The organism is Nocardioides maradonensis (assembly GCF_054777115.1).
Window position 1 is genome coordinate 1 of record NZ_BAAHAZ010000012.1, and the last position, 54363, is coordinate 54363.

62 protein-coding genes and 1 other RNA gene (1 of these 63 only partly in view) are annotated in these 54363 nt (G+C 71.2%); 49 read left to right on the top strand and 14 right to left on the bottom strand.

Annotated features, from left to right (window positions below):
- Nucleotides 1–121: 121 nt before the first annotated feature.
- Complete coding sequence (locus ACYVAQ_RS14820; RefSeq protein WP_460790928.1) at nt 122–730, bottom strand: hypothetical protein; 609 nt, start codon at nt 728–730, stop codon at nt 122–124.
- 100 nt (nt 731–830) lie between these two features.
- Between ACYVAQ_RS14820 and ACYVAQ_RS14825 the strand changes: the two genes are divergently transcribed.
- From ACYVAQ_RS14825 to ACYVAQ_RS14870, 10 genes are all read left to right on the top strand, one after another.
- The gene (locus tag ACYVAQ_RS14825; protein WP_460790930.1) at nt 831–1229 is read left to right on the top strand and encodes a TOBE domain-containing protein; all 399 of its coding nucleotides are present in this window, start codon (nt 831–833) and stop codon (nt 1227–1229) included.
- Entirely contained in the window at nt 1226–1978 is a 753-nt protein-coding gene (modA, locus tag ACYVAQ_RS14830; protein ID WP_460790932.1) for a molybdate ABC transporter substrate-binding protein, read from the top strand. Before ACYVAQ_RS14825 ends, modA begins: the two co-directional genes overlap by 4 nt.
- Nucleotides 1956–2765, top strand: coding sequence for an ABC transporter permease (locus ACYVAQ_RS14835; protein ID WP_460790934.1), 810 nt, complete (start codon nt 1956–1958; stop codon nt 2763–2765). The genes modA and ACYVAQ_RS14835 overlap by 23 nt, the downstream gene beginning before the upstream one ends.
- Complete coding sequence (locus ACYVAQ_RS14840; RefSeq protein WP_460790937.1) at nt 2762–3817, top strand: ATP-binding cassette domain-containing protein; 1056 nt, start codon at nt 2762–2764, stop codon at nt 3815–3817. Before ACYVAQ_RS14835 ends, ACYVAQ_RS14840 begins: the two co-directional genes overlap by 4 nt.
- Nucleotides 3818–3901: 84 nt before the next feature.
- Entirely contained in the window at nt 3902–4591 is a 690-nt protein-coding gene (gene ftsE, locus ACYVAQ_RS14845) for a cell division ATP-binding protein FtsE (RefSeq protein WP_460790940.1), read from the top strand.
- Nucleotides 4592–4613: 22 nt separating this feature from the next.
- Nucleotides 4614–5561 (top strand): permease-like cell division protein FtsX, encoded by a 948-nt coding sequence (gene ftsX / locus ACYVAQ_RS14850; RefSeq protein ID WP_460790943.1) that lies wholly within the window; start codon nt 4614–4616, stop codon nt 5559–5561.
- A gap of 57 nt (nt 5562–5618) precedes the next feature.
- Complete coding sequence (locus ACYVAQ_RS14855) at nt 5619–6920, top strand: peptidoglycan DD-metalloendopeptidase family protein (protein ID WP_460790944.1); 1302 nt, start codon at nt 5619–5621, stop codon at nt 6918–6920.
- Nucleotides 6921–6962: 42 nt separating this feature from the next.
- Nucleotides 6963–7463, top strand: coding sequence for an SsrA-binding protein SmpB (smpB, locus tag ACYVAQ_RS14860; protein ID WP_460790946.1), 501 nt, complete (start codon nt 6963–6965; stop codon nt 7461–7463).
- Nucleotides 7464–7549: 86 nt separating this feature from the next.
- Nucleotides 7550–7919, top strand: a transfer-messenger RNA (tmRNA) gene (ssrA, locus tag ACYVAQ_RS14865).
- 288 nt (nt 7920–8207) lie between these two features.
- Nucleotides 8208–8762, top strand: coding sequence for a hypothetical protein (locus ACYVAQ_RS14870; protein WP_460790948.1), 555 nt, complete (start codon nt 8208–8210; stop codon nt 8760–8762).
- Between the two features lie 15 nt (nt 8763–8777).
- Here the strand turns inward: ACYVAQ_RS14870 and ACYVAQ_RS14875 are convergent, their stop codons facing one another.
- On the bottom strand, nt 8778–9542 hold the full coding sequence (locus tag ACYVAQ_RS14875; protein WP_460790950.1) for a thioesterase family protein: 765 nt from the start codon (nt 9540–9542) through the stop codon (nt 8778–8780).
- A gap of 72 nt (nt 9543–9614) precedes the next feature.
- On the opposite strand from ACYVAQ_RS14875, the gene ACYVAQ_RS14880 reads away from it, so the two are divergent.
- On the top strand, nt 9615–9758 hold the full coding sequence (locus ACYVAQ_RS14880; protein WP_460790952.1) for a hypothetical protein: 144 nt from the start codon (nt 9615–9617) through the stop codon (nt 9756–9758).
- A 17-nt stretch (nt 9759–9775) separates the two neighbouring features.
- Here ACYVAQ_RS14880 and ACYVAQ_RS14885 read toward each other — a convergent pair whose 3' ends face one another.
- On the bottom strand, nt 9776–9928 hold the full coding sequence (locus tag ACYVAQ_RS14885; RefSeq protein WP_460790955.1) for a hypothetical protein: 153 nt from the start codon (nt 9926–9928) through the stop codon (nt 9776–9778).
- Between the two features lie 49 nt (nt 9929–9977).
- Between ACYVAQ_RS14885 and ACYVAQ_RS14890 the strand changes: the two genes are divergently transcribed.
- From ACYVAQ_RS14890 to ACYVAQ_RS14900, 3 genes are all read left to right on the top strand, one after another.
- A complete protein-coding gene (locus ACYVAQ_RS14890; RefSeq protein ID WP_460790957.1) occupies nt 9978–10391 on the top strand; it encodes an HIT family protein in 414 nt (137 codons plus the stop codon).
- Between the two features lie 39 nt (nt 10392–10430).
- A complete protein-coding gene (locus ACYVAQ_RS14895; protein WP_460790959.1) occupies nt 10431–11198 on the top strand; it encodes an SDR family NAD(P)-dependent oxidoreductase in 768 nt (255 codons plus the stop codon).
- 125 nt (nt 11199–11323) lie between these two features.
- Nucleotides 11324–12340, top strand: a complete 1017-nt coding sequence (locus ACYVAQ_RS14900; RefSeq protein ID WP_460790961.1) for a DUF3048 domain-containing protein — start codon at nt 11324–11326, stop codon at nt 12338–12340.
- A 28-nt stretch (nt 12341–12368) separates the two neighbouring features.
- Here ACYVAQ_RS14900 and ACYVAQ_RS14905 read toward each other — a convergent pair whose 3' ends face one another.
- Nucleotides 12369–13106: a TetR/AcrR family transcriptional regulator gene (locus ACYVAQ_RS14905; RefSeq protein ID WP_460790963.1), complete on the bottom strand. Its 738-nt coding sequence runs from the start codon at nt 13104–13106 to the stop codon at nt 12369–12371.
- 277 nt (nt 13107–13383) lie between these two features.
- Between ACYVAQ_RS14905 and ACYVAQ_RS14910 the strand changes: the two genes are divergently transcribed.
- From ACYVAQ_RS14910 to ACYVAQ_RS14925, 4 genes are all read left to right on the top strand, one after another.
- Nucleotides 13384–13836, top strand: coding sequence for a hypothetical protein (locus ACYVAQ_RS14910; RefSeq protein WP_460790965.1), 453 nt, complete (start codon nt 13384–13386; stop codon nt 13834–13836).
- A 63-nt stretch (nt 13837–13899) separates the two neighbouring features.
- The gene (locus ACYVAQ_RS14915; protein WP_460790968.1) at nt 13900–14466 is read left to right on the top strand and encodes a YqgE/AlgH family protein; all 567 of its coding nucleotides are present in this window, start codon (nt 13900–13902) and stop codon (nt 14464–14466) included.
- A gap of 31 nt (nt 14467–14497) precedes the next feature.
- Nucleotides 14498–14767, top strand: a complete 270-nt coding sequence (locus ACYVAQ_RS14920) for a DUF3039 domain-containing protein (protein WP_460791388.1) — start codon at nt 14498–14500, stop codon at nt 14765–14767.
- Nucleotides 14768–14853: 86 nt separating this feature from the next.
- Nucleotides 14854–16563, top strand: coding sequence for a DEAD/DEAH box helicase (locus ACYVAQ_RS14925; protein ID WP_460790970.1), 1710 nt, complete (start codon nt 14854–14856; stop codon nt 16561–16563).
- An 88-nt stretch (nt 16564–16651) separates the two neighbouring features.
- On the opposite strand, the gene ACYVAQ_RS14930 is transcribed toward ACYVAQ_RS14925, so the two are convergent.
- Entirely contained in the window at nt 16652–17134 is a 483-nt protein-coding gene (locus tag ACYVAQ_RS14930) for a winged helix-turn-helix transcriptional regulator (protein ID WP_460790972.1), read from the bottom strand.
- 64 nt (nt 17135–17198) lie between these two features.
- Between ACYVAQ_RS14930 and ACYVAQ_RS14935 the strand changes: the two genes are divergently transcribed.
- Nucleotides 17199–17663 carry a PaaI family thioesterase gene (locus tag ACYVAQ_RS14935; protein ID WP_460790974.1) on the top strand — a complete coding sequence of 155 codons (465 nt, stop codon included), beginning with the start codon at nt 17199–17201 and terminating at the stop codon, nt 17661–17663.
- Nucleotides 17664–17669: 6 nt separating this feature from the next.
- Here the strand turns inward: ACYVAQ_RS14935 and ACYVAQ_RS14940 are convergent, their stop codons facing one another.
- Together ACYVAQ_RS14940 and ACYVAQ_RS14945 are read right to left on the bottom strand one after the other, a co-directional pair.
- Nucleotides 17670–18917 (bottom strand): MFS transporter, encoded by a 1248-nt coding sequence (locus ACYVAQ_RS14940; protein ID WP_460790976.1) that lies wholly within the window; start codon nt 18915–18917, stop codon nt 17670–17672.
- The gene (locus ACYVAQ_RS14945; RefSeq protein WP_460790978.1) at nt 18914–19360 is read right to left on the bottom strand and encodes a MarR family winged helix-turn-helix transcriptional regulator; all 447 of its coding nucleotides are present in this window, start codon (nt 19358–19360) and stop codon (nt 18914–18916) included. Before ACYVAQ_RS14945 ends, ACYVAQ_RS14940 begins: the two co-directional genes overlap by 4 nt.
- Nucleotides 19361–19424: 64 nt before the next feature.
- Here ACYVAQ_RS14945 and ACYVAQ_RS14950 point away from each other — a divergent pair, with 64 nt between their 5' ends.
- From ACYVAQ_RS14950 to ACYVAQ_RS14995, 10 genes are all read left to right on the top strand, one after another.
- Complete coding sequence (locus ACYVAQ_RS14950) at nt 19425–19961, top strand: DUF1697 domain-containing protein (protein WP_460790980.1); 537 nt, start codon at nt 19425–19427, stop codon at nt 19959–19961.
- 59 nt (nt 19962–20020) lie between these two features.
- Nucleotides 20021–20296: an ATP-dependent Clp protease adapter ClpS gene (clpS, locus tag ACYVAQ_RS14955; RefSeq protein ID WP_460791389.1), complete on the top strand. Its 276-nt coding sequence runs from the start codon at nt 20021–20023 to the stop codon at nt 20294–20296.
- Entirely contained in the window at nt 20293–20883 is a 591-nt protein-coding gene (locus ACYVAQ_RS14960) for a DUF2017 domain-containing protein (protein WP_460790983.1), read from the top strand. The genes clpS and ACYVAQ_RS14960 overlap by 4 nt, the downstream gene beginning before the upstream one ends.
- A 55-nt stretch (nt 20884–20938) precedes the next feature.
- Entirely contained in the window at nt 20939–21886 is a 948-nt protein-coding gene (locus ACYVAQ_RS14965) for an acyl-CoA desaturase (protein ID WP_460790987.1), read from the top strand.
- A gap of 22 nt (nt 21887–21908) precedes the next feature.
- Nucleotides 21909–22376, top strand: a complete 468-nt coding sequence (locus tag ACYVAQ_RS14970) for a M67 family metallopeptidase (protein ID WP_460790990.1) — start codon at nt 21909–21911, stop codon at nt 22374–22376.
- Nucleotide 22377: 1 nt separating this feature from the next.
- Nucleotides 22378–22668: a MoaD/ThiS family protein gene (locus tag ACYVAQ_RS14975; protein WP_460790993.1), complete on the top strand. Its 291-nt coding sequence runs from the start codon at nt 22378–22380 to the stop codon at nt 22666–22668.
- 59 nt (nt 22669–22727) lie between these two features.
- On the top strand, nt 22728–23693 hold the full coding sequence (locus ACYVAQ_RS14980) for a PLP-dependent cysteine synthase family protein (protein WP_460790996.1): 966 nt from the start codon (nt 22728–22730) through the stop codon (nt 23691–23693).
- Between the two features lie 35 nt (nt 23694–23728).
- On the top strand, nt 23729–24109 hold the full coding sequence (locus tag ACYVAQ_RS14985) for a VOC family protein (protein WP_460790998.1): 381 nt from the start codon (nt 23729–23731) through the stop codon (nt 24107–24109).
- Nucleotides 24110–24181: 72 nt separating this feature from the next.
- Complete coding sequence (murI, locus tag ACYVAQ_RS14990) at nt 24182–25003, top strand: glutamate racemase (RefSeq protein ID WP_460791000.1); 822 nt, start codon at nt 24182–24184, stop codon at nt 25001–25003.
- Nucleotides 25000–25794 carry an MBL fold metallo-hydrolase gene (locus ACYVAQ_RS14995; protein ID WP_460791002.1) on the top strand — a complete coding sequence of 265 codons (795 nt, stop codon included), beginning with the start codon at nt 25000–25002 and terminating at the stop codon, nt 25792–25794. Before murI ends, ACYVAQ_RS14995 begins: the two co-directional genes overlap by 4 nt.
- 6 nt (nt 25795–25800) lie before the next feature.
- Here ACYVAQ_RS14995 and ACYVAQ_RS15000 read toward each other — a convergent pair whose 3' ends face one another.
- The 6 genes from ACYVAQ_RS15000 to eccCa form a co-directional block, all read right to left on the bottom strand.
- The gene (locus ACYVAQ_RS15000; protein ID WP_460791004.1) at nt 25801–26235 is read right to left on the bottom strand and encodes a hypothetical protein; all 435 of its coding nucleotides are present in this window, start codon (nt 26233–26235) and stop codon (nt 25801–25803) included.
- On the bottom strand, nt 26232–28961 hold the full coding sequence (locus ACYVAQ_RS15005) for a TPR repeat region-containing protein (RefSeq protein WP_460791008.1): 2730 nt from the start codon (nt 28959–28961) through the stop codon (nt 26232–26234). Before ACYVAQ_RS15005 ends, ACYVAQ_RS15000 begins: the two co-directional genes overlap by 4 nt.
- Before the next feature lie 70 nt (nt 28962–29031).
- Nucleotides 29032–29394: a hypothetical protein gene (locus ACYVAQ_RS15010; RefSeq protein WP_460791011.1), complete on the bottom strand. Its 363-nt coding sequence runs from the start codon at nt 29392–29394 to the stop codon at nt 29032–29034.
- Between the two features lie 29 nt (nt 29395–29423).
- On the bottom strand, nt 29424–29729 hold the full coding sequence (locus tag ACYVAQ_RS15015; protein WP_460791014.1) for a hypothetical protein: 306 nt from the start codon (nt 29727–29729) through the stop codon (nt 29424–29426).
- A gap of 31 nt (nt 29730–29760) precedes the next feature.
- Nucleotides 29761–30123: a hypothetical protein gene (locus tag ACYVAQ_RS15020; protein WP_460791016.1), complete on the bottom strand. Its 363-nt coding sequence runs from the start codon at nt 30121–30123 to the stop codon at nt 29761–29763.
- Between the two features lie 92 nt (nt 30124–30215).
- The gene (gene eccCa, locus ACYVAQ_RS15025) at nt 30216–34148 is read right to left on the bottom strand and encodes a type VII secretion protein EccCa (protein ID WP_460791018.1); all 3933 of its coding nucleotides are present in this window, start codon (nt 34146–34148) and stop codon (nt 30216–30218) included.
- A gap of 123 nt (nt 34149–34271) precedes the next feature.
- Here eccCa and eccD point away from each other — a divergent pair, with 123 nt between their 5' ends.
- The 4 genes from eccD to ACYVAQ_RS15045 are packed head-to-tail and all read left to right on the top strand — an operon-like array spanning nt 34272 to nt 37759.
- Nucleotides 34272–35627: a type VII secretion integral membrane protein EccD gene (gene eccD / locus ACYVAQ_RS15030; protein ID WP_460791020.1), complete on the top strand. Its 1356-nt coding sequence runs from the start codon at nt 34272–34274 to the stop codon at nt 35625–35627.
- A complete protein-coding gene (locus tag ACYVAQ_RS15035) occupies nt 35624–36757 on the top strand; it encodes a hypothetical protein (RefSeq protein ID WP_460791022.1) in 1134 nt (377 codons plus the stop codon). Before eccD ends, ACYVAQ_RS15035 begins: the two co-directional genes overlap by 4 nt.
- Nucleotides 36750–37091: a hypothetical protein gene (locus ACYVAQ_RS15040; RefSeq protein ID WP_460791024.1), complete on the top strand. Its 342-nt coding sequence runs from the start codon at nt 36750–36752 to the stop codon at nt 37089–37091. The genes ACYVAQ_RS15035 and ACYVAQ_RS15040 overlap by 8 nt, the downstream gene beginning before the upstream one ends.
- On the top strand, nt 37088–37759 hold the full coding sequence (locus ACYVAQ_RS15045) for a hypothetical protein (RefSeq protein WP_460791026.1): 672 nt from the start codon (nt 37088–37090) through the stop codon (nt 37757–37759). The genes ACYVAQ_RS15040 and ACYVAQ_RS15045 overlap by 4 nt, the downstream gene beginning before the upstream one ends.
- Nucleotides 37760–37781: 22 nt before the next feature.
- Here ACYVAQ_RS15045 and ACYVAQ_RS15050 read toward each other — a convergent pair whose 3' ends face one another.
- On the bottom strand, nt 37782–40412 hold the full coding sequence (locus ACYVAQ_RS15050) for a DUF6571 family protein (RefSeq protein WP_460791028.1): 2631 nt from the start codon (nt 40410–40412) through the stop codon (nt 37782–37784).
- Between the two features lie 262 nt (nt 40413–40674).
- Between ACYVAQ_RS15050 and ACYVAQ_RS15055 the strand changes: the two genes are divergently transcribed.
- The 16 genes from ACYVAQ_RS15055 to ACYVAQ_RS15130 form a co-directional block, all read left to right on the top strand.
- Nucleotides 40675–41313 (top strand): SAF domain-containing protein, encoded by a 639-nt coding sequence (locus tag ACYVAQ_RS15055; protein WP_460791031.1) that lies wholly within the window; start codon nt 40675–40677, stop codon nt 41311–41313.
- A gap of 4 nt (nt 41314–41317) precedes the next feature.
- The gene (locus ACYVAQ_RS15060) at nt 41318–42118 is read left to right on the top strand and encodes a hypothetical protein (RefSeq protein ID WP_460791033.1); all 801 of its coding nucleotides are present in this window, start codon (nt 41318–41320) and stop codon (nt 42116–42118) included.
- Complete coding sequence (locus ACYVAQ_RS15065; protein WP_460791035.1) at nt 42115–43422, top strand: CpaF family protein; 1308 nt, start codon at nt 42115–42117, stop codon at nt 43420–43422. Before ACYVAQ_RS15060 ends, ACYVAQ_RS15065 begins: the two co-directional genes overlap by 4 nt.
- Nucleotides 43419–44306, top strand: a complete 888-nt coding sequence (locus tag ACYVAQ_RS15070) for a type II secretion system F family protein (RefSeq protein WP_460791037.1) — start codon at nt 43419–43421, stop codon at nt 44304–44306. The genes ACYVAQ_RS15065 and ACYVAQ_RS15070 overlap by 4 nt, the downstream gene beginning before the upstream one ends.
- Complete coding sequence (locus ACYVAQ_RS15075; RefSeq protein ID WP_460791041.1) at nt 44303–45196, top strand: type II secretion system F family protein; 894 nt, start codon at nt 44303–44305, stop codon at nt 45194–45196. Before ACYVAQ_RS15070 ends, ACYVAQ_RS15075 begins: the two co-directional genes overlap by 4 nt.
- A 37-nt stretch (nt 45197–45233) precedes the next feature.
- Entirely contained in the window at nt 45234–45452 is a 219-nt protein-coding gene (locus tag ACYVAQ_RS15080) for a hypothetical protein (RefSeq protein WP_460791044.1), read from the top strand.
- A 20-nt stretch (nt 45453–45472) separates the two neighbouring features.
- On the top strand, nt 45473–45877 hold the full coding sequence (locus ACYVAQ_RS15085; protein WP_460791048.1) for a TadE family protein: 405 nt from the start codon (nt 45473–45475) through the stop codon (nt 45875–45877).
- On the top strand, nt 45874–46332 hold the full coding sequence (locus ACYVAQ_RS15090; protein ID WP_460791052.1) for a TadE/TadG family type IV pilus assembly protein: 459 nt from the start codon (nt 45874–45876) through the stop codon (nt 46330–46332). Before ACYVAQ_RS15085 ends, ACYVAQ_RS15090 begins: the two co-directional genes overlap by 4 nt.
- The gene (locus ACYVAQ_RS15095; protein ID WP_460791055.1) at nt 46329–46973 is read left to right on the top strand and encodes a Tad domain-containing protein; all 645 of its coding nucleotides are present in this window, start codon (nt 46329–46331) and stop codon (nt 46971–46973) included. The genes ACYVAQ_RS15090 and ACYVAQ_RS15095 overlap by 4 nt, the downstream gene beginning before the upstream one ends.
- Entirely contained in the window at nt 46966–47532 is a 567-nt protein-coding gene (locus ACYVAQ_RS15100) for a hypothetical protein (RefSeq protein WP_460791057.1), read from the top strand. The genes ACYVAQ_RS15095 and ACYVAQ_RS15100 overlap by 8 nt, the downstream gene beginning before the upstream one ends.
- Before the next feature lie 62 nt (nt 47533–47594).
- Nucleotides 47595–48170, top strand: a complete 576-nt coding sequence (locus ACYVAQ_RS15105; protein ID WP_460791060.1) for a hypothetical protein — start codon at nt 47595–47597, stop codon at nt 48168–48170.
- Nucleotides 48167–49234, top strand: a complete 1068-nt coding sequence (locus ACYVAQ_RS15110) for a hypothetical protein (RefSeq protein WP_460791063.1) — start codon at nt 48167–48169, stop codon at nt 49232–49234. Before ACYVAQ_RS15105 ends, ACYVAQ_RS15110 begins: the two co-directional genes overlap by 4 nt.
- A gap of 21 nt (nt 49235–49255) precedes the next feature.
- Nucleotides 49256–52084, top strand: coding sequence for a LysM peptidoglycan-binding domain-containing protein (locus ACYVAQ_RS15115; protein WP_460791066.1), 2829 nt, complete (start codon nt 49256–49258; stop codon nt 52082–52084).
- A gap of 52 nt (nt 52085–52136) precedes the next feature.
- The gene (locus tag ACYVAQ_RS15120; protein ID WP_460791068.1) at nt 52137–53048 is read left to right on the top strand and encodes an ABC transporter ATP-binding protein; all 912 of its coding nucleotides are present in this window, start codon (nt 52137–52139) and stop codon (nt 53046–53048) included.
- Nucleotides 53045–53863, top strand: a complete 819-nt coding sequence (locus ACYVAQ_RS15125; RefSeq protein WP_460791072.1) for an ABC transporter permease — start codon at nt 53045–53047, stop codon at nt 53861–53863. Before ACYVAQ_RS15120 ends, ACYVAQ_RS15125 begins: the two co-directional genes overlap by 4 nt.
- A gap of 70 nt (nt 53864–53933) precedes the next feature.
- A protein-coding gene (locus ACYVAQ_RS15130) for an SGNH/GDSL hydrolase family protein (RefSeq protein WP_460791074.1) crosses the window boundary here: on the top strand, nt 53934–54363 show its 5' portion. Its footprint extends 329 nt past the window's final position; 430 of the gene's 759 nt are visible here — the first part of the coding sequence; its start codon is at nt 53934–53936; its stop codon lies beyond the right edge, outside the window.

The window sequence follows — 54363 nt, forward strand, 5'->3', positions numbered from 1 at the left end:
CGCGACCCGCTACGACAAGCTCGCCGCCAACTACCGCGGCGGTGTCGTGCTCCGCGCCATCGTCATCTGGCTACAGCAATAAGCAGACACGCCCTAGTCCGCAGCGGTACGCCGCCGCGTCTCACCCGATGGCGGCCGCCAGGGCGACCGCGGCGCACCAACGTTCCGTGCGATCCAGGAGCGCCGACGCCGTACCCGATCCGCTGAGGCTGCAGGAGAGCCACGCGTCGCCGAAGAGCCCGCGGAAGGTGACGGTCGAGGTCTTCGTCCCGCAGGAGCCGGCGACCGATGTCCGTCCGAACGCCGGTGCGTCCTTCACGACCGTGCACCCTGGGGTCCGCGCGGCCGCGAGCAGCTTGGCCCGCGCCCCGCCGACCGGGGGAGCGAACACCCAGGCCCGCGCCTCGACCCCGCCGGCCCGGAAGACGCAGCCGAACTCGTGCAGCAGGTCGGTCCCGGCGCCCGGCACCGCCCGCCTGTCGCCGTCGCCGTAGCTGTCGGCGTACGTCGCCGCCCGGCCCAGCGCGTCCGTCACCGCGGCCGCCGGGAGGCGGCTGCAGAACGCGCCGCGACCGATCGTCATCGTCGTGGTGTCGAGGTCGCCCAGCGTCGTCGGCCGGTACGCCGCCGGCGGAGCCGCCGCGCGGCCGCCGGTCATCGCCACCCCGACCCCCACCGGCAGCGCCGTGAAGACGACTGCGAGGAGCAGCGCACGGACAGCGGTCGACACGGCGGCCACAGTACGCAGCGGACGGTCACCTCGCACGGGTGGTCCCGTCTAAGCGCAGATGCGGAAGAAAAGTGGCGATTGGGCACGCAGATGCGGAAGGATGCTGCCCGTGAGTGTCTACCGTGTCTCCGAGGCCGCCGAGCTGCTCGGCGTCAGCGACGACACCGTGCGCCGCTGGATCGACGGCGGTCGGCTGGAGTCGAGCACCGAGTCGGGGCGCACCGTCGTACCGGGGGAGGCGCTGGCCGAGCTCGCCGTGGAGCTGTCCGCCGCTCCCGACCCGCAACGGGCCCGCGCCGTCAGCGCTCGCAACAGGCTCCTGGGCCTGGTCACGAAGGTCACCAAGGACCACGTGATGGCCCAGGTCGAGCTCATCTGCGGTCCGTACCGGATCGTCTCGCTGATGAGCACCGAGGCCGCCGAGGAGCTGGGCCTGGAGCCCGGCGTCACGGCGGTCGCGTCCATCAAGTCAACCAATGTCGTCGTGGAGCGTCCGTGAACCTGAAGAAGCCCGTCCTGGCCGCCATGAGCGCCGCCCTGCTGATCCCGCTCGCCGCCTGCGGCAGCAAGGACTCCGGCACGACCATCACGGTCTTCGCAGCCTCGTCGCTGACGAGCACGTTCACCGAGCTCGGCACCGAGTTCGAGGCCGCCCACCCGGGTGTCCACGTCGCCTTCAATTTCGGCGGGTCCTCGGATCTCGTCTCGGCGATCCAGGGTGGCGCCGGCGCCGACGTGTTCGCCTCGGCCGACACCAACAACATGGACGCCCTGACCCAGGACGGCACCGCGACGGGCCCGAAGGACTTCGCCACCAACGTCCTCGAGATCGCCACCCCTCCGGGGAACCCGGCTCACGTCACGAGCTTCGCCGACCTCGGCAAGCCCGGGACCAAGGTCGTCGTGTGCGCCGACGGCGTGCCGTGCGGGACCGCCGCCGCGACGATGGAGCAGAAGACCGGCGTCACCATCCACCCGGTCAGCGAGGAGCAGTCGGTCACCGACGTCCTGGGCAAGGTCGAGTCGGGTGATGCCGACGCCGGGCTGGTCTACGTGACCGACGTGACCGCGGCCGGCAGCAAGGTCACCGGCGTGCCGTTCCCGCAGTCGAAGGAGGTCGTGAACACCTACCCGATCGCGGTGCTCAAGGACTCCTCGCAGACCGCCACCGCCCAGGAGTTCGTCGACTTCGTCCTCGGTGCGCAGGGTCAGAAGGTGCTGAAGGATGCCGGCTTCGGCCAGCCGTGATCGGGGGCCGGCGACCCTCGGCCTGCCCCGCTGGCTGTGGCCGCCGGCTCTTCTCGGGGGCCTGTTCGTCCTGCTCCCGCTGTTCGCCGTCGCGGACCGGGTCGACTGGACGCACTTCGGCTCCCTGATCACCTCGGGGGGCTCGCTGCAGGCGCTGTGGCTGAGCCTGCGCACGGCCACGGCCAGCACGGTTCTCTGCGTGCTGCTCGGGGTGCCGATGGCGACGGTGCTGGCCCGCACCCGGTTCCGGGGCCAAGGCGTCGTCCGCTCGTTGGTGCTCCTCCCACTCGTCATGCCGCCGGTGGTCAGCGGCCTCGCCCTGCTCTACACCTTCGGTCGGCACGGCCTGCTCGGGCACCAGCTGGACCTCCTGGGCATCCAGGTCACCTTCACCACCACGGCCGTGGTCATGGCCCAGACCTTCGTCGCCCTGCCGTTCCTGGTGATCAGCCTGGAGGGCGCGCTGCGCACCGCCGGGCAGAGGTACGACGTCGTCGCCGCCACCCTCGGTGCCCGGCCGACCACGGTCTTCCGCCGGGTCACGCTTCCCCTGGTGCTGCCCGGTCTGCTCTCGGGGACGGTCCTCGCGTTCGCCCGCTGCCTGGGGGAGTTCGGCGCGACCATCACGTTCGCGGGCAGCCTGCCCGGCACCACCGCCACGATGCCGATCGAGATCTACCTGCAGCGCGTGACCGACCCCGACGCAGCCCTCGCGCTGGCGTTGGTCCTCGTCGTTGTCGCGGTCGTGGTGATCGGCTTCGCCCGGCAGGACCGGAGCGCGGTATGAGCGGCCTGCGAGCGCGGGCGGTGGTGGCGGACCGCCACGTCGACCTCGCGCTCGAGGTGGCCGCGGGGGAGACCGTCGCGGTCGTGGGCCCCAACGGTGCAGGCAAGTCCACCCTGCTCGCCGTCCTGGCCGGTCTCCTCCGTCCCGACGAGGGGCACGTCGTCCTCGGCGGCCGCGACCTGGACGGCCACCCACCGCACGACCGCGGCGTCGCCCTGCTCGCCCAGGACCCCCTCCTGTTCCCGCACCTGTCGGTCCTGGAGAACGCCGCGTTCGCCCCCCGCGCCCGAGGTGTACGCCGGTCCGCGGCCCACGCCGCCGCCCTGACCCAGCTCGACCGGCTCGGCATCGGCGAGCTCGCCCGCCGCCGTCCGCACCAGCTCTCGGGTGGTCAGGCGCAGCGGGCCGCCATCGCCCGTGCCCTGGCCGCCGAGCCCGAGCTGCTGCTGCTCGACGAGCCCCTCGCTGCGCTCGATGTGGACGTGACGCCGGCCCTGCGCCAGCTGCTCCGCGAGGTCCTGGCCGACCGCACGGTCGTCCTGGTCACCCACGACCTCCTCGACGCGCTGCTGCTGGCCGACCGGGTCGTGGTGGTCGACGGCGGCCGCGTCGTGGAGGAGGGGTCGACGACCGAGGTCCTGTCCACCCCGAGGTCCGGCTTCGCGGCCCGCCTCGCCGGGCTGAACCTGGTCCGCGGCACGTGGGACGGCGCCGCCGTCACGACCGCGGACGGCCTGCGCGTCGTCGGCCTGGCCGAGCAGCCGGTCCCGGCGGGTGTCGAGGCGGTCGCGCTGTTCCGGCCATCGGCGGTCGCCATCCATCCTGGCGGACCGACCCGCGACGAGGGCAGCCCCCGGAACCGGATCGAGGCGCGAATCCGCGACCTCGAGCCGTCCGGTGACCGGGTGCGCATCCGCACCGAGCCACGGAGCCCCGGGCCGGTGCTCGCGGCCGATGTCACTCCGGCGGCGGTCGCCGAGCTCGGCCTGGCTCCCGGTGCCGACGTCACCCTCACCGTGAAGGCCACCGAGGTAGCGGTCCACCGCACGTGATGGCCACGTGAGACGGCCCACTGCGCAGATTCCCTGGTCGCGGCAACGTGGCTCTGCGGCCGGGTTCGCGTAACGTCGTACCCCGTGATTCGCTTCGAGAAGGTCACCAAGAAATATCCGGGTCCCGGCCGGCCGGCGCTCGACGGGGTGACGATCGACATCGACAAGGGCGAGTTCGTCTACCTGGTGGGCGCCTCCGGCTCCGGCAAGTCGACCGCGCTGCGCCTGGTGCTGCGCGAGCAGCGGCCCACCTCGGGGCGGGTCTACGTGGCCGGCAAGGAGATCAACCGGATGGCCGGGTGGAAGGTGCCGCGGCTGCGTCGCCAGATCGGCACCGTGTTCCAGGACTTCCGGCTGCTGCCGAACAAGACCGTCGCCGAGAACGTCGCCTTCGCGATGCAGGTGACTGGTCGCTCACGCAAGGTCATCGACCGCACCGTCCCCGAGACCCTCGAGCTGGTCGGCCTCGCCGGCACGGCCGACCGGATGCCCGACGAGCTGTCCGGCGGTGAGCAGCAGCGCGTCGCGATCGCCCGCGCCTACGTCAACAAGCCGATGATCCTCATCGCCGACGAGCCGACCGGAAACCTCGACCCGACCACCTCGGTCGGCATCATGAACCTGCTCGAGGACATCAACGCCGCCGGCACCACCGTGGTCATGGCGACCCACGACCACGGCATCGTCGACCAGTTCACCAAGCGTGTCGTGGAGCTCGACAACGGACTCGTCGTCCGTGACGAGGCGTCCGGCAGCTACGGCTTCCAGCACTGAGCACGGAAGAGACCTCACACCCATGACGCTTCGCTATGTCTTCACCGAGCTGCGCTCGGGGCTGCGCCGCAACCTCACCATGCACCTCGCGGTGATCCTGACGATCTTCGTCTCGCTGACGCTCGCCGGCTGCGGCATCCTGCTGCAGCGCGAGGCCCGGCTGACCAACCAGACGCTGGGCAAGGACCTGACGGTCAACATCTACCTGTGCACCGACAACGACAAGCTGCGGGCGGACCGCCCCAACTGCAGCGACGGTGAGGTCAACCAGGCCCAGCAGGCCGCCATCGTGCAGGCGTTGAAGGTCTGCTCGTCCGACATCACCGGCACGCCGGAGTTCATCAGCAAGCAGCAGGGCTACGCGTACGCGCGCAAGACCCTGCCGGAGGCGAACTTCGTCGGCCCGAACCCGGTCATCACGGTCGCGTCCTGGCCGGCCGAGTACCGGGTCACCCTCACCAGCGCCGAGGGCAGCGCCTGCCCGGTGAGCGCGGTCAAGGGCCTCGACGGCGTGGCCAACGTCGTCGACCAGAGCGAGACTCTCGGCCAGATCGAGCGCATCATCAAGGTCCTCCGCGTCGGCTCCTGGGTCGCCGCCGTCGTGCTCCTCGTGGCCGCCCTGCTCGAGGTCGCCAACACGATCCGGCTGGCCGCGCTGGCGCGCCGCCGCGAGCTCGAGATCATGCGCCTGGTCGGCGCCTCGACGCTCTACATCACGCTGCCCTTCCTCCTCGAGGCCGTCGTCACCGCCATCGTCGGCAGCGCGCTCGCCACCGGTGCGCTCGCCGCCATCGAGCGCTGGGGCATCCAGAAGGGGCTGGCCAGCAACCTGCACTTCCTGCCCTGGATCGGGTGGCACGACTGGTTCCACGTCATCGTCGGCGGTTGGCCGCCGGGCATCCTGTGGCTGGGCCTGGTCCTGACGATCGTCCCGACACTCCTGCTGACCCGCAAATACATCAAGGTCTGATCCCGCGCGGATACAGTCCCAGGTGTTCTCTTCCCCGAACACCGATTGGTTCAGATCGTGCGTCTCTTCCCCGGCGCCCGGCGACAGACCGTCGTCGGCGCGCGCCCGCACCGCAGCGTCGCTGTCGCGACCACCCTGGTCCTGGCGGCCGCCGTCGCCGGTCCGGTGGCGTACGCCGAGGGGCACCACGACGGGACCGGGCACCTGCACCACCAGCAGCACCAGGTCCACGGGCAGATCAAGCGGGTCGCGGGGGACCTGGACGACGTCAGCTCGCAGGTCCTGCGGATCACCGGTCGGCTCCGGGCCGCGGAGGGTCGGCTGACGGTCGCCCGCACCACCCTGCGGACCACCCAGAAGCGCCTGGGCTGGGCACGGATCACCGAGCAGCGGGTCCAGCGCCAGCTGCAGGCCGCGCAGAAGCGGCTGGACGGCGCGGTCGCGGCGGTCACGCTCGCCCGCACCCAGGTCATCGCCCAGCGCGCCCGGACCGTGGGCTCCGTCGTCGACTACGCGACCGAGCACAACCCGAGCCTCGCGGCCCTGCACTCCTACCTCAGCGCCGGCTCGCTGCAGGACCTCAACACCGGTGCGACGGCGCAGGACATCATCGTCGGTGAGGAGCAGGTCCAGCTCGACGCGCTGGTGACCAAGCAGGCGAATCTCCAGCAGCGTCGCGTCCAGATGCAGGCCACCCGCAACCAGGTCCGCGCCCACCGTGCCGCGGCCCAGCGCACGGTCGTCCGGATCCGCGGCCTGGTGCGCAGCGCGCAGGCCACCAAGGTGCGTGTCAACCGGCTGGTCGTGACCACGCGGAACGCCCGCGCCGCCGCCGTACGCGCCAAGCGTGCCGACCTGGCCAGGCTGCGCCGGTTGCACCGCGAGGAGGCCGCGATCAAGCGGAAGATCCTCGCCGCCACCGCGGGCGACGCCAACCAGCACGTCGGCAGCACCCACGGCATGTTCCTGTCGCCGGTGGCGAACTCCTACATCACCTCGCCGTACGGCTGGCGGATGCACCCGATCTACCACTACTGGGGCCTGCACGACGGCGACGACCTGCACGCGCCCTGCGGCACGCCCGAGGTCGCGGTCGGCCGCGGCAAGGTCATCGAGCAGTACTACTCCGACGTGTGGGGCAACCGGCTGTACCTCGACCTGGGCCGGATCAACGGCCACGGGTACGTCGCCATCTACAACCACATCTCGGCCTACCGCTCCCACGTCGGCGAGCACGTCTCCCGCGGCGAGACCCTCGCCCTCGCCGGTACGACGGGCTGGTCCACCGGCTGCCACCTGCACTTCACGCTGATGCGGGACGGCGCGACGGTCGACCCGGCGCCGTACATCGGGTTCTAGCCCCGCCGATATCCACTGGACCGTCCTGAGAGGATGGTCCCCATGTCCAAGAAGTCCGGTCAGTCCGACATCGCCGAGGGGCGCAAGCTCGTCGCGTCCAACAAGAAGGCGCGTCACGACTACCTGATCGAGGACACCTACGAGGCAGGCATGGTCCTCCAGGGCACCGAGGTGAAGTCGCTGCGCCAGGGACGCGCCTCGCTCGTCGACGGCTTCGTCGACATCGAGAACGGCGAGGCATGGCTGCACAACGTGCACATCCCCGAGTACTCCCAGGGCAGCTGGACCAACCACGCCGCCAAGCGCAAGCGCAAGCTCCTGCTCAACCGGTCCGAGATCGACAAGATCGAGCGCAAGGTCAGCGAGAAGGGCGCCACCGTCGTGCCGCTGTCGCTGTACTTCGTCAAGGGCCGCGCGAAGGTCGAGATCGCGGTCGCGAAGGGCAAGAAGACCTGGGACAAGCGGCAGGCGATCGCCACCCGCGAGGCCGATCGCGAGAAGCAGACCGAGCTGGGTCGCCGGCTCAAGGGCATGCGTGACTGAGACCGTCCGGGAATCCCGCGTGCGTCCGTTGCGTTGTGCCTCGTAGACTGGACGTTCCGGCTCCGGCCGGGATTGAAAACTCAAGAGGGGCTGATCGGTTTCGACTTGGGACGTTAGTTCCAGGGGAAGCGGGTCGAGGAGCCAGCGTTATCTCGTAAACGATCGCTGGAAACCAATAACTGCCAACGCTAAGCGCAGTTCCTTCGCTCTCGCCGCCTGAGCGGTGATCGAAGCGTCAGTCAGGGCATCCGTCTCCGTCCCTGAACCTGGCGTCGCCTAGGAGACTTGCTGATCCACTGCTGTCAGGGTGGTGGATCGGGACTCAAACCTGACTGAGCCTGTCGGTGATGTGTCTGTGCAAGCACCGGGGCTGAGAAAACGACACCGCAGACTGCACCCGGAGAAGACCTGGATCGACGCTCGAGGACCGGGGTTCGATTCCCCGCAGCTCCACCGTATTTGTATTGGCCGAGCGTGTCGCCGCTGATCGGTGTCTCCCTGGGTTCACCCCGTCACTTCGTTCCAGGGTGAACCCAGGCTCGACGCCGGCGGCGCCACGCTGCCGGCCGAAGCCGTCGCTCCGCGCCGGTGTCAACCCAGGCTCGACATCGGCGGCGCCACGCTGCCGGCCAGCACCCTCTTGATCGGGTGGATCTTCAGTCATCACCTGACTGCAGATCCACCCGATCTGTCATTGGGTACGAGGCGACGTTTGGGCGTGGCCCGGGCGGGAAGGGCGCACACATGAGATCCGCTCGCGCAACCCTGACTGCACTCCTGCTCCTGGTCGGAGGTGCCAACCTAGGTGCCTACGTCGCCACCGGTGGCCCGCTCCTCGGCGCATCGGGCGCGTCGGGAGCCACCGATGTCGTTGAGCTGACCGCATCCACCGCTCCTCGTGCGACGACGCCTCCGAAGCTCGGCGCCCTCGTCTACGCACTGGCGTTCCCGCCCAACTTCAGTTCGGCCAACGTCACCTTCCGGACCCCGAGCACCGTGAGCCTGGCTCCAGGGAACTACCTGCTGAGCTACCACATCATGGCGGACACGGCCACGGGCAACGTCGAGGTGGGGTGCGCGACCGATGACTTCAAGGCGGCCTCGCGCGCCTCGACCCCGTCGACCGGAGGTTTTGCGTCCGTGGACTTCACTGGCGTCTACACGATCCGCTCCGGATCGCACCAGGTGGCGGTGCAGTGCCTGTCCTCGGGGCCGGCCGTCGACTTCTCGCAGACCGGCTCCGCGATGACCCTGATCCCGCTGGCGAACGTCAGCCGACACCAACTCAGGAAGAGCTGAGCGGGGACGCTGGGGTCAGGGGCGGACGGTCAGCGTCTGGGCGGTGGTGCCCAGCACTCCGTGGGCGTCGTGCACCACGCTGCTGGTGATCCCGAGCCCGGTCGGCCCGAAGGACACCGTCGTGTCGAGGCCGAGCCACCCGTCGGCGGGGGACCGCAGCAGGTGCGCGGTGAGGTCGAGGTTGGGGAAGGCGACCACGGCAGGGTCCACCCGCGGCGAGACGCCGTTGGCGATGTCGAGCAGCCCGGCGACGGCCGCCAGCCGGCTGGCGTCCTCACCCTCCACGAGTTCGTGCGGGGTGCGGGCCCAGACGACCGAGCGGCCGGGGGCGAGCAGCGTGCGGCGTACCTCCAACGACTTGATGAAGCCGCCCGGCCACAGCGTCATGTCCCACGCCGGCGTCTCGTCGGGGCCCGGGATCGCGGGCAGCGATGACCCGGCCAGCGCCGTCGTGTCACGCTCGGCCATCAGCCACGCGGTCAGCACCAGGAACGGCCGGCCGCCGAGTGATCCGACGGCGCGCACCAGCTCGATGGTCCGTCCGGGACGCTCGACGTCGACCGTGACGCTCACCTCCTCGAGCGGCACCGGCCCGAGGATGTCGTACGTCGCCCGGCTGATCGCCGGTGTGTCGTCGCGCCGCGCGTCGCGATCCAGCTCGACGCAGTGCGCGAGCAGCCCCATCGCGGGCGCGATGTGCTGCTCCTCGGCGTTCCACGCCCCGCCCACGTGCTCGGTCGGCGCGAAGCTCGCCTCCCCGGTCCTCTTCCAGTACGCCACCGTCCGATCCTCGCAGCGCCCCCGACGGCTGCCCACCCTCCGAGGGGGTGCCGACCTCGCCGTCATCCGGCGGTGCTGTCCCGGCGTACGAGCAAGGTCCTGGCCGGGGCGGTCGCCGAGGACGCGCCGCGCTCGACCGCTCACCTCTGGTACGTCGCCAGCGAGGTGCTCGAGGTCGTCGCACTCGCCCTGGGCGGTGCGTTCCTGCTGACCTGACGGTCAGGCCGCGGAGGTCAGTGGGTCTGGCCCCAGATGAAGCCGAAGACGCCGGCCCCCACACCGAGGATGATGATCAGCCACAGCGACCACAGGGCCAGCGTGTGCATGAGGTGCTGGTAGTGGTTGTCGGAGAAACCACCGAACTGCTCGCCGTTGGCGTCGGACATCTGCGCTCCTAGGACGTCGTACGTACAGGCAGAACCGTACCGTGACCTCGTGACGGACTGCGTGTTCTGCTCGATCATCGCGGGTGACCTCCCCGCCGACGTGGTGCTCGACGAGCCCGACCTGATCGCCTTCCTCGACCGGCGGCCGGTGTTCAAGGGCCACACCCTGCTGGTCCCGCGGGTGCACCACGCGACCTTGCCCGACCTGCCCGCCGAGCTGCGCGACCCGTTCCTCGCCGCCGGTCAGCGCCTCGCCCGAGCGGTGGTCGAGGGCCTCGGCGCCCAGGGCAGCTTCGTGGCGATCAACAACGTGGTCAGCCAGTCGGTGCCCCACCTGCACCTGCACGTCGTACCGCGGACGAAGGGGGACGGGCTGCGCGGCTTCTTCTGGCCACGCAGGAAGTACGCCGACGGGGAGTCCGCGGAGTACGCCGCCCGTCTGCGCTCCGCGCTGTCCGCGTAGGCTGCCCGGCGGACTTGTACCGAGCTGAGAGGTAAGCAGATGGGTCGTTTCGACGGGCGAGTAGCCGTCATCACCGGAGCAGCGCGCGGGATCGGCTTCGGCACCGCCACCAGGTTCGCCGCCGAGGGCGCCTCCGTCGCCATCGTCGACCTCGACGAGGCCGCGGCCGCCGAGGCCGCCGCGAAGCTGGACCTGGTCGAGGGTGCCAAGGCGCTCGGCGTCGGCGCCAACGTCTCCGACAAGGCGTCGGTCGACGCCGCGATCGAGCGCGTCGTGGCCGAGCTGGGCGGGATCCACATCCTGGTCAACAACGCTGGTGTCACGCGCGACAACCTGCTGTTCAAGATGACCGAGGACGACTGGGACATCGTCATGGGTGTGCACCTCAAGGGCGCCTTCCTGATGACCCAGGCCGCCCAGAAGCACTTCGTCGAGCAGAAGTACGGCAAGGTCGTCAACACCTCCAGCACCTCCGCGCTGGGCAACCGCGGCCAGGCGAACTACTCGGCCGCCAAGATGGGCCTGCAGGGCTTCACCCGCACCCTCGGCATCGAGCTCGGCCCGTACGGCATCAACGTCAACGCCGTCGCCCCCGGCTTCATCGCCACCGAGATGACCGACGCCACGGCCGCCCGTCTGAAGATGGACGTCGAGGAGTTCCGCAAGCTCAACGCCGAGCACAACCCGGTCCGCCGGGTCGGCGAGCCCGCCGACATCGCCGCCGCGGTCGCCTTCCTGGCCAGCGACGAGGCGTCGTACATCACCGGACAGACGCTGTACGTCGACGGCGGCGCGACTCTCGGCTGAAAGCCTCGCCCTGAGTCGAATCCCACGTCACACCGACACGCCCGCGCAGCCTGCGCGGGCGTTGTCGCGTCACCGCCCACACTGAATTGTTTCCATCCTTCCCCACGTCCCGATCGGAGCCATCCGTGCACAACCGTCACCGTCTCGCCATCCCCGCCGCGCTCGCGGCGCTGAGCCTGGCCCTCACCGCCTGCGGCTCGAAGAGCACGGACAGCGCGGCACCCGACACCGCCACCACGACGACGGCCGCCGCGCCCAGCACCAACCCGCTGACCGGCCTGCCCATGTCCGACCCGGAGCAGACGCACCCCGTCTACATCGTCAAGGTCGACAACACCCAGGCCAGCGACCCGCAGATCGGCCTCGGCAGCGCCGACCTGATCACCGAGGAGCTCGTCGAGGGTGGCCTGTGCCGTCTCGCGACCTTCTTCTACGACAAGCTGCCGGAGAAGGTCGGCCCGGTCCGCTCGATGCGGCTCACCGACATCGGGATCGCGAAGCCGGTCGGCGCCACGATCATCACCTCCGGTGCGGCGCCGGTGACCCTGCGCGGCCTCCACAAGGCCGGGATCACCTTCCTCGACATGAACAACCCGAACGTCACCCGGGTCAGCGATGGGCAGCACGACAGCCTGCACAGCGTGATGGCGAACGTCTCGAAGATCGCCTCCGAGGCCAAGGCCCAGCCGGCGCGCCCCAGCGACTACCTGCCCTTCGGCGACCAGGCCCTGCCGTCGGGCAAGAAGGCGACCTCGATCACCTCGCGCGTCGGTGGCTCGTGCACCGACCGCTGGTCCTACCAGGGCGGCCACTACGTCCTCACCAACGGCTTCATGGCCAAGGGCGACGAGTTCACCCCCGACACCGTGATCACCGCGACGGTGAAGACCTCGACCGCGCCGTACCGCGACCCGGCCGACAACCCGGTCCCGATCTCGCGCTTCGAGGGCTCGGGCACGGCGATGATCTTCCACGGTGGCGAGATGGTGAAGGCCACGTGGGAGAAGGCCGACACCGGCTCGGCGGTCAGCTTCAAGGACGCCCAGGGCAACGCGCTGCAGATCCCGCCGGGCCACACGTGGCTGGAGCTGGTGCCGGGCAAGGGCACCTTCTCGGCCGGCTCGGTGACCTTCACCAAGTAGCAGCAGGTACGACGCGGACCGCGGGGGCTCAGGCCTCCGCGGTCTCGTCGTCTGCGGGGGACTCCAGCGCGTCCTCGCTCGTCGGCAGCGCGATCCCGGCGTCGGCCAGCATCCGCAGGCCGGTGAGCAGGAAGCCGAGGGCGGTCTCGACGCGGGCGGCTGCGGCGGCGGAGTCGTCCGCCGTCGCCACCGACTCCCCGGCCGAGGACATCGCCCCGAAGAAGATCCGGGCGAAGGTCTGCAGCATCTCGTCGTCGAGCTCCCACGAGCCCGCGTCCAGCGTCGCCCGCACGATGTCGACGACGTTCGCGAAGGTGGAGCGCTCCTCCTGCTCGCGATAGCGCTCGTAGCCGAGGACCGCGGGCCCCTCCTGGATCACGAGCCGCCGGTAGCGCGGCTCCCGGACCACCTCGAGGAACGCGGTCACGCCGGCGGCTGCCTTCTTCCACGGGTCGCGCGAACGTCGCAGCGCCTTCTGGATGTGCTTGGCCGCATCGGCCTCGACCCGTTCGAAGACCGCCTCGAACAGCGCCTGCTTGCCGGAGAAGTGGTGGTAGAGCGCGCCCTTGGTCACCCGCGCGGCGGCCACGACGGCGTCGAGGCTCGTGCCGGCGTACCCCTTGTCGGTGAAGAGCTCCTCGGCGACGTCGATCAGCGCGCGCTTGGTGGAGGCGGAGTACGACGCCCGGCGGGTCGCGCCGGCGACGACGTCCGGCACCTTGGGGACCAGCTTGGACACCGATGCCTTGGAGACTGCCTTCGCCACCGGTTCAGCATAGGCCGCTCGATGTGACGCCCGTCGCGTGCTCGGGATCACCGCGTCGCTCCCTTCGGCATACCGAGGGTATGGCCCATACTCGAAGTACGTACCGACGGTATGTCAGATGCCGGCAGTATCGGCCCACCGAGGGTCCGACCGCCTCTGACCACCCCGTGACGAAGAAGGAGTGCTGACCATGACCTGGAAGGCGTTTCACAACCGGGGCGAAGTCCTTCGCTCCGTGATCGAGACCGCGGCGGTCCGACGGGACGGAATCCTCCCGATGGACGTGCCCGGTGTCGCCGACAAGTTCCACGGAGAGCTCGACGTCCTGTCGGCTCTGCAGCTGAAGTGGCACACCCGCCTCGCCGGCCACGTGGAGCGACAGCTGATGACCCAGCCGATGGACCTCCAGACGGCCGTCATGCTCGGCTGGAAGGCCACCGCGGACGAGCTCCCCGGCGTCCGGCCGATCCTGGACCACTACACCGCCCACCCGGTGGACGAGGAGATGGCCACGGCCGTCGCCAAGGCCGCCGCGAAGGAGCACCAGTACCTCGCCGTGATGGCGGGCCGTGCCAACCACATCGACGAGAGCGCCGAGCCGATCGGCGCCGAGATCGAGGCCGCCGCGCGCGACCTCCACAACGGCGTCACCGCGGTGATCGTGCCGCAGGACGAGGTCGAGGAGCGGGGCAGCCTGCTCGAGCGGCTCCGGGCGGTCATCGCCGCCTGATCCGCTCCACCATCGACACCTGATCGATGCAGCACAGCCCCGGGGCTGGGAGATGATGGACCGGTGACCACCGGACCTGATCCCGCCCCGGGGCTTCTGCTTGTGGCCAGCCCCGAGCTGCTCGATCCGAACTTCGCCGAGACCGTCGTGCTGCTGCTCGACGTCAACGACGACGGCGCCCTCGGTGTCGTGCTCAACCGGCCCACCCAGGTGCCCGTCGAGCAGATCCTGGGCGCGTGGGGCGACGTCGTGGAGTCACCCGAGGTGGCGTTCCAGGGCGGTCCGGTCGGCAACGACGGCGCGCTCGCCGTCGCACTCGCCGTCGGCGGCGGCGAGGACGGCGCCGGCTTCCGCCCCGTCGAGGGGCGGCTCGGTCTGCTCGACCTGGACACGCCGGCCGAGCTCGTGACCGGCACCATCGACCGGCTCCGCATCTTCGTGGGGTACGCCGGATGGGGCGCCGGCCAGCTCCAGGGCGAGATCGCCAACGGCGACTGGTACGTCGTCCCGGCGACGTACGACGACGTCTTCGGCCCCGATCCCACCGGCCTCAACCGCCGGGTGCTGCGCCGCCAGCCGGGCGACCTGGCCCTCCACGCCACACGGCCGACCGATCCCGAGATGAACTGACCGACCACCTAGACTGAAGGGCGTGACCACGATCGGATTCGGCTCGACGGACACCGACACCCTGATCAGGGAGCGGACGGTCCCGACCGACGACGGCGATCACGACCGGTTCTCCCACTACGTGGAGAAGGACAAGCTCACCGAGGCCATGGTCATGGGCACCCCGGTCGTGGCGCTGTGCGGCAAGGTCTGGGTGCCGAGCCGCGCGCCGGAGAAGTTCCCGGTGTGCCCGGAGTGCAAGGACATCTGGGAAGGCATGTCCGACGACGACGGCGACGACAACGGCGGTTCCGGCGAGTGACGGGCGGGCAGAGCCCCGCCCCTCGTGCAGCTGCGAACCTCGGGCCGGCCTGGCCCGAGCGTGCTGCCTGGGGGACGGCAGGATCGTTGCGCGCTTGGCAGCAGGCCGCGCTCGACGACTACCTCGCGCGCTCGCCGCGTGACTTCCTCGCGGTCGCGACGCCCGGCGCCGGCAAGACCACCTTCGCGCTGACCGTCGCGGCCGAGCTCCTCGGCCGCCGCATCGTCGACCGGCTCGTCATCGTGGCGCCGACCGAGCACCTGAAGGTGCAGTGGGCGGCCGCCGCCGCGAAGGCCGGCATCCCGATCGACCCGACGTACTCCGCGGGCAGCGGGAAGATCTCGAGCGACTACGTCGGCATCGCCGTCACCTACGCCGGCGTGGGCGTCAACCCGCTCGCCCTGCGCGTGCGCACCGAGCGGTTCAAGACGCTGGTCATCCTCGACGAGATCCACCACGCGGGCGACTCGATGACATGGGGCGAGGGCGTGCGCGAGGCGTTCGAGCCCGCAGCCCGGCGCCTCGCCCTGACCGGTACGCCGTTCCGCTCCGACATCAACCCGATCCCGTTCGTGTCCTACGAGCCGGGCGAGGAGGGCGTGCCGACCTCGGTCGCCGACTACACCTACGGGTACGCCGAGGCGCTGCGCGACCACGTCGTCCGCCCCGTCCTGTTCCTCGCCTACTCCGGCCAGATGGCCTGGCGCACCCGCGCCGGCGACGAGGTCGCGGCCTCGCTGGGGGAGCCGCTCACGAAGGACATGACCGCGCAGGCGCTGCGCACGGCCCTCGACCCGGGCGGCTCGTGGATGCCGTCGGTGCTCGCGGCCGCCGACAAACGCCTCTCGGAGGTACGCCGCCACGTCCCCGATGCGGGCGGCCTGGTCATCGCCTCCGACCAGGACTCGGCCCGCGCCTACGCCAAGATCCTCAAGCAGATCACCGGCGACTCGCCCACCGTCGTGCTCTCCGACGAGAAGGCCGCCTCGAAGAAGATCAGCGAGTTCAGCGACGGCGACCAGCGCTGGATGGTCGCGGTCCGGATGGTGTCCGAGGGCGTCGACGTACCCCGTCTCGCGGTCGGGGTCTGGGCCACCACCACCTCGACCCCGCTGTTCTTCGCGCAGGCCGTCGGCCGCTTCGTGCGCGCGCGGACCCGCGGCGAGATCGCCTCGGTGTTCCTGCCGTCGGTGCCGAACCTGCTCTCCTTCGCCGGTGAGCTGGAGCGGCAGCGCGACCACGTGCTGGGTCGCAAGAAGTCCGACGACCCGAAGGACATCTTCGGCGCCGAGGAGGACCTGATGGCCCGGGCGCAGGCCGGCGAGGCGGCGTCCGCCGAGCTCGAGGCCGTGCCCTTCGAGGCGCTCGGGTCCGAGGCCCGCTTCGACCACGCCCTGTACGACGGCGCGCAGTTCGGCCACGAGGGCGAGGTCCACGTCGGCAGCGACGAGGAGATGGACTTCCTCGGCATCCCGGGCCTGCTCGAGCCGGACCAGATGAAGCAGCTGCTGCGGCAGCGGCAGGACGACCGGCGTCGTACCCGCAAGGAGAGCGCCGAGTCCCGCCCCGCCGACACCGTCGGCGACGTCACCACCCACGAGCACCTCGCCGTCATGCGCCGCGAGCTCAACGGCCTCGTCGCCTCCTGGAACCACCGCACCGGTCAGCCGCACGCCATCACCCACGCCGCCCTCCGCAAGGAGTGCGGCGGCCCCGCTGCGGCCATCGCCAACGCCGAGCAGCTCCAGAAGCGCATCGACCGCATCCGGGAGTGGTCCGTCCGCAAGACCTCCTGACGCGAGTTGCCACCTCTGGCCCGCCGAATCCCGGCTTCTGGTCGACCGAAACCCTGGCTTCGGTCGACCACGAGCCAGAACTCGCGGGTCAGGGGGTGAAGGGGTGCGCGCCCGGCCCCTGCCGGCTGGTGACCTCGCGCCCCGCCACCACGTGGCCGTTCGCGCAGCGGATCTCGACGTGCACCGGCTCCTCGCAGCCGTCGTGGACGAAGCTGATCGGGGGCCCGTCCGGGTCGGCGAGGTGGCGGTCGCCCCACTGGGAGACCGCGAGCAGGATCGGCTGGAGCTCGCGGCCCATCGGCGTCAGGCGGTACTCGTGCCGGGTCCGCGCCCCTTCCTCCTGGTAGGGCACCTTCGCCAGGATCCCGTGCTCGACGAGCGAGGCGAGGCGGTTGGTGAGCACCTGGCGGGGGATGCCGGCGTGACGACGGATGTCGTCGAAGCGGCGTACGCCGAGGAACACCTCGCGCAGCACCACCACCGTCCACCGCTCGCCCAGGATCGCCATGGCCCGCCCGAGCGTGCAGTTGTCGACCGACCAGGCCAGGGCCGGAGGAGCAGTCGCGGTCATCGCCCCAGCATAGGCGATCTAGGTCTCATTGACAGACTCAGCCGTTGGCTGGTGAACTCGAGCCATGACTGAGTCTGCAACCAGGACCCAGCTCGACCCGGCCACCATGGACGGCTTCGAGCAGCTCCAGGCGATCCTCGACGGCCGCCTCCCCGCGGCGCCGATCGCGGAGACCCTCGGATTCGTCGGGTTCGAGGTGCCCGAGCGCGGCACCGCGATCTTCGAGCTCGACCCCGAGCACCGGCACTACAACCCGATCGGCAGCGTGCACGGCGGCGTCTTCGCGACCCTGCTCGACTCGGCCTGCGGCTGCGCGGTCCACTCCACGCTTGGCGTGGGGGAGGCCTACACCTCGCTGGACCTGACAGTGAAGTTCCTCAAGGCCGTGACCGTCGACTCCGGACGGCTGCGCGCGGTCGGCAGCGTGATGCAGCGCGGCCGCCGTACCGCCCTCGCCGAGGCGAAGCTGTACGACGGCCGCGGCCGGCTCGTGGCCTACGCCTCGAGCTCCTGCATGATCTTCAGCTGACCTTGGTCAGTCGAGGTCGCCCACGAGGACGGCCTCGGCCTCCTCGACGGAGTGCGTCTCCGGCGCCGCGGCGTGCGCCCGCCGGATCACGCCCTGGCTCAGGACCGCGATCAGCACGGCCACGCCGAGGGCGGCGGCTCCGAACCAGAACGGCCGGCTCGGGTGGAAGTACGGCGCCGTGCCGAACAGCTTGAGCGCGACCCACGGGCCGACCGCGCCGCCGCCGAACCGCACGAACGAGTACGCCGCCGACGCGACCGGCCGCTCGACCGGAGCCGCGCCCATGACCAGCTCGGTGATGAGGGTGTTGTTGTTGCCGATCAGCGCACCGCTGAGCACGATGCCCGCGATGACCACCGCCGCGTGCGAGGTGAAGCAGGCGATGACGACCAGGTCGAGCGCGAACAGCGCGAGGGTGCCGATGACGGCGGGCATGGTGCCGACTGCCCGCTGCACGAGCGGGGCGATGAAGACCGAGGTGACCGCGAGCAGCACGCCCCACCCGAAGAAGATCCACCCGATCTCCATGATCCCGGCGGTCGGCAGCGCGAACGGGCCGGCGGCGAGGATGACGAAGAAGCCGATGTTGTAGAAGAGCGCGGTCAGCGCGACGAGCAGCAGCGCCGGGTGCCGCAGCGCCTTGAACGGGTCGGCGAGCGACGTCTTCCGGCCGGAGGCGGGCGTCGCGGGCAGCAGGAAGGCGGTGGCGAGCAGGGCGATCAGCATCAGGCAGGACACGCCGTAGAACGGCGCGCGCCAGGTGATCTCGCCGAGCAGCCCGCCCACGAGCGGGCCGGACGCGATGCCGATGCCGAGCGCGGCCTCGAACAGGATGATGGCCTGCGCGGTCGAGCCGGCGGCGCTGGAGACGATGGTCGCGAGCGCGGTGGCGACGAAGAGCGCGTTGCCCAGGCCCCAGCCGGCGCGGAAGCCGACGATCGAGCCGATGGTGTCGGACGAGCCGGCAAGCGCCGCGAACACGATGACGAGCGCGAGGCCGCCGAGCAGGGTGCGCTTGGGGCCGATCCGCGAGGAGATGACGCCGGTGACGAGCATCGCCACGCCCATGATCGCCATGTAGCTGGTGAACATCAGCGAGACGTCGCTCGCGCTCGCGTGCAGCTGGGCGGCGATGTCCTTGAGGATCGGGTCGACCAGTCCGATCCCCATGAAGGCGATCACGCAGGCGAACGCCACGGCCCAGACGGCGCGCGGCTGACGCAGGATCGAGGTATCGGATTTCTGGGCGGTCACGGCTGGTTCTCCTTGTTCGTCGTCGGTTCGGTGAGTACGTCGCGCAGCACGCCGACCGCGATCACGAGGTCGGCCGCGCTCCGCTGGGAGTGCCGGGCGATCCGCGAGGCGACCAGCTCGGCGTTGGCGGCGCGGACCCGGGTCAGCTCGGCCCGGCCCTCGTCGGTCAGGCCGATCAGCGTGCTGCGGGCGTCGGTGGGGTGCGGCTCGCGGTTCACCCAGCCCTGCTCGAGCAGCTGCCGGACGATGCCGGTCATGGTCGGCTGCGAGCAGTTGTCGAGCTGGGCCAGCGTGGTGACGCCGAGCGGTCCGTGCTGGTCGATGGTCGACATCGCGCGGATGCCCGCGGCCTGCGGGTTGTTCTGCCGGATCAGGCGGACCAGCCGGGCGGCGTACATGGCCAGCTCGCTGCTGAGGGCGGTGATCTCGGTCGTTGGTTCCATCGATCAACCAATATACATAGGAAACCTATGTAGTGCAAGGCGGCCGGCAGGGCAGACTGGGGACATGCCGACGTACGTCGCCTTCCTCCGCGCCATCAACCTGGGCCCGACCCGCAAGTTCCCCAAGGCCGAGATCGTCGCCGCGACCGAGGCGGCCGGCTTCGACGGCGTGGAGACCTACATCAACAGCGGCAACGTCCGGCTGAGCTCCTCGAAGCGCTCGCCTGCCAGGGTCGCGACCGCTCTCGAGGAGGCGTACGCCGAGCGGGCCGGCTTCGAGGTTCCGACCATCGTGTTCCCGGCCGCCGAGCTCGCCGAGGTCGCCGCCACGGCTCGTGAGCTGACCAGCCCGGACCTCGCCCGCCACTACATCTACCTGCTGCGCGAGGAGCCGTCGGCCGCCCAGGCGGCGGACCTGGAGTCGCGGACCGGCGAGGCCGGCTCGCTCGTCGTAGGCGGCCGGGCCGTGCACCTGCTCCTCGGGCCGGGCTACGAGGCGGGGACCGTCGACCCGTGGGGCGTGGAGAAGCTGCTCGGCATCGTCGCCACCAACCGCAACGTCAACGTCGTGACCACGGTGGCCGACAGGTGGTGCTCCTGACCGGCTGTGGAACGATGGGAACCGTGAGCACCGCGAGTCCCACCAAGGTCGATCCGGGGGTGCAGTCGGACCTGACGCCCGACGAGATCACCGTCGCCGACACCCCGTGGGTGACGATCGTGTGGAACGACCCGGTGAACCTCATGTCCTACGTGACCTTCGTGTTCACCAAGTACTTCGGCTACTCCAAGAAGAAGTCCGAGAAGCTGATGATGGAGGTCCACGAGGACGGCAGGTCCGTCGTGAGCACGGGCAGCCGCGAGGAGATGGAGCGCGACGTGCAGGCGATGCACGAGTACGGCCTGTGGGCGACCCTGCAGAAGGCCGACGCATGACCGGGTTCCACCGGCACCGTCGCAGCAAGCACGTCTTCGCGACGTTCTCGGTGTTCGAGGCCGACCTGCTCCGCTCGTTGGCCGCCCAGCTGGTCGAGCTGTTGCACAACGAGCGTGCAATGACGACCACGAGCGACGACCCGCTCGAGGCGCTGCTCGACTTCTCCGGCCCGACCACCGCGCCCGAGGACCCGGTCCTGCAGCGGCTCTTCCCGACGGCGTACCACCACGACGAGGAGGCCGCGGGCGAGTTCCGCCGCTTCACCGAGGGCGGCCTGCGCGACTCCAAGGCCAAGGCCGCCGAGGCGATCATCGACGCGCTCGAGGAGGCCGGCCTGCCCACCGACCCCACCGACGAGGAGCACGGCGACCTGGTCATCGACGTGGAGCTCGACGAGCCGTCCGCGCTGGTGTGGATGCGCGCGTTCACCGACCTGCGGCTCGCCCTCGGCACCCGGCTCGAGGTCGAGGAGGGCGACCAGGACTACTGGGACGCGCTGCCCGACGAGGATCCCCGCGCGCAGGCGCACCACCTCTACGAATGGCTGGGCTACCTGCAGGAGACCCTGGTGGACGCGGTCGGCTAGGCCGAGGAGACTCGGTTAGGCTCAGACGTACTGACCGCGACCGCACGGGGGATCCATGACCGCGCTCGACGACCGACCCACCGACACGGTCAGGGCGACCCTCGGTGGCGACACCCAGGGCTTCTGGGAGCGCTTCGCGCTCGCCCTGTTCATCGCCGTCCCGTTCGTCGCCTTCGTCGCCGCCATCCCGGTCGCCTGGGGCGGCTGGCTCGGCTGGAGCGACGTCGTCATCACGTTCGTGATGTACGGGCTGACGCTGCACGGCATCACCGTCGGCTACCACCGGCTGTTCACGCACAAGTCCTTCAAGCCGAACCGCGCGGTGAAGATCACCCTCGCCATCCTCGGCTCGATGGCCATCGAGGGCCCGGTCATCCGCTGGGTCGCCGACCACCGCAAGCACCACCAGTTCTCCGACCGCGACGGCGACCCGCACTCCCCGTGGCGCTTCGGCAAGAGCCTGGGCGCCCTCACCAAGGGCATGGTCTGGGCCCACGTCGGCTGGCTCTTCGACGAGGAGCAGACGTCCATCGAGCGCTACGCGCCCGACCTGGCCAAGGACCGCGACCTGCTGCGGATCTCGCGGATGTTCTGGCTGTGGACGCTCACCTCGATCCTGCTGCCGCCGGTGCTCGGCGCGCTGCTCACCTGGTCCTGGCAGGGTGCCCTGACGGCGTTCTTCTGGGGCACCGTCGTGCGGATCGGCCTCATCCACCACGTCACCTGGTCGATCAACTCGATCTGCCACACCGTGGGGGAGCGGCCCTTCGCCTCACGTGACTTCTCCGGCAACGTCTGGTGGCTGGCCATCCCGTCCGGCGGCGAGTCGTGGCACAACCTGCACCACGCCGACCCGACCAGCGCCCGGCACGGCGTGAAGCGGTTCCAGCTCGACACCTCGGCGCGGGTGATCTGGGTCCTGGAGAAGCTCGGCTGGGTCAAGGACGTGCGCTGGCCCACGCAGGAGCGTCTCGCCGCGAAGGCCGCGACGCCCGCCCCCTGATCCGCCCCCTAGGCTTGTGCCCGTGTTGAAGATCGGTCAGGCGGCGTACGACGCCATCGTCGCCCACGCCAAGCGTGACCACCCCGTGGAGGCGTGCGGCATGGTCGCCGGCCCCGAGGGCAGCGACCGTCCCGAGCGGTTCATCGAGATGGTGAACGCCGCGGGCAGCCCGACCTTCTACGAGTACGACTCGACCGACCTGCTCGAGCTCTACAAGGACATGGCGAAGCGCGACGAGGAGCCGGTGGTGATCTACCACTCGCACACCGCGACCGAGGCCTACCCGAGCGTCACCGACATCAACCTCGCGGGTGAGCCGAACGCCCACTACGTGCTGGTGAGCACGCGCGAGCACGGGAATAACGAGGGCCCTGTCGAGTTCAGGTCCTACAGAATCGTCGACGGCGAGGTGACCGAGGAACCGGTCGAGCTCGTCGCGGCTGACGGCAGCAGCACCACCATTGCACCACCGAACGAGGAGAACCTCTGACATGGCCATCGAGGTCAAGATCCCGACCATCCTGCGCACCTACACCGGTGGTGAGAAGGCGGTCTCCGCCGACGGCACCACCCTGAGCGCGCTGATCGACGCCCTCGAGGCCGACCACCCGGGCATCAAGGACCGGCTCATCGACGTCAAGGAGAGCGGCCCGGACCTGCGCCGGTTCGTCAACATCTACGTCAACGACGAGGACGTCCGCTTCCTCGGCAGCCTCGACGCGAAGCTCAACGACGGTGACGAGGTCACCATCCTGCCGGCGGTCGCCGGCGGCGCTCGCTGAGTCTCGATACACGCTCGCTCGTCCCTCACGAGCGCACTCGACCACCGGAAAGGCGCGAGATGGCCCGGTTCGACAACCTGCTGGCGTCCGTCGGCGGTACGCCGCTGGTCGGTCTGCCGCGGTTGTCGCCGGGCGTCCTGCCCAACGGCGCCGAGGTGCGGCTGTGGGCCAAGCTCGAGGACCGCAACCCCACCGGCTCGATCAAGGACCGTCCGGCCCTGAAGATGATCGAGGAGGCGGAGAAGGACGGCACGCTGCGTCCCGGCTGCACGATCCTCGAGCCGACCTCCGGCAACACCGGCATCTCGATCGCGATGGCGGCCAAGCTCAAGGGCTACCGCACCGTCTTCGTGATGCCGGAGAACACCTCCGAGGAGCGCCGCGTGCTGCTGCGGATGTGGGGCGCGGAGATCATCTCCAGCCCCGCCGCCGGTGGCTCGAACGAGGCCGTCCGCGTGGCCAAGCGGATGGCCGCCGAGCACCCCGACTGGGTGATGCTCTACCAGTACGGCAACGCCGCGAACGCGCTCGCGCACCAGGAGAGCACCGGCCCCGAGCTGCTCGCCGACCTCCCGAGCATCACCCACTTCGTCGCGGGTCTCGGCACCACCGGCACGCTGATGGGCGTCTCGCGCTACTTCCGCAGCGCCAAGCCCGACGTCACCATCGTCGCCGCCGAGCCGCGCTACGGCGAGCTCGTCTACGGCCTGCGCAACCTCGACGAGGGCTTCGTCCCCGAGCTGTACGACGCCAGCCTGATCGACACCCGCTTCTCGGTCGGCCCCCGCGACGCCGTACGCCGGGTCCGCGAGCTGCTCGAGCTCGAGGGCATCTTCGCCGGCATCTCCACAGGCGCGATCCTGCACGCCGCCCTCGGCCAGGCCGCCAAGGCGGCGAAGGCCGGCGAGTCCGCCGACATCGCCTTCGTGGTGGCCGACGCCGGCTGGAAGTACCTCTCGACCGGTGCCTACGAGGGCACCATCGACGACGCGGAGGAGCGGCTCGAGGGCCAGCTCTGGGCCTGAGCGCGATGTCGGTGCCGACCCGTAGCGTGGTCGGCATGACAGAACTTGACTGGAAGATCGAGCTCGTCCCGCTCGCCGTCTCCGACGTCGACCGCTCCGTGAGGTTCTACGGCGAGCAGGTCGGGTGGAACGTCGACTTCGACCACACCGTCCACGAGGGCCTGCGGTTCGTGCAGGTGACCCCGCAGGGATCGGCCTGCTCCTTCTGTTTCGGCATCGGCCTGCAGATGATGCCCGAGGGATCCTCGCAGTTCATCCAGGTCGTCGTCCCCGACGCCGAGGCGGCTCTCGCCCACCTGCAGGGTCGGGGTGTCGAGGCGACCGGGGTCGACGAGCAGCCCTGGGGCCGGTTCGTCTACTTCGACGACCCCGACGGCAACCGGTGGGCGCTTCAGCAGATCGTGCGCCCCACCTGAACGGCCCCGGAGCGGCGTGAGTTCGATCGCTAGTTGCGCCGCCTCGGTGCGCCGGGGCTCTAGGCTGTCACCGTGCTGGGCCAAGGAACCGTCGACGTCGACGCGCCGATCGGCATCTTCGACTCCGGATTCGGTGGCCTGACCGTCGCGCGCTCGGTCATCGACCAGCTGCCCCACGAGTCCATCACCTACCTCGGTGACACGGCCCGGCAGCCCTACGGCCCGAAGTCCATCGCCGAGGTGCGCGAGTACGCGCTGGAGTGCCTCGACCACCTCGTCGACCAGGGCGTGAAGGCCCTGGTCATCGCCTGCAACTCCGCCAGCGCGGCGATGCTCCGCGACGCGCGCGAGCGGTACGACGTGCCTGTCGTCGAGGTGATCCTCCCGGCCGCCCGCCGCGCGGTCTCGGCGACGCGCAACGGCAAGGTCGGCGTCATCTGCACCCGCGCGACCGCCGAGTCGATGGCGTACGACGACGCGTTCGCCGCCGCTCCGCACCTGCAGGTCACCGCCCGCGCCTGCCCGCGCTTCGTCGACTACGTCGAGGCCGGCATCACCGGCGGCGACGAGCTGTTGGCGGTCGCCCACGAGTACCTCGACCCGCTCACCGAGCTCGGCATCGACACCCTGATCCTCGGCTGCACCCACTACCCGCTGCTGACCGGCGTCATCTCCTACGTCATGGGGGACGGCGTCACCCTGGTGAGCAGTGCCGAGGAGTCGGCGAAGGCGCTCTACCGCACGCTCGCCGACCAGGGCCTGATGCGGGCTGAGGGCGAGGCGACGTACACCTTCTCGACCACGGGATCGCCCGACGAGTTCGCGACCATCGGACGCCGGTTCCTCGGCGCCGAGCTGGCCGCGGCCGGACAGTTCGCGGGAGGGCTGGCATGACACCGATCGACGACATCCCCATCGACGGCGTCCGGCTCACGGTCGTCGGCTGCGCGGGCTCCTACCCGGGCCCGGACTCGCCCGCCAGCTGCTACCTCGTGCAGACCCGCACCTCCGAAGAACCCGACCGCGTGTGGAGCGTCGTGCTCGACATGGGCAACGGCGCGCTCGGCCTGCTGCAGCGGTACGTCGACCCGCTGAAGGTCGACGCGGTCCTGATCAGCCACCTGCACGCCGACCACTGCGTCGACATGACCAGCTACTACGTGCTGCGCAAGTACCACCCGACCGGCACCCAGCCGCGGATCCCGGTCTACGGCCCGAAGGGGACCGCGAAGCGGCTCGCGAAGGCGTACGACCTGCCGCGCAAGCCCGGCATGCGCGAGGAGTTCATCTTCCGCGTCTACGACCAGCCGTTCTCGGTCGGCCCGTTCGCCATCGAGCCGTACGAGGTCGACCACCCCGTCCCGGCGTACGGCATGCGGGTCACGGCGCACGGCAAGGTCCTGGCCTACAGCGGCGACACAGGCCCGATCCCGGCGCTGCTGGAGATCGCCGCCGACGCCGACCTCTTCCTGTGCGAGGCGTCGTTCCGCGAGGGCGACGACAACCCGCCGAGCCTGCACCTCACCGGCACCGAGGCAGGCACGTACGCCGCCGAGGCGGGCGCGAAGCGGCTGGTGGTCACCCACATCCCGCCGTGGCACGACGGCGACGCGATCTTCGCCGAGTCGGTCGCGGCGTACCCCGAGGCGCTGCGGGCCGAGACCGGCGCCGTCTACACGCTCTGAGCCCGGTCAGGGCCGGAAGCCGCCGCCCTCGGTGGTGACCAGGTCGCTGTCGGTGGTCGAGGCGATGCAGTGCTGGACGGCAGCCTCGTCGATGGTGAGGTGGCGGGCGGTCAGGATCCGGTCGAGCTGGTCCTGACGGCGGGCGAGGTCGACGTGCTGGGGGCGGCGGAAGTCGATCACCGCGGGGGCGCCGTCGCGATCCGCGGGCGACGCCCAGCGGGGGAGGCTGGACGCGTGGAGCTGACCGTCGCGCAGCATCTGGCGCACCTGCAGCACGTAGCAGTACGCCGGCGTGATCGTCGGCAGCGGGTAGCACTGGGACCGGTTCGCGGCGTCGCAGCCCGACGGACCGGAGGACCGGGCGGCCGGCGGCGTGGAGCCGCCGCACGCCGAGGTGCCCATCACGAGGGCCGCGGCCAGCGCGAGCGCAGCGGTCCTCACGGGCGACCCCAGGTCGAGCTGGTCAGGAATTCCTTCACTTGGTTGCTGTCCTTGTGGTCGAGGCCGTACCAGTTGTTGATGTTGGTGTAGACCCCGGTCATGTAGCCGGCGTAGTCGTCGTAGAACGACTTGTCCGCGATCACGTTGCCGTGTTGGTCCTTGATGGGGTGCTCCGTGAAGTAGCTGGTCAGAGTCTGGTCGGCGGCGTCCTGGACCGCCGCGTTCGACTGCTCGCTCGGGTTCTGCAACGCCGGCGGCAGGTCGGCACGGTCGATCTTGCCCTGCTGCACCAACGCGTCGACCAGGTACTGGGAGTTGAGCGTCGTGACGTGTGACCCGTCGGCGTTCCACGCCGGGTCGACGCCCGCGGGCGGGGAGGGCAGGTGCGGCGCGGTGACGAGGTTGGCGAGCAGGGTGTTGCCGATGCCGGCCGCGGGGCCGGCGATGTTGCCGACCACCGGGATCTTCCCCGCGAGCGTCGACACGATGCCGGAGGCGATCTTCAGCTCCTGCAGCCGGGCGGCCGCCGCGTCGTTGGCGTTGAGGCCGCGCTCGGACGCCTCGTTCATCAGGGCCGAGTCGAGCATCCCGGACAGCTGTCCGTTGGCGGCGGCCAGCTCGCGTGGGCCGACCGAGCCGGGGTCGTGCACCCAGCTCGCGATCCGGTCGTGCTCGTACGCCGCGACGTACGCCGCCAGCCGGTTGGACGCGCTCTGGTGGTCGCCGGTGTCGTGGTCGCTCGCGAGAAGCGTCATCAGCCGCACCTGGTCGGCCTGGGACAGGGAGAGCCCGGCCGCCTGGCTGGTGCCCGGCTGGGCGCCGAGCTGGCCGAGGTGGTCCGACAGGGCGTCGGTGAGACCCAGCGCGAGGAGGTGGTTGTTGTGGGCCGCGGACTCCCCGTCGCTGCCCATCAGGTTCTTGTAGGTGTCGTCCTTGGTGTTGGTCAGGTCGGCCGCCAGACCGTTGAACGCCTGGTTCGCGAGCTGCTGCTCGGTGCCGCCCTGCTGGTAGGAGCCGTGGATCCAGTCGACCATGTGGGCGACCTTCGCCTCGGACCCCGCGTCCCAGTTGTGGCCGAACAGCTCGGCGCCGAAGTCGGAGCCGTAGTAGCCCGCCAGGACGTCGTCGCCTGGTGCCAGCTTGCCGGTGGTGGGGTCCACGTTGCCGTAGTAGGTCGGCGGCACGTCCTTGCCGGAGAGCAGGTCGGCCGTCGCCTGGTGGTTGCGGCTGACGAGGTCCAGCACGTCGCCGCTGAGCCCGTCGTCCCACGAGCCGAGCTTGCCGTTGCCGTACTGCTGGTTGTAGTGGTCCCACATCGAGTTCGACGTGACCACCGTGGACCCGAGGTGCTTGGACAGGTCGGTGCCGGCCTCCACGTCGCCGTGGGCGAGCAGCCGGGCCAGGTCCTTGAAGTCGTCGTTGGAGCCCATCAGCGTCGTCACGCTGGCGCCGTAGCCGCTCGTGGCGATGGACTCCTTGGTGGGGGGCAGCTGGTCCGCGGCCTTGCGCAGGTCGTCGGGGAGGTCGGCGTACCCGCCGCCGTACTTCTCGTTGGAGAGGTTCAGGTAGGAGTCGGCGAAGCTCGTCAGCAGGTGCTGCTTCTCGGAGTCGGAGAAGCCGTGGTCGCCGTTGATGTACTTCTCGATGTCGTCGTGGTGCGGCCAGGTGTCGGCCGCGAGCTGCTTGAGGTAGGCGTTCGCGCCCTGAGCGGTCACCGTCGAGCCGATCGAGGTGATGCCGTTCTTCGCCATCCAGGGGGCCAGGGAGGCCAACGCCGCGTTGATCGCGTCGGAGTTGCGGAAGCCGTCGAGCACGCCGTCGGCGTTGTCGTGGTTGACGATCCAGCCGGCGTCCTCCTTCGCCGTGGTGGCGTCGACGTGCGGGAGGACGAGGGCGACCACGTCGCTGATCACCTGCTGGCCGGGATTCTTGACCGACATCAGGTAGGTGACCACGTCGGGGTTGTCGTGCACGAACTGCACCCGTTGCGACTCGGTCATCGAGGAGAAGTCGGGGATCTCGCCGCGGTCCATCCGGGAGCGGTAGTAGTGGTAGACGTCCTCGGGCGCGACCTGGACCCCCGGGAAACGCAGGGCGCTGGCCGGTGCGAGGTAGCCGGCGTCGAGGAGCTCGAGCACGTTCTTCGCCGTGGCGCCCTGCCGGAACTTCTGCCCGGTGTCGGCGGCCTGGCTGTCCAGCGTGCTCACCGCCTTGTCGTACCTGCCCTGCAGCCCGGCCGCGGCGTTGCCGGTGGCGGTCTTCTCGTCGAATTGCGATGCGTAGAGCGGGCCGACCATGAGCTGCGACAGGCCGTCCTTCGGATCCAGCCCGTGGTCGCTGAGCTGGGTGTTGATGTAGCTCTGGCGCTGCTGCGAGACCGCGGTCGCGACGTCCTGGTTGAGGCCGTCGACGGTGGTGTCGAACTGGTCGACGTGGCCCGCGAACTGCTGCACCACGCCGATCGCGAAGGTCGCGTTGGTGCTGAGCGTCCTCGCCGTGTCGGCCAGCTTGCGCGGGGGTGCGGACACGTCGGCGCGGATGCTGCCCTCGACCGCGGCGGTCGTGGTGCCGACGTCGTGATGGAGGTCGTCGGCCAGGTTGGCGATCGTCGCCGCGTCGGTGGCCGGGTCGTCGACCAGGGCGCGGATCGTGTCTCCGGTGACGGTCGAGCCCTTGGCGTAGCGCTCGTCGTAGTACTGGAACGGGCCGGGGGTTCGCTGGACCATGGAGGTGCTCCCGAGAGTTGGTGGTACGGCGCAGGACGACGGGGCCGTGCGCGGCACGACCCCGTCGGTCCTAGTTGATGCTCTTCAGCAAGGTGCTGGACCCGTTCTCGGTGCCCTGCACCTGGGCGCTCAGGTCACGGGCGCCCTCGTTGTCGCTCGAGCGCCCGGTCGCGGCGACCCGTGAGACGCCGTGACCACCTGCCGTGATGTTCTTGCCGAGGTGGTGGGCGTCGATCGCGATGTTGTCGCTGACGAACGCGGCCATCGCCGGACCCACCTCGGGGTGACCGAGCAGGGAGTGCGCCGCCTCGAGGTCGCCGTGCAACCTGGCCGCAGTGGTCGCGGCGTGGTCGCCGCGACCACTGGTCGTGCGCCCCGCGCGATCGAGGTGGTCGACGTCGATCCCGACGACGTCGCCGCTGTCCGAACCCATGGCTGCGCCTCCTGGTCGTGGAGAACCGCTCAGTCGGTCGTGTTGAGGGACCGGGTCGCGGCGTTGCGGACGTTGGAGATGAACTCGTCGGTGTTCTCGCTGGTGCGGTTCATCAGCTTGCCGACGTTGCTGTCGATCTCGGTGCTGTGCCGGTCGGCCGCCGCGCGGGTGCGGTCGATGTCCTCGGACCCGACACCGCCCTCGGTCTGCCGGCCGAAGCCGGCCTGCTGACGGCTGGCCTCGTCGTGGGCGCCACGGAAGCCGGTCATGTTGTTGCGCGTGTCGTCGACGTGGTTCTGGATCGAGCCGCGGTCGACGCGGAGCTGGTCACTCATCTGGGTCTCCTGGGTCGTGGGTACGCCGCGGTCAGGCCGGCGGGTTGATCTTGTGGGCGAGGTCGGTGGCGGAGGTCTCCATCAGGCGGGCCTCGCCGCCCTGGGCGTCGGCCGCGGAGTCCTCGTGCTGGGCGGTACGACGGACGTACTCGGCGCCGCCCGCGGCGTTGGCGGCGTGCATCGTGCCGGCGGCCGACAGGCCGTTCGCGGTCGCGGTCGAGCCGTTGCCGGCCTGGTTGGCCAGCGCGCCCTTGTTCTGCGCCAGCAGGTCGGCGGTGTGGCCGTGCTGCTTCTTGGCCAGGCCCTGGACCTGGTCGGCCTGGTCCCCGATGTTGCGGTTGGTGTGGAGGGCACCCTGGTAGCCCTCGGTGAGAGAAACGCGGTCAGCAGCCATGCTGGACTCCCGAGTAGTTGGTGTGGTGCGTGCCCCCAGCACCTATCCGGTCTGCGGCGGCCCAAAACCTCGGCGCGCCGAAAACTCCGCGATCAGTCATCGACGCGAGCCGTCTGCACGAGCGAGGCCGAGCCGTCGCGGTTGACGTACATCGCCCGTCCACGGGGCAACCGCCGCGAGGGGTGGCCACCGATGAGGCGGCCCTCGAGGCGGTCGCCGCTGAACATGAAGCCCGGCGTGCTCAGGTCGATCAGGCGCTGGATCATCGGCTCGTAGACCGCCCGCGACATGCCGCCCGTCCGACGGGCCAGGATCACGTGCAGCCCCAGGTCGCGGCCCTGGGGCAGCAGGTCGATCAGGGGAGCGAGCGGGTCGCCCTGCGAGGTCGCGACGAGGTCGTGGTCGTCGATGATCACGTAGACGTCCAGGCCCTTCCACCACGACCGGTTGCGCAGCTGCTCCGACGTCACGTCCGGCCCCGGCACCCGCGCCCGGATGGCGCCAGCGATCTCCTGGGCGGCTTGGGCGGCCTGCTCGGCACCGGTCGAGTAGGTGAGCAGGTAGTCCGGCGGCACGACGTCGAGCAGGGAGCGCCGGTAGTCGACGACCGCGATCCCGATCTCCTCCGGCGGCCGGCTGGCGACGAGGTCGGCGATGAGCAGCTTGAGCAGGTTGGACTTGCCGGTCTCGCCGTCGCCGTACACCTGCAGGTGAGGGTCGGCGCCGCTGAGGTTGATCTCCGCGGGGCCGAGGTTGAGCTCGGACAGCCCGACCAGCAGGCCGGTGTCGCCGCGCTCGGTGGGCGGCAGGTCGGCCACCGTGACGAGCTGCGGCAGCACCTCCACGCGCGCCACCCGCTGCTGGCCCCACTTCGCGAGGATCGCGTCGAGCAGCCGCTTCTGCGCCTCCTCGGGGGAGCCGCCGTCGTCGTACGTCGGAAGCGCGGCCTGGAACACCAGCGCGCTCTGCCGCGAGCCGGTGAGGCCGCGACCGGGCGCATCCTTCGGGATCTGCTCCATCGCCTGGCGGCCGAAGTCGGAGTCGAAGGGGTCGCTGAGGCGCAGCTCGACGCGGCCGGTCATCGACGCCTGCATCCGCATCCGCACCTGCATCGCCTGCGTCACCGTCACCACCACATGCACGCCGAAGCTGGTGCCGCGTGCGGCGATGTCGGCGATCGCGTAGTCGAGGTCGTCCCACTCCTCGCGGAAGGTGCCCCAACCGTCGACGACCAGGAAGACGTCGCCGAGCGTGTCGGCCGGGAGCTCGCCGGCCGCCCGGGCGCGGCGGAACGCCGCCGCCGACTCCAGCCCGCGCTCCCGGAACAGGACCTCGCGCTGGTTGAGCAGGCTGCGCACGTCGTTGACGGTGCGGGTGATCCGCTCCGGGTCGACGCGGCTCGCGACCGTCGCGACGTGCGGCAGCCCGGCGAGCGACGACAGGGACCCGCCGCCGTAGTCGATGCAGTAGAACGCGACGTCTCCCGGTGCGTGCTGCGACGCCAGCGACAGGATCGTGCTGCGCAGCAGCGTCGACTTGCCGGTCTGCGGCGACCCGGTGATGACGAGGTTCGCGTCGCCGCCCGCGAAGTCGAACGTGAACGGCCGCTGGTCCTGGTGGGTCGGGTCGTCGACGAGGCCCACCACGGCGGCGCAGGTGCCGGCCTCGGCACGCCCGCCGAGGTCGACCAGGCTGCCCAGGGACAGCTCACGCGGCAGCGGTGGCAGCCAGACCGGTCGCACCCGCGCCCAGCCGGAGGTGGCCATCTGCCGGCACAGCACGTCCAGCACGGTGTCCGTGCCGTCCGGGACGGCTCCGTCGGTGACGGCCAGGTCCGCGGCCTGGTGGGACATCCACGCGCCCAGGCCGTTCACGGCGACGTACGGGACGACCGGGACGGTGGTCTTCACCTGCCCCGACGGTGGCACGTACGGCGAGGACACCAGCGCCGCCTTGAACCGCTCGAAGACCGTGGTGTCGACCTTGAGGAAGCCTGAGCCCGGCTCGGGCGGCAGGTGGTAGGCGTCGGGTACGCCGATGGCGTCGCGGCTCTCGCCCTCGGAGAACGTGCGCAGGCCGATCCGGTAGGACAGGTGCGACTCGAGCCCGCGGATCTTGCCGACCTCCAGCTTCTGCGAGGCCAGCAGCAGGTGCACGCCGATCGATCGGCCGATCCGGCCGATGGCGACGAAGAGCTCGGCGAAGTCGGGCTTCGCGGTGAGCAGCTCGGAGAACTCGTCGACGATCACGAGCAGGTGGGGGAGCGGCGGCAGGTCCTCGCCGGCGTCGATCCGGTCCTGGTAGACGGTGACGTTGGGCAGGTTGCCGGCGGCCTTGAGCACCTCCTGGCGGCGCTGCATCTCGCCGTAGAGCGCGTCGCGCATCCGGTCGACGAGGGTCAGGTCGTCCTGGAGGTTCGTGATCATGCCGGCGATGTGCGGGATGTCCTCCATCGCGGCGAACGTCGCCCCACCCTTGAAGTCGACGAGCATCAGCGCGAGCCGGTCCGGACCGTGCCCGATGACCAGCGAGCTGACCAGCGTGCGGAGCATCTCGGACTTGCCGGAGCCGGTGGCGCCGACGACCAGGCCGTGCGGCCCCATGCCGCTGTGGGCGGCCTCCTTGAGGTCGAGGATGACCGGCCGGCCTCCGGTCCCGACCCCGATGGGCACCCGCAGCAGCTCGCGCAGCGGCCGCGGCCGCCAGCTCTGCGCGAGGTCGAGCCGGGCCGGGTCCTCGACCCCGAGGATCTCGGGCAGGCCCACCGTCTCGGCGAGCTCGCCGTCGTCGGAGGTGGTGGCGGTGAGGCGCAGCGGCGCCAACGACCGCGCCAACGCCGTCGCCGACCCCGGCTCGGGGACGTCGACGGTGAAGGGGAGTGGCCGTCCGCTCGCCACGGCCGTGCCCGTGGGACCGACCTCGATCCGCGCGTCGACCCGCTCCGGCTCGTCGGCGGCTCCGTCGAGGAGCGAGACGACGTGGACGCCGAGCTCGGCCAGGCTCACCTCCGGGGCAGGGGAGCGCAGCTGCTGGCCGGGGGCGAGTCCGTCGCCGTCGATGATCACGACGAGCCGGTTCGGGGGCACGTACGCCGACCCGCGGGCCCGCTGGTGGCGGTCGAGCCGTGCCTCGAGCTCGGGGGCCAGCAGGTGCTCGATCGAGGCGAGGTCGGTGCCGATCCGGCGGGCGGTCAGGTCCCCGTCGGTCGCGGTCTCGTCGAGCACGTGCGGCAGCCACTTGGCCCAGTCCCATGCGGCTGCCGCGCGGTCGGACCGGATGATCGCGACCGAGACGTCGTGGGGGCTGTGCAGGGCGGCGACCTGCTGCAGCAGGTGGGTCGCCAGGTCCCGGCGTACCTCTGCGGGACCGAGGACGCTCAGCTGCCCGATCCGGGCCAGCGGCAGCACCACCGGCTGGTCGTGCAGCACGGCGTACCGGTGCTGCAGCTCCTGCGCCGACTGCAGGCAGACCGGGTCGAAGCTGTTGAGCGGTCCGGTGTCGGCGTCGAGCGTCAGGCCCGCGTCCAGCGGTACGTCGCCGGTCCCGACCCGGATCGCCAGGAAGTCGCGCTGCGTCGGCCGCCGCTCCCAGCGCCGGGCGTCGGTGCGGGCGATGTCGAGCAGCTGGTCGGCCCGCGGGTGGCACCAGGCCTGGTGCGCGCGCTGCTGCGCGATCTGCTCGCGCACCCGGTGGCGCAGGCTCTCGATGTAGTCCAGGTAGCGCTCCCGGCTCTCGCGCTCCTGGTTCTTCTGGCCGCTGCGCTGGCTGATCATCATCACGATGCCGATCGACACCGCGCCCAGCAGCGCGAGGAAGGACGCGACCGCCACGATCGGGTTGTTGCGCTGCGTGATCGCTACGGTGACCGACCCCGCGCCGCCCATGATCGGCATCATCAGCATGCTCGCCCCGGCCGCGGCGGGCGCCGACTGACCGCGTCCCGGGGGTGCGGCGATCACGATCGGCTCCGGCTGCGTCGCCGGCGGAGCGGTGCGTGCCGGACGACGGACCAGGGTGGTGGTCATGCGAACCCCCGAGGGTTGGAGCGGGCATGGTGTGGGAAGGGCAACCATACGACCGGGGATATGCTCCGCGTTCGTACGCCGGAGCGTCTGCTCGGGAGCCCGCGTCGTCGTGAGGAAATGCTGATGCACACCGCCTACAGCCGGATCACCGTGGTGACGGCCGAGCGGTCCGTCGATCTCGCCCTCCCCGCGGCGCTCCCGGTCGCCGACGTCCTCCCGCAGCTGCTGCGGTACGTCGCTCCCGCGGGGTCCGTCGACAACCCGACCACCTGGGTCCTCTCGCGGCTCGGCGGCGCGGCCATCCCGATGGGACAGACCCTGGCGGAGGCCGCGGTGCTCGACGGCGACGTCCTCGAGCTCGGGCCGGAGGGGCAGACGGTCCGCCCGATCCTGGTCGACGACGTGCGCGACGCGGTCGAGGACAGCGTCGACAGCGCGGGTGGGACCTGGACGCCCCGGACCACGGTCTCGTTCTCGGTCCTGACCGGCAGCATCACGCTCCTGCTCCTCGCGCTGCTCGGCGTGGTCGGCGCCGCTGGCGGCGCGACCTGGGACCGCGACCTGGCGGGGACGCAGACGTCGGCGGTCCTCGCGGTCGTGCTCGTCGGGGCGACCTGGTGGGCGTCGGTGCGCGCCCGGCCCCTCGACACGGCGATCGCGGCGGTGGCCGCGATGACGTGGGGTGCCGCCCTCGGCCTGGCCCTGTGCCGGCAGGGCGACGTACCCGCACCGGTCACCGTCGCCGCCTGCGCGGCGCTCGCAGCCGTCGTCGCGGCCGTGACCCGGGCGTTCACCCCGGTGACGACCGCACACCTGGCGTTTGCGGGCGTCGTGCTCGTCGCGGCGGCCCTCGGCACCACCGCGCAGGTCGACGGGTCCGCGGCGCGGGTGACGCTGCGGCTGCTCCCGGTGCTCGCCGTCATCGCGGTCGGAGCCGTCCCGCGGGTCTCGCTCTCGGTCGGCGGCCTCGCGAGCGCCGACTACCGGGTCCGCAACGTCGGGGTGCTCGACCTCGACACGCTGCAGCGGCGCTATCGCACGAGCAACGCGATCCTGGTCGGCGCGCTGGCCGGCATCGCGCTCGTCGTCGCCTGGTACGGCACCGCCCTCGCCCTTGCCGGCGACACCTGGGACCGCAGCCTCGCCGCCTGCCTCGCCCTCGCGGTCGCGCTGCGCTCCCGCGCCTTCTCCCGTACGCCGCACATGCTCGCCCTCCGGCTCGCCGGGGTCTGGCTCGCGGTGCTGTCCCTCAGCAGGCTCGTGCTCGACCAGGCCGCCCTGCGCCCCTGGCTCGGCGCGCTGCTGGGCGGCGCGCTCGTCGCCGCCCTCGCGCTGACCGCGTTGGACCTCTCCGAGATCCCACGCGCTCGGGTCAAGCGGACCCTCAATGCGCTGGAGTTCCTGACCCTGGTCGTGATGCTCGTGCTGCTCTTCGGTGCGCTGACCGTCTACGCCGACTTCAAGGGGATCTTCGGATGACCGACGACGACAACGCGCCGGACCCCGCTCTCGCCCGGCGCCGGGAGGCCGACGGGGCGGCCGGCGACCTCGCCCGGATGGGCATCGACCCCCGCAGCCTGGGTCTCGGACCCACCCCGGCGGCGCCGGTCGCGCCTCCGGCGCCGGACGCCGACCAGTCGGGCGGCGAGGTCGTCCAGTTCCGACGCCGCGACCCGCTGCCCGACGACCCGACGATGATCCGGGTACGGCCGGTCGAGCAGACCCCGCCACCTCCGCCGCCCGCGGCTGCGGCCCCCGCCGCACCGGCGCCGCCGCTCGCGCCCCCTCCGCCGCCCGCACCGCGCGACGTGCCCCGGCTGCTGCAGCGGGCCGCGACCGGTGTGGTCGTGCCCGAGTCCGCGGCGGGCATGCAGGGGGAGCGCGCCCTGGTCGACCGGATCCGTCAGCGCCAGACCAACCGGCGGGTCGTCGCGTTCGCGTCCGCCAAGGGCGGCGTGGGATGTACGTCGGTCGCGGTCGGTGTCGGAGCGGTCCTCACCGCGCTGCGCGACGACCGGTCGGCGGTCGTGGACGTGCAGCAGGGCGGACCGTCGCTCGGCGCGCTGCTGGGGGCGGAGCGACCGCGCTCCTGCATCCAGCTGCTCGCGCAGGACGACGCGGTCGATCCGCCGCGCGGCCGGACCGGGCTCTCCGTGGTCGACGGGTCGGGCTGGGACCTCGCGCTGCGCCGCATCGACGTGTCCGACGTGCTCGACCGACTCGGTCGTGACCACACCTTCAACCTGCTCGACGTGGGCAACGACGCGGGCGAGGGCAGCCACACCGCGTTGGCCCGGGCGGACCGGGTCGTGCTCGTCTCGACGGCCGGGGTCGTCGGGGAGGCCGCGATGCAGGCGGCGTTCGACCGGCTGCGCCGGGTCAACCAGGTGGTCGCGTCGAGCGCGGTCGCGGTGGTCGTGGCGACCAGCGAACCGGCGTACAAGCAGGCGGTGAGGGACCTGCGCGGCCGGCCTCAGGTCATCGTCGTACCCCCGGACCCCTGGCTGGCTGCCGGGTCGCCCTTCGAGCCGAGCGCCGTCCGGGCCGAGACCCGCGAGGCGATGCTGCGGATCGCCGCGGCGGTGGTCGACGGAGGCGGCCGTGTCTGAGCCGTGGACGCCGCCTCCGCCGCCGGACGCGCAGAACGGCATGGCGCTGCGGGCGACGCCGAACGCGGAGCGCTACGTCCTCGAGGCCGACGCGATGCGACGGCGCCAGCTGCGCTCGGCGCTGCTGCACGGGTCGGGGCGCAACTGGCGCGAGAACCGCCGCGCGTGGCCGGCGATCGTGGCGGGCCTGATCGTGGTGGCGGTCATCCTCGCCGGCCTGTCCGTCGCCCAGGCGCTCAAGGTGAGCCTGCGCAACAACCCCACGACCCCGGTGCCGACGGCCCCTGTCAGCCCGTCGGCGTCCACGACACCGCACGGAGCACCAACGCGATGACCGTCCCCCGTTCGCTCGCCACCGCCGGCATCCTCGGTACGACGCTCGCCCTGGCCGCCTGCGGGTCGTCACCGAAGCCCGCACCGACCCCGACGACCTCCTCGCCCGCTCCGGCGGCCTCGGCGTCGGCGGATCCGGCGGGCAGCGTCGTACCTCTGGGCGGGGACGGGGACCTGCGGTTCGTCTGGAAGCTCGACGCGGGCGTGGATCCGCACGACCCCGTCATCGACGTCGCCCGCCGCACGATCGTCCTCATGGACCTGGGCTACCAGTCGCCGTCGTGGACCGACCGGGCGCGGATGACGAAGGCGTCGGCCGCCCTCACCACCGCCGACGTGGTCACGCCGCGGGAGATCTCCGAATGGACCGACCCGCACAAGCGTCCCGCCGTCGGGCTGATGCGGATGCTGGTGACGAAGCCGATGGTCGACGGCGCGAAGGCCACCGTCTTCACGTGCACCCAGCTCCGGGGGGTTCCGTCGATCAGCCAGCCCGTGGGCGGCGACGGCGTGCCCACGTGGATCGAGCTCGCCGCCCGTGACGGCGTCTGGCGGGTGACCCGCTACGACAACAACGCAGAGTGGGCCACCGCCGGTCCGGAACGCAGGTTCACGGACCGCTGCTCCGCGTTCGGGAAACCGCCGAACCCGCTGCTGGGCGGCGGGTGAGAGTGGGTGCCCTCGGGCACCCTCACCCGCCGTGGGACTGGAGGTCGGTCTTCGCGTCGTCGAAGGCCTGCGCGTAGCTGGCCCGTGACTCGTAGCCGAACTTCGTGATCCTCGCCAGGTTCATGTTGGTCTCGAACTGCCGCTCGACACTGTCGTGATCCTCCTTGGTCCACTGGTCCAGCGGCTTCGGAGCGCCGTGGGCGTCCGTGGGCCAGTGCAGGCCGAGGTCCGCGCGGTCCTTCTCGGTGAGGTTGGCCAGCACGGTCGCTTCGGCTGTCGACTGGATGTGGTTGCCGGTCCCCGAGTGCAGGCCACCGATCAGCCTGTTCGTGATGGCCGAGGTGTCGACGTGCTCGGAGTCCTTGAGGGCGTCGAGCCAGCTGCCCACCCCCGACTTCACCAGGTCGCCGCCCACCGGGAGCTTGTCGAACGGCAGCTTGTCGGTGAGGAAGCCGATCAGGGCGTACTTCTGGTCGACCTCGCCGTTGTGCTCCTTGTCCGAGGTGACGTGGTCTCCCCACTTCTGATCGCTGTCGCCGTAGTCGAGTGCTCCGAGCACGTGCCCGAGCGGGTTGTTGATCCGGGTGTCGATGTAGAGCATCCGGGTGTCCAGATCGGCGTGAGGGTCGCTCATGGCCTGGTGGTAGCCGGCCTGCATGTACAGCGCCTCGGCCGCGGTGAGGCTGTTCTTGGCATCCGGGTCCCGTCCGACCTCGGCCAGGTACTTCTCGAGGTCGACGTTGTTGTCGGCGTTGAACCCCGGATCGTGCTGCACCCCGGGCGTGAACGGGTCGATGTCCCCGTTCGCTGAGGGGGCGCCGTCGCCGATGAACTGGTGGTTGATCGCTCCGAGGTGCTGGGTCGCCATCGTCGCGAAGTCGTCGCGGAGGTCGGCGTACCGCGCGCTGTCGCCGTTGGCCACCTCGTGGACGACGTCGCCGAACAGCGTCGCCGACTCCTGGTCGTTGCCGCTGGTGGCCGCCGACAGCGCGCGCCCGAGCGGGTCCATGCCGTGGGTGTTGTTCTGCTCCTCCCACAGGTGCTTGTCGTAGTAGCCGTCGCTGTTGGCGCCGTCACCCATGGAGGGCTGGTCGTAGGGCAGGTGCCACTGCCGCTCGTTGAGGAGGTAGCGCAGCTTGTCGTTGTAGCCGTGCGACTCGTCCCAGCCGTGCGAGCCGTCGAAGGTGTAGCTGCGCTCCCCGGTGAAGAAGTCGTGCGCCGACTGCGGGTTGTTGCCGAGCGCGTCCATCAGGCCCTGCAGCGGGTCGAAACCCGCCGAGTGGGTGGATCCGGTGCCCTGGGTCCAGTCGAGCCGGATGCCGTGGTCGGACCGCAGGTCCATGGTGGTCGTGCCCCACACGCTGCCGTTGCCGTCGCCGTGGTAGCGGTCGAAGCTGTACATGCCCTCGGCGATCGGGTCGAGGAAGTCCGGGTTGAAGTGTCCGGTGCGGAGCAGCGGCGCCAGGACCTGGTAGCCGTAGAGCTGGGTGCCGTAGTGGTAGTCGCCCTGGCCCGGCCATGTGATGTCGGTCTTCTTCTGGCCCAGCTCGTTGAGCCGGTCGACGTAGTCGCTCGCGAGCCGGTACTCCGCCGGCGTACCTGGGGCGTAGCCGTTCGGTCCACCGCTGGCCGTCGCAAGGGTGGTGCCCAGGTTCTTCTGGAGGTCCCCGATCAGTGCTCCCAGCGCGTTGTCGCGCGGGCCGCCGTCCTTGTTGGCGTACGGGTCGGGCTTCGTGTCGCCGTCGGACTGGGCGACGATCTGGTTGAGGCGCAGCAATCCCTCGGGGCCGATCTTGTTCATCAGCGGCGCGGCGATGGCGGTGACGTCGCCGAACCGGGACAGGTAGGCGTTCAGGTCGGTGAGGGTCGGCTTGAGGTCGGTGTACCTGCCCTGGTTGACCTGGGTGACCAGGTCGTTCGCGTGGGTGATGATCTCGTTCGCGGTCGCCTTGTCCTGGCGCAGCAGGATGTCGAGCACCGGTGCGGAGATCTCCTTGTGCTGCAGCAGGTACGTCGCCCGCTCGGCCGCGGTCATGTCCTTCGTGACGGCCGCGTAGTACGCCGCGCGGTCGGCGTCGGTGAGCACGAGCGTCGGCCAGTCGGAGGCTGCCGCCAGCGGGATGAACCCGGCGCGGATCAGTGCCTTGATGTTCGCCAGGTCGCCGGGGCCGGCCTTGAGGATCCGAGCGGTCTCGGACGCGTCGTGGTCGAGCTGGTGGACCAGCCGGTTGTACTCCGGGCGCAGCCGGGCCGTCTCCTCCCGCCGCATCTGGGCGAAGTCGATCTTCAGCTCACCCATCTTGTACTCGGGGGTGTGCATCAGCCCGGTGCCGGCGTTGAGGACCTGCAGGTTGAGCCGGCCGACCTCGGTGTCGAAGGTCGTCGCCTGGGCGCCGAACTGGCGCAGGCAGCCGGCAGCCAGGTTGCCGGCCGCGGCCAGCGTCTGCGCGTGTCCCGCCGCGGTCCTCGGCAGCTGGCTGATCGTCTTCAGGTCGCCGACCGTGGCGGCGTCGCTCCTGGCCGCGTCCTGGAGCAGGTCGGTGCCCAGGTCGGACAGCACCGTGGCGCTCACGCCCGGCTGGTTCGCCGCCGCGACGATCTTCGCCGGCGTGCTGCCGTGGAGGTCTTCGAAGTCTTCGAACGGAGTGCCCATGACAAGTCCCGAGGGGTGGTCGACGGTGGTGAGTGCCGCGGCGAGGAGCCGGCCGGCCTTCGAAGGCCTACCCCCGGACACGACGGCAAAACCCAGGCCCGGTCCGGACGGGTCGGAGGCTCGCGCGCGGCGCACCGTAGATTGGGTTTGTCCGCATCTCCCCTCGGGGAGGACGCAGGACGTGGGTCTCGGGTGCCCGATCTCGGCACCGCTGCGACACATCCCATGTCGAAAGGTGCAGGAATTGGCCACAGCAGGATCGATGCAGACGCGGCCCCCGCGGCTCCCGTCCACCCGCGAGTCGCGCCCCGCGCTGATCGGCCTCGCGCTGGTGCTGATCGTCGGCGGCGCGCTCGCGTCGGCGTACCTCGCCGTCATCGCGGGGCACCGGGCGGAGTTCGTCCAGGTGCGCACCGAGATCGCGCAGGGCCAGAAGATCACCAAGGCGGACCTGCAGACCGTCAGCCTCCCGCAGGGGTACGACGGCGGCATCCCTGCCGACCAGGAGGACTCCCTCGTGGGTCAGTCGACGACGGTCCGCCTGCTCGCCGGCACGGTCCTGACCCCGGCGATGGTCTCGAAGACGGGCGGCATCGCGGCCGACCAGGCGCAGGTGGCGCTGAACGTCGACCCGATGACCGCGCAGGGCATGCACCCGGGCGACCGCGTGCTCATCTACGTCGAGGACGACGACGGCGGCACGCACACGGTGGACGGCGAGCTGCTCGCGATCGGGAAGAGCCAGGACGGCGGCATCACCGGCACGTCCAGCTCCGAGGTCCCCATCAAGGTGCTCATCAGCAGGCAGTGCCTGACGGCCGTGTCGCAGGGGATCATCGGCAACAAGTTCGCCGTCTCGCAGACCGGCGGATCGGGCGACCTGGGCTGCGGAGGGCAGTGACGCCATGTCGCTGATCTCCGTCGCCTCGGCCAAGGGGTCGCCGGGTGTCACCACCGCGACCCTGCTGCTCGGGGCGCTCTGGCCCCGTCCTTGCGTCGTCGCCGAGTGCGACGCCGCGGGTGGTGACATCGCGCTGCGGATGCCGTCGGAGCAGGGCCAGCCGCTGACCCCGGACGCCGGGCTGGTGGCGCTGTCCGCCGCGGGGCGCAAGGCGATGCACGCCGGTCTGATCGAGCAGCACACCCAACACATCGTGGGTGGCCTGGGAGTCCTCACCGGCGTGAGCCTCCCCGAGCAGGCCGGCGGGCTGGCGTGGCCGGACCTGGCGCAGCTGTTCGGCAGCGCGCCGGGCACCGACGTCCTCGCCGACCTCGGCCGGATCGGGGGATCGACCCCGCAGAACGCGATGCTCGCGACGAGCAGCCTGGTCGTGCTCGTGACCGACGCCGTGCCGAGCAACGTCATCCACCTGCGGGAGCGGGCGGCGCGCGTGCACCAGAACCTGGGCGGCGCGATGGCCGCCCCGATCCACGTCGTGGTGGTCGCCGGCACCAAGCGGGCGCGCGCCGTGAAGGAGGTGCGCGAGTCGTTGGAGCGCTCGCGGGTGCCCTTCGAGGACGTGCACCACCTCGCGCACGACCCGGTCGGCGCCAACTTCTTCCTCGGCCAGGTCCAGGGCCGACCGGATCGGACCGCCCTCGTCCGCTCGGCGGGCTCGATCGTCGACCGGCTGGCCGCGCGGACCGCGAACGCCTTCGTGGCCACCGAGCCCGTCGGCGTACCGGCTCCGGAGGTGACGCCGTGATCGACCACGACCTGGTCCGGACCCTGCGCAGCCAGGTGGCCGAACGCCTCAACGAGCAGCGGCGCCGCGACGCGGCGTCCGGGGTCTCGCCGATGAGCGCCGAGGACGAGCGTGAGTTCGCCCGATCGCTCATCGTGCAGGTCCTGGAGGACCACGCCCGCTTCGAGGTGTCCGACGGCCGCCGGCCGCCGACCCCCGCCGACGAGCGGGACATCGCCTCGGCCATCCACTCGGCGCTGTTCGGCGTCGGCCGGCTGCAGCCGCTGCTGGAGGACCCCAACGTCGAGAACGTCGACATCAACGGCTTCGACCAGGTCTTCGTGCAGTACGGCGACGGCCGCGAGGAGCGGCACCCGCCGGTGGCCGAGAGCGACGAGGAGCTCGTGGAGCTCATCCAGGTGCTCGCCGCGCACTCCGGCCTGTCCAGCCGGCCCTTCGACGCCGCCAACCCCGAGCTCGACCTCCGGCTCCCGGACGGCTCGCGGCTCTCCGCGGTGATGCAGGTCTGCGCGCGTCCCTCGATCTCGGTCCGCAAGGCGCGGCTGGGCCGGGTGTTCCTCGACCAGCTCGTCGAGAACGGGACGATGGACGAGGAGATCTGCAGCTTCCTCAAGGCGGCGGTTCGGGCGCGCAAGAACATCATGATCGCCGGCGCCACGAACGCCGGGAAGACCACGATGCTGCGGGCGCTCGCCAACGAGATCCCGCCCCACGAGCGGCTCATCACCGTCGAGCGCGCCCTCGAGCTCGGTCTGGGGGAGTACGCCGACCTCCACCCGAACGTCGTACCGCTGGAGGAGCGGCTGCCGAACGCCGAGGGCGTCGGTGGGGTGTCGATGGCCGACCTGGTCCGCCGCTCGCTGCGCATGAACCCCTCGCGCGTCATCGTCGGTGAGGTCCTGGGCGACGAGATCGTGACGATGCTCAACGCGATGACCCAGGGCAACGACGGCTCGCTGTCGACCATCCACGCGAACTCCTCGCTCGAGGTGTTCTCCCGGATCGGCACCTACGCGATCCAGGCCCGCGAGCGGCTCCCGCTCGAGGCCTCCTCGCTGCTCATCGCCGGAGCGCTCGACTTCGTCGTGTTCGTCCGCAAGCGCAACGACGGCCCGGAGGGCGGCGGCCAGGTGCGCGTGGTCGAGAGCATCCGCGAGATCGTCGGCCACGACGGCCAGGTGATGTCGAGCGAGGTGTTCGCGCCCGGCCCGGACGGGCGTGCGGTCGCCCACGCCCCGATCGCCTGTATCGCCGAGCTGGCCGAGCACGGCTACGCGTCCTTCGCACACGGGGGCTGGGCGTGATCGAGGCCTGGCGCATCCCGCTCGCGGTCACCGCCGGTGCGGCGGTGGGCGTCGGCGCGGCGATGCTGCTGCTCGGCATGCACCGCCGCCCGCCGGCCGCCGCCACCCCGGGCCGTCGCTCCTTCACGGTGAGCCCGGGGCGGATGCGGCGGCTCGCTGTCGGTGTTGTGGTGGGCCTGGTCATCCTGGTGCTGACCCGGTGGATCGTGCTGGCGGTGGTCGCCGCCGTCGTGATCGCGTTCTGGGACCGGATCCTCGGTGGTGCCGCCGAGGAGCGCCGTGCCATCGCGCGGGCCGAGGGCCTCGCGGCCTGGATCGAGTCGCTGCGTGACACGATCGCCGGCGCCGTCGGTCTCGAGCAGGCCATCCCGGCCACCGCAGCGAACGCCGCGGCGTCGGTCCGGCCGGCACTCAACCTGCTTGTCGACCGGCTGCGCGTCCGCGAGCCGATGCCCGACGCGCTGGCTGATTTCGCCGACGACCTCGACGACCCGTCCGCCGACCTGGTCGTCGCCGCGCTGATCCTCAACGCCCGGCTGCGCGGCCCCGGTCTGCGCGACGTCCTCACCGCGCTGGCCGAGTCGGCCCGCGACGAGCTCGACGTACGCCGACGGGTCGAGGGGAGTCGGCGCAGCACCCGCCGCAGCGTGCAGATCGTGATCGGCGTGATCGTGGTCGTCGCGGGCTTGCTGGTCCTCCTCAACCGCTCGTACGTCGCTCCCTACCAGTCCGCGATGGGCCAGCTGGTCCTCGCGGTCGTGATCGGCCTGTTCGGTCTCGGCGTCCTCTGGCTGCGACGCCTCTCCGGCGTCGAGGAGGCCGAGCGGTTCCTCGTGGCCGCCCGGTCGCCCCAGCCGACCCGACCCGAGAGGAGCGCCGGATGACCTGGTCGTTGCTCGCCGGCGCCGTCGTCGGCCTCGGGGTGCTGCTCGTCGTGATCGCCCTCAGCCGCCCGGTGCCCGGTGTCGCGGCGACCCTGGCCCGCCTGGAGCGCGCCGGGTCCCGCCGTGCGACGCCCAGGGTCACGGTCGACGGCGCCGCGGGCCGGTTGAACGTCGTACGTGACGGCATCGGGGGGTGGCTGGAGTCCGCAGCGGCCGGACGCGGCTGGCAGCTGATCCGCACCCGTTCCGACCTCGCCGTGATGAACCGGACGCTGCAGCAGCACCTCGGCACGAAGGTCCTGCTCGCGCTGGGCGCGATGGTGTGGTTCCCGTTCGTGGTGTGGGTCAGCGGGTTCGGATCCGGCGGCGTACCCATCGGGGTGGCGCTCGCCGCGGCCGTGGTGGCGTTCTTCTTCCCCGACCTCTCCCTGCACCGCGAGGCGGAGGCCCGGCGCCGCGACTTCCGGCACGTCACGGGCGCCTTCCTCGACCTCGTGGCGATGAACCTCGCCGGCGGCCGCGGCCTGCCCGAGGCGCTGATGGCCGCCTCCTCCTTCGGCGACCACTGGGCGATGGTGCGGTTGCGGCAGTCCATCTCCAACTCGCGCATCCTGGGCATCACGCCGTGGGAGGGGATCGGTCGGCTCGGTGAGGAGCTCGGCATCGACGAGCTGCGCGACCTGGCGTCCTCGCTCGCCCTGGCCGGCGACGAGGGTGCGCGCATCCGCAGCTCGCTCAACGCGCGGGCCGAGAGCATGCGTCGCAAGGAGCTGGTGGAGGTCGAGGGTGACGCGGGCGAGAGCAGCCAGTCGATGCTCATCGCGCAGCTGCTGATGTGCGTCGCCTTCTTGATATTCTTGGCCTACCCGGCAGTCAGCCAGCTCCACTGACTGGTTTGCCGGCTCTCGGGAAGGGAACGAGCACTCCGTGAACCCATTGCTCATCAGCGCGCAGGCCCTCATCGTCCTGGTGCGCGGCCGCGCCGAGCAGGCGCGTCGCGCGGGTGCCAGCCAGCGCGGCGCCACCGCCGTGGAGTGGGCGATCATCTCCGCGATCGTGGTCGGCCTCGCGCTCGTCGTCGCCGGGGTCATCAGGCACGTCGTCACGACGCGCTCCGCCCAGATCGACCAGGGCACCAACGGCTGACCCGCCCACTCTCTCGGGGGATGGCGGTGCGCCAGCGGGGCACGAGTGCCGTCGAGTTCGTCATCGTCGCGCCGGTCTTCCTGCTCCTGGTGTTCACGATCATCGAGGCGGGGCTGTACTTCCACGCCCGCGACACCGCGCAGACCTCCGCACGCGAGGGCGTGTCCGCGCTGCGCCTGGCCGGCACGAACGCCGACCCCGGCTCCTATCGCGCGTACGCCGAGCAGATCGCGACCCAGTTCGCGACCCAGATCGGCGACCTCACCCACGTGACGTCGGTGGCCACCATCGACCAGCACTCCGGTCGGGTGAGCGTGCGGGTGGAGGGCGACGTGGTGCTCCCCGTCGGCGGCACGATGCACATCTCGCAGACCTCCTCGGCGACCCTGGAGCAGTGGCTCCCCGACCTGCGGAACCCGTCGTGAGGCGGTACGACGCCCGCGGCGGCGCCAGCCTCGAGCTCGTGATCCTGGCGCCCTTCCTGCTGGCCCTGCTCATGCTCATCGTGGCCTTCGCCCGGTTCACGCAGGCGAAGGGCCTCGTCGACCAGGCGGCCCGCGACGCCGCCCGTGCGGCTACCGCGCAGAACTCCTTCCACGGTGCCCACACCGCGATCGACACGGCGGTCGCCGACGCCCTCAGGGGCGCGCCGTCCTCGTGCCGGGACAGCGCCGGCGTCGTACCGGACATCCCGCAGCACGCGTTCGACCCGGTGCCGGAGGGCACCACCCGCGTCGACCCGAACCAGCTGCAGTCGATCAGCGTCACGGTGACCTGCGAGGTCGACCTCGGCGACCTGGTGATCCTGCCGCTCGGGAAGAAGCCGATCACCTTCACCTTCACCAGCCCGATGGACAAGTACCGGGGGTACCAGCAGTGAGGGCGCAACGCGGGTCGATCACCCCGTTCGTCGTGATCATCGCGTTCGCCGTGCTGCTGCTCGCCGGGCTCGTCGTCGACGGTGGCGCCCAGATGAACGCGCACGGCCGGGCGATCGCGTACGCGCAGGAGGCGGCGCGGGCGGGCGCGCAGGGGCTGGACCTCCAGGACCCCCGCCTCGACCTCGACTTCAACCTGGCCGAGAAGCTCGCGAACACCTACTGCGCCGAGGCGAAGGCCAAGGACGCCCGGCTCGTCGCCTGCGACGCCACGGTCATCGAGGTCGCCGACAAGACGTCGACCCACAAGGCGGTCGAGGTCCACACGACCGTCACGGTGCCAACGATCCTGCTGAACATGATGGGCTTCCCGTCCCTGTCCGCCTCGGGCACCGCCCTCGCCAGCCCGATGCCCGGCATCACCGGCCCCAACGGCGACATCGTGCCGACGGCGGCGCCGCCCACCCTCGACGTTCCGACCGGGGGCGCGACCCCGCCGACCGCGGGCGGCGGCACCTTCACGATCGGCTGCCCGACCATCACCCTCACCCCGAAGCAGCCCGGCCCCAAGAACACCCAGCACACCAAGGGCCCGAAGCCTCCGAAGCCGTCGACGACCATGAGCTGCCCGACCCATGGGTGACGAGGCCGGAAAGGCGCTCGCTGGTCGGAAGCGCCGTACGACGGGTCCCGGGCTCGTCCTTGCCCTGCTGATCGGCTGCGTATTCACGGCGTGTGGGTCCGGCGGGCCGGGTGGACCGGAAGGCTCCGACTCCACCTCGGCGGGCGGGGGCCCGGTGGAGCGGCCCTACGACACCGCGCAGCAAGCCGCCATGGGCTTCAGCGGCTGGTTCCAGGCGGATGCCACCGACTGCAGCGAACCCCACTTCATCCTCGAGGGTCGACTGCCTCAGCGCTGGCTCGACGCCTACTCGTGCCGGGCGGTCCTCAGCGCTGCCGAGTTCCGCGACCACTGTGAGCCGGGTCCGCTGTTCGCGTCGGGTGCGCCGCACAGCAGCGCGGTGAAGCTGGACGCCGGACGGACGCGTTTCACGATCGCCTGGGGCAGGACCCTTCACTGCGCCGGGAAGAACCACTCCGACAAGGGCACCTATCAGGTCGTCGTGCAGAAGTACGCCGACGGGTGGAGCGTCACGTCGTACAAGATCCTCGCCGGGCCCGGTGCCGGAACCTCGGGTTGAGCGACTAGATTCGGGTTTGCCGTCGTACCGTCTCGGGGAGGACGCAGATCATGGGGTCTCGGGTGACTCGGCATCGTCTTGCGCTGGTCGCGACCGTCGTGGTCGCGGGTTCGGCGCTGTCCGCATGTGGCAGCACCCCCGCACCCACGTCGACCCCGACGCCGGGCGTCGCCACGACCTCGGCCAGCCCGAAGCCGACGGAGACGGCCACGCCGTTGTCGGCCTTCGAGGACCGCGCCCCGGTCCAGGGCCTGCGGGCGTGGGGCACGGCTGCCGGTCGTGCTGTCGACAAGCACGACACCGCCCTCCGCTCGCTCCGGACCTTCACGACGCCCGCTGGGCACGCCGCGTCGCTCGCGCTGCTCCACACCGACCTGACCTCCGGTTATCGCTGGCCCGGCCCGCAGCCGTTCACCCCGACCGAGGTCACGGTGCAGGGAGACGTCGCCTCCGTGGTCGGGTGCTTCCAGACCTCGGGTTGGTCGGTCGACCCCGCCACCCACCACCGGGTCGGGAAACGGATCGTCGGTTCCTACCGGATCGGCATGCGTCGCGTCGGCGGGCGCTGGCGCTTCGACTCGGTCGCCTCGACGCCGGGCAGTTGCAAGAAGGTCGTCGTACGTGAGGTGAAGTGGTGATCAGGAAGATCTTCGCGGCAGCGGCCGCGGCTGGGTTGGCGGCCTTCGTCGCCGCGCCTGCGCACGCCAACTGGGACCCGACCGGGACGAGTTCGTCGCAGTCGCACACCTCCTCGTCGACGTACACGACGAGCTATGACTCCCCGGCGACGGGTGACGGCCAGCCGGCGGTGCACTGCACGGTCTACGCCAACGGCACCGGGATGGGGTCGTACTGCGCGTCGTTGGCCGGAGGCAGCTTCGCGCAGACGCTGCGCGAGCGGTTCGGTGGTCTGCCGTACCAGCGCTGCCGCTACCGCGAGGTGCCCTCGACCTGGTTGGTCCGCCCGAACCCCGACCCCGAGCACGGCCGCTACATGGTCCAGGTCTGCCTCGACGGCATCGACTGGGACACCGTGACGGGTGGCCCGAACCGGCAGATCGATATCAACGTGGTGTGGGTGCCGAACACCCAGGACGTGAGCGACGTGCACAACGCCGCGAACGACTTCATCTGGGGCCTGGTGTCCGGCGATGCCCAGCTGCCGGTGCCGATGCTGGTCACGCACCCCGCCACCCCGGTGGTCGGCGAGCCGACGTACTTCACGATGCGGTGGGTGAATCCCGCGACGCGTGACGTGGTGGCCAAGGGTCCGTACGCCGGCAACGGCGCGGGCGGTCCGTACCAGCGGGTCGAGCTCGGCAACGGCATCGTGATGACCGCGCAGGGCACCGGCATCACCGTGGACCCGAACCAGGTGGACATGAAGCCGGTGCACTGCTCCGCGGACGCGCCGTACGACCCGAGCGCCTCGACCCAGCCCGACGGCGCGTGCTCGATCGCGTTCTCGCGGTCCTCGGCGTCGGCCTCGAGGATGCAGAACCCCGACGACCCGATGCCGGGCGACGTGCGCGACGACGAGTCGTACTACCTGGCGATCACCGTCCACTGGGACGTGAAGTACGGCCGCGGGGCGGCGACGAACACGCTCGGTGACGGCTTCGACATGGTCGTCCACCAGGAGCTCCCGGTCTGGGAGGTCCAGGCGCCCAACCAGCAGCCCCCGCAGGTCTCCATCCACTAGTCCCAGAAGGGTGATCGTCCGATGACGGCCACGGTGTCCCATCGACAGACCCGGCTCCCGTTCCAGGAGCCGCCCCGACGAGGGCCCGGCCAGGTGCTGATGGGGGTCGGCGCACTGGTGGGGACGCTGCTCATCGTGATCGGCGTCCCCGTCGGGCTGCTCGCCGCGTTCGGTCCGCCGTGGCCCAGCGAGTGGCCGACGCTCGCGTGGCTGACGTCGCCCACGACCGGCGAGACGGTCATCGCGATCCTCGCCTTCGTCGTGTGGCTGGCGTGGCTGCACTTCGTGATCTGCCTGGTCGTCGAGGCCGTCACTGCCGTACGCCGCCGGGGGATCGCCCCCGCGGTCCCGTGCGGGTCGATCGGCACCCAGGCGCTGGCCCGCAACCTGGTCCTGGCCGTGCTGGTGCTCGTCGGCTTCACCGCGACCGCCGTCGGGCCGGCGGGCGCCGCCGAGGCACCGCACCCGTCCGGGCAGAACCAGACCACGCACGCCGTGGCAGCGACGCCGACGATCAGCGCCACCGCACGAGACGGACAGCTGCCCGCCGCCGGCCAGACCGAGCGCGCCACCTCGGCCGACGAGCGTGCCGGCCTCACCACGTACTACCAGGTGAAGCCGCCGCAGGGCCGCCACTACGACACGCTCTGGGACATCGCCGACCGGTACCTCGGCAACGGGCTGCGCTACAAGGAGCTCGTCGAGCTGAACCGCGGCCTGCACCAGGCCGATGGCACCGAGCTCACCAACCCCGACCTGATCTACCCGGGCTGGATCCTGCGGATGCCGGCCGACGCGGTCGGTCCCGGCCTGCGCGTCGTCGACCACGCCGGTGCCCTGCCGCAGGTCGTTCCCTCGCTCAGCGGTGGGGAGGCCGGCGGCATCGGTGGAGCAGCCGAGCTGCAGCGGCTCGCCGCCGATCCGACGGCGGCCACCGCCGCGCACGGGGTCGATGCGGTCCGCGGCGTCCACCTCGACGCGGCCTGGTCGCCGCTGTTCGGCGTCGCCGGCGGCCTGGCGATGGGCGGTGCCGCGCTCGCGCTGCGGCGCCGTCGGGCCGCGCGTCCGTTGGGGGAGCTGTGGGGAGCGCGGCTCACCGGTGTCCCGACCGACCCGCCGCCTGACGGCCCCGACGGTCCCGACGGTTCCGATGGTGGGCCGAGCGGTTCCGGCGGCCCGGCGTCGCGACTGCGGGACGAGGCACAGCCGGGCCTCGCGTCCTGGCTCGACCGTGCGCTGCGGTCCTCGGGGATCGGCCTCGGTGTGCCCGCCCCGACGCAGGTGTCGGTGGGGCCGACCGGGCTGGCCATGCTGTTCGCCGGGCCGACCACGGCCGAGCCCCCGGCCGGCTGGACCCGGATCAACGAGCGCGTGTGGGTCGTGGGCACCGACACCGCACTGCCCGGCGGGGGACCGGCCCCGTGTCCCGGCCTGGTGGCGATCGGGAAGCGTCCCGACGGGAGCCTGCTGCTCGTCGACCCCGAGGCCGTGCCCGGTGTCGTGTCGCTCGAGGGCGACGAGGACGTCGCGCGCAGCCTGGCGATGAGCCTGGCGATCGACACCGCGACCCATCCGTGGGCGGACCGGCGTACGGTCACCATGGTCGGGTTCGCCGGGGACCTCACCGGCATCGACGCCGAGACGGTGCACCGTGCCGACGACATCGGGCGGGTGCTCGAGGAGCTGGAGAACCAGGCCCGCTATTACCGCGGCGCGTGCCGCCAGGTGGGCGCGCACAGCGCCCGCGAGGCACGGGTCGGTTCGCCGGGGACCGCCGACTGGACCTACCACCTGGTGGTCTGCTCCGGGCTGCCCTCGCTCACCGAGCTGTCCCGGCTGCACGCTCTCGCCAGCGATGCCCAGGTCCCGCTCGGCGTCGTCGTGATCGGCAACCTCGCGTCCGCCGACCTCCGTCTCGCGGCGCGTGCCGACGGACGGCTCACCTCGCCGCTGCACGCCATCGACGTCGAGGCCCAGCAGGTCGGAGCCGACGCCGTCGCCGCCCTCGCCGACGAGTTCGCGTCGCCCGAGGCGGCCCCGGTGACGCTCGAGGAGTGGGCGTCGTCGCTCGCCGACCCGCCGGCGTACGCGACGGCGACCGACGCCGCCGTCCGCGTCGGTGTGCTCGGACCGGTCGAGGTGCGCGCGCCCGGCGAGGTCGACCAGGACCGGGTCGCCTTCCTCACCGAGCTCGCCGTCTACCTGGCGCTGCACCCGGCCGGGGTGCACGTCAACCGGCTCAGCGCGGCGATGTGGCCCCGCGGGGTGGAGACCGCGACCCGGAACGCGACCCTGCGTCAGCTCGACGCGTGGCTCGGGTCCGCGCCCGATGCCCCCGTCCTCGTCGAGGACGACGGGGTCTGGTCGCTGCGACCGGGCGCCGTCAGCCTGGACTGGAACGAGTTCCGCGGACTCGTGAACGCCGCCGGGGAGCGGCCGACCGACGCGGAACGGCTGCTCGGCCGGGCCCTCGGCCTGGTCCGCGGTCGTCCCTTCTCCGGCACGCCCGACGGGCGCTACGCGTGGCTGGAGACGACGACCCTGGAGGCGGACACCTCGCTGGCCGTCGGCCTGGTCACGCTCGCCGCGTCGGAGCGCGCGGTGGCGCGCGGCGACGCCGACGCCGCCCGGTCGGTGCTGGGTCACGGGTTGGAGACGATGCCCGCGAACGAGGACCTGTGGCGGGCGCGGCTGCGCCTGGAGGCGACGTACGGCGATGCGGACGACCTCCGCGAGGTCGCGGACGCGCTCTACCGGACGCTCGCCGAGGAGGGGTCGTACGGCGCCTCCGGGGAGACCGACGCACTGGTGGCGGAGCTGATCCCGGGCTACCGCTCGGCCGTCGCCTGAATCTTCTCCCGTCCTGCGTTACCCATGACCGGTCATGGGGCAGGCTGGGCGCATGATCACGGTCGACCACCTGACCAAGACCTACGGCGCGTTCACCGCCGTGGACGACGTCAGCTTCCAGTGCCGGCCCGGGCGGGTGACCGGCTTCCTCGGCCCCAACGGCGCCGGCAAGTCCACGACGATGCGCGTGATGGTCGGCCTGACCCCCGCCACCCGCGGCCACGTGACCATCGGTGGTGTCGCGTACGCCGACATCCCAAACCCGGGCCGTCACGTCGGCGTCCTGCTGGACGCGTCGGCCCAGCACGGCGGGCGCACCGGCCGTGAGGTGCTCTCGCTCGCGGCGATGACCATGGGCCTGCCGCGCACGCGCGTCGACCAGCTCCTGGAGGTCGTCGGGCTGTCGCCCGCGGAGGCCAGGCGTCGGCTGCGCAACTACTCGCTGGGCATGAAGCAGCGCCTCGGCATCGCGCACGCGCTGCTCGGCGACCCGCAGGTGCTGATCCTCGACGAGCCGGCGAACGGCCTCGACCCGGCCGGCATCCGGTGGATGCGGGGCCTGCTCAAGGAGTACGCCGATCGCGGCGGCACCGTCCTGCTCTCCAGCCACCTGCTCAACGAGGTCGAGCTGATCGCCGACGAGATGATCCTCATCGGCCACGGGCGCATCGTCGCCCAGGGCGACAAGCAGAGCCTGCTCGCGCACCGGACGGGCGCCGCCACGTCACTGGTCACCTCGCTCGACAACCACGGGCTGGCCACCGCCCTCGCCGCCGCCGGCATGACGGTCCAGCCGCGCGGGGCCGGCCTGCAGGTCGGCGGCACGACCGAGCAGGTGGGGCGGGTCGCGCTCGCGGCGCAGGTCGTCCTGACCGACCTCCGCGACGGTGGCGCCAGCCTGGAGGACCTGTTCCTGGAGCTCACCTCAGCGACCCAGCGCGACGCGATCGGAGCCACGGCATGACCAGCACGTCCGGCGCACCCGCGCTCACCCTCGACCTGTCCCAGTCCGCGGCCGTCCCGTTCTGGAGGCTGGTCCGCGTCGAGTTCCGCAAGTCCTACGACACGCGGGCCGGCATGTGGCTGCTCATCACCATCGGCATCATCGTCGCCCTCGTCGAGTCGGGCGTGCTGATCATGCAGCTCGTCCACCCCGGCGTCGTCTACTTCACGGACTTCTCGATGATCGCCGGCGGCATCACGTCCCTGCTGCTGCCCGTCCTCGGGATCCTGCTCGTGACGAGCGAGTGGAGCCAGCGCAGCGCCATGGTCAGCTTCGCGCTGGAGCCGCGCCGGGCCAGGATCGTCCTGGCCAAGTGGCTCGTCGCCGTGATCTGGGTGCTCGTGACGCTGGTCGCGATGTTCCTGATCGCCCTCGTCACCACGGGCATCAGCGCGGCTGCGCAGCCGGACTACACGTTCTGGACGGGCTACTCGCAGGGCACGCCGCACATCGCGGAGTTCATGGTCATGCAGGTCGTGACGATGACGATCGGCTTCGCCTTCGCCTCGTTGCTGCTGAACACCCCGGCCGCGCTCGTCCTGTTCTTCCTCTACTGGTACCTGCTGCCCGTCGTGCTCGGGGCCGTCGGCTCCATCTCGGACGGCCTGTCGAGGGCGATGGACTGGATCAACTTCCAGTCGGCCGTGCAGCCGTTCCTCGACGGAACGATCTCGACCGGGGAGGAGTGGGGCAAGATCCTGCTCTCCGGGCTGATCTGGATCGGCGTGCCGCTGGCGTTCGGCATCGCACGGATCCTGCGCGCCGAGGTGAAGTAGTCACCGATCATTGCCGGACACGTCACCTGAGCGTGACCGTCCGCTACCCGGGACCGCCACTCTTTCGGCTGTGACGAGCAGCTACCTGCGGTTCGCGGCACTGGGTGACTCGACGACGGTCGGCATCGGCGACCGCGTGCACGGCGGGGCGTGGCGAGGATGGGCCCGCCTGCTCGCGGAGTCGCTCGGGGCGTCGTACGACGTGTCCTTCTGCAACCTCGCCGTCTCCGGCGCGACGACCACGGTGGTGCGCGAGCAGCAGCTCGCGGCCGCCGTGACGCACCGGCCCCAGCTCGCGTCGGTCGTGGTCGGCATGAACGACACGCTGCGCTCCACCTGGGACCCGGTCCGGGTGCGTGACGACCTCTTCGCGATCGGCGGTCGGCTCGCGACCGAGGGGGCGACGCTGCTGACGATCCGCTTCCACGACCACGGCGAGGTGCTCGGCCTCCCGGGCTTCCTGCGGCGGCCCCTGAAGGCGCGCATCGACCGGGTCAACG

What these genes read in the sequence shown, in the direction of transcription:
- ACYVAQ_RS14895 (WP_460790959.1), top strand. Translation starts at nt 10,431, where the DNA reads ATGGGTCGTTTCGACGGGCGAGTAGCCGTCATCACCGGAGCAGCGCGC.
- ACYVAQ_RS15075 (WP_460791041.1), top strand. Translation starts at nt 44,303, where the DNA reads ATGACCTGGTCGTTGCTCGCCGGCGCCGTCGTCGGCCTCGGGGTGCTG.
- ACYVAQ_RS15050 (WP_460791028.1), bottom strand. Translation starts at nt 40,412, where the DNA reads ATGGGCACTCCGTTCGAAGACTTCGAAGACCTCCACGGCAGCACGCCG.
- ACYVAQ_RS14985 (WP_460790998.1), top strand. Translation starts at nt 23,729, where the DNA reads ATGACAGAACTTGACTGGAAGATCGAGCTCGTCCCGCTCGCCGTCTCC.
- ACYVAQ_RS15010 (WP_460791011.1), bottom strand. Translation starts at nt 29,394, where the DNA reads ATGGGTTCGGACAGCGGCGACGTCGTCGGGATCGACGTCGACCACCTC.
- ACYVAQ_RS15005 (WP_460791008.1), bottom strand. Translation starts at nt 28,961, where the DNA reads ATGGTCCAGCGAACCCCCGGCCCGTTCCAGTACTACGACGAGCGCTAC.
- ACYVAQ_RS15060 (WP_460791033.1), top strand. Translation starts at nt 41,318, where the DNA reads ATGTCGCTGATCTCCGTCGCCTCGGCCAAGGGGTCGCCGGGTGTCACC.
- ACYVAQ_RS14840 (WP_460790937.1), top strand. Translation starts at nt 2,762, where the DNA reads ATGAGCGGCCTGCGAGCGCGGGCGGTGGTGGCGGACCGCCACGTCGAC.
- ACYVAQ_RS15100 (WP_460791057.1), top strand. Translation starts at nt 46,966, where the DNA reads ATGGGTGACGAGGCCGGAAAGGCGCTCGCTGGTCGGAAGCGCCGTACG.
- ACYVAQ_RS14885 (WP_460790955.1), bottom strand. Translation starts at nt 9,928, where the DNA reads ATGTCCGACGCCAACGGCGAGCAGTTCGGTGGTTTCTCCGACAACCAC.
- ACYVAQ_RS14960 (WP_460790983.1), top strand. Translation starts at nt 20,293, where the DNA reads ATGACCGGGTTCCACCGGCACCGTCGCAGCAAGCACGTCTTCGCGACG.
- ACYVAQ_RS14835 (WP_460790934.1), top strand. Translation starts at nt 1,956, where the DNA reads ATGCCGGCTTCGGCCAGCCGTGATCGGGGGCCGGCGACCCTCGGCCTG.
- ACYVAQ_RS15015 (WP_460791014.1), bottom strand. Translation starts at nt 29,729, where the DNA reads ATGAGTGACCAGCTCCGCGTCGACCGCGGCTCGATCCAGAACCACGTC.
- ACYVAQ_RS15085 (WP_460791048.1), top strand. Translation starts at nt 45,473, where the DNA reads ATGGCGGTGCGCCAGCGGGGCACGAGTGCCGTCGAGTTCGTCATCGTC.
- ACYVAQ_RS14965 (WP_460790987.1), top strand. Translation starts at nt 20,939, where the DNA reads ATGACCGCGCTCGACGACCGACCCACCGACACGGTCAGGGCGACCCTC.
- ACYVAQ_RS14935 (WP_460790974.1), top strand. Translation starts at nt 17,199, where the DNA reads ATGACTGAGTCTGCAACCAGGACCCAGCTCGACCCGGCCACCATGGAC.
- ftsX (WP_460790943.1), top strand. Translation starts at nt 4,614, where the DNA reads ATGACGCTTCGCTATGTCTTCACCGAGCTGCGCTCGGGGCTGCGCCGC.
- ACYVAQ_RS15120 (WP_460791068.1), top strand. Translation starts at nt 52,137, where the DNA reads ATGATCACGGTCGACCACCTGACCAAGACCTACGGCGCGTTCACCGCC.
- eccD (WP_460791020.1), top strand. Translation starts at nt 34,272, where the DNA reads ATGCACACCGCCTACAGCCGGATCACCGTGGTGACGGCCGAGCGGTCC.
- ACYVAQ_RS14870 (WP_460790948.1), top strand. Translation starts at nt 8,208, where the DNA reads ATGAGATCCGCTCGCGCAACCCTGACTGCACTCCTGCTCCTGGTCGGA.
- ACYVAQ_RS15125 (WP_460791072.1), top strand. Translation starts at nt 53,045, where the DNA reads ATGACCAGCACGTCCGGCGCACCCGCGCTCACCCTCGACCTGTCCCAG.
- ACYVAQ_RS14945 (WP_460790978.1), bottom strand. Translation starts at nt 19,360, where the DNA reads ATGGAACCAACGACCGAGATCACCGCCCTCAGCAGCGAGCTGGCCATG.
- ACYVAQ_RS14980 (WP_460790996.1), top strand. Translation starts at nt 22,728, where the DNA reads ATGGCCCGGTTCGACAACCTGCTGGCGTCCGTCGGCGGTACGCCGCTG.
- ACYVAQ_RS15115 (WP_460791066.1), top strand. Translation starts at nt 49,256, where the DNA reads ATGACGGCCACGGTGTCCCATCGACAGACCCGGCTCCCGTTCCAGGAG.
- ACYVAQ_RS14910 (WP_460790965.1), top strand. Translation starts at nt 13,384, where the DNA reads ATGGACGTGCCCGGTGTCGCCGACAAGTTCCACGGAGAGCTCGACGTC.
- ACYVAQ_RS15020 (WP_460791016.1), bottom strand. Translation starts at nt 30,123, where the DNA reads ATGGCTGCTGACCGCGTTTCTCTCACCGAGGGCTACCAGGGTGCCCTC.
- ACYVAQ_RS14995 (WP_460791002.1), top strand. Translation starts at nt 25,000, where the DNA reads ATGACACCGATCGACGACATCCCCATCGACGGCGTCCGGCTCACGGTC.
- ACYVAQ_RS15035 (WP_460791022.1), top strand. Translation starts at nt 35,624, where the DNA reads ATGACCGACGACGACAACGCGCCGGACCCCGCTCTCGCCCGGCGCCGG.
- smpB (WP_460790946.1), top strand. Translation starts at nt 6,963, where the DNA reads ATGTCCAAGAAGTCCGGTCAGTCCGACATCGCCGAGGGGCGCAAGCTC.
- eccCa (WP_460791018.1), bottom strand. Translation starts at nt 34,148, where the DNA reads ATGACCACCACCCTGGTCCGTCGTCCGGCACGCACCGCTCCGCCGGCG.
- ACYVAQ_RS14950 (WP_460790980.1), top strand. Translation starts at nt 19,425, where the DNA reads ATGCCGACGTACGTCGCCTTCCTCCGCGCCATCAACCTGGGCCCGACC.
- ACYVAQ_RS14825 (WP_460790930.1), top strand. Translation starts at nt 831, where the DNA reads ATGCTGCCCGTGAGTGTCTACCGTGTCTCCGAGGCCGCCGAGCTGCTC.
- ACYVAQ_RS14930 (WP_460790972.1), bottom strand. Translation starts at nt 17,134, where the DNA reads ATGACCGCGACTGCTCCTCCGGCCCTGGCCTGGTCGGTCGACAACTGC.
- ACYVAQ_RS15055 (WP_460791031.1), top strand. Translation starts at nt 40,675, where the DNA reads ATGCAGACGCGGCCCCCGCGGCTCCCGTCCACCCGCGAGTCGCGCCCC.
- ACYVAQ_RS15045 (WP_460791026.1), top strand. Translation starts at nt 37,088, where the DNA reads ATGACCGTCCCCCGTTCGCTCGCCACCGCCGGCATCCTCGGTACGACG.
- ACYVAQ_RS14975 (WP_460790993.1), top strand. Translation starts at nt 22,378, where the DNA reads ATGGCCATCGAGGTCAAGATCCCGACCATCCTGCGCACCTACACCGGT.